We start from the raw sequence: 56,203 nt of genomic DNA, 5'->3' as shown, positions 1-56,203 counted from the left end.
GGATACAAAGGGCCGCGCAAGCGGCTCAAGTACGCGCTGTACGCCGTCTGCCTGGCCCCGGTGCTCTACCGGGCCGGCCACGGATTGCACTTCTCGGAGTACGAGGTGTTCGGCCACCGCCTGCCGTTCTCGAACCTCAGCGTGCCCGTGCCACCGATTCCGGGCGTTCTCATCGTCGTCGCGTATGCGATCGCCGCGGTCCTCGTCGCGATGGCGATCTGGGAGCAGGTCAAACTGCGGCGTGGCGGGCAGACCCCGTTACCCGCGATGGCCGTGGCCACCATCGTCATCGCCGCCGCGTCCTACAACCTGTCCTACCTGCTGGTGTCGGATCTGTTCGCGCTCATCCTGATCGCCACCACCACCCACAGCCTGCAGTACCACCTGATCAACTGGACGCGGAACAACACTCGATTCGCCGCTACCGATGACCCGGGTGAGAAGAAGTTGCTGTTGGCTCGGCTGTCGACCCGGAAAGCGCTGCCGCTGTACGCGGCTTGCCTGGCGGGTATCGGTATCCTTGCCGGACAGCTGGATACGATCATCTTCGCCGTGCCGCTGATGTTCGTGTTGCACCATTTCTATATGGACGGCGCGCTCTGGAAGAGCAAGGGAAATCCCGAGCTCGCCCATGACCTGGGAATTGTCCGTGCTAAATGAGTACGTGTCGACGTCGTCGCCGCGAAAGTCCTCCTGGCGATCTGTGGAGGTACGAGAGATAGCGTCGCGCGCGGACGTCACGAGCTTCGTGCGGGTGCCATGGCACATCTATCGCGACGATGCGCAGTGGCGGCCGGTGTTGCGGCGCGTCATGCGGGCGAAGATGAACCCGCACAAGAACGCGCTGCATCAAGAGGTCGACATCGCGAACTTCGTCGCGTACCGGTCGGGACGGCCGGTGGGGCGGATCTCGGCGAGTATCGACCCCGATTACGTCCAGCGATACGGCGACTGGGCCTTCTTCGGGCATTTCGAGAGCCCACCCGACGATGCGGTGGCCGCGGCGCTGTTCGACGCCGCGGAGACATGGGCACGGAACCGAGGAATGACCAAAATTGCCGGGCCGTTCAGCTATTCGACGCGTGAGGAAGTGGGTCTGCTCGTCGCGGGCTACGACCGACCGCCGACTCTCATGCAGCCCTACAACCCGATGTATTACCCGCGACTCGTCGAATCCGCGGGTTATCGGAAGAAGTTCGACACCGAGTCATATCGGTGGAACGCCAAGGGCAGTAGCGCTACTCAGCAACGTCTGGTCCGACGCGCCGAGGCCGTCATGAACGCGCAGGGCCTAACTGCACGGCCGGTGCGGATGGCGGACTTCGGCGACGAACTGGAGGTCCTGCGCGGGCTTTACAACGATTCGTTCGCCGGGCACCCGGAGAACGTGCCGTTGAGCAGGGCCGTGTTCGAGGGTATGGCGGCCGAGATGCGGCCGTTGATCGACCCGAACATCGTCCGGATCGTCGAAGCCGGTCGCGAGCCGGTCGGGTTTCTGTTGATGCTGCCCGATATCAACGAGATCACCGGGCAATCCGGCCGGATCACCGCATCCACGCTGCTACGGATGACGAGCAGGCGTAACGGGCGCATCCGCGGCATCGACACCGCGGTCGTGGTGCTGATCGGCGCCGTCGAAACTCGGTTCGGCGCGGGGATCGGTCGCGTACTGGCCGGCGAGATCGTCAAGACCATTACCGACAGCGGATATTCGTCGGTCGCCACGACATGGGTGCACGAGGACAACGTGTGGTCGAATTCGCTGGCGGCTCAGATGAAGACCGCCCCGGAGAAACGCCACCGGGTCTTTCAGAAGGCACTGTGATGACCGGTCGAATTCTCGTCACCGGCGGTGCGGGGTACCTGGGCAGTGCGCTCGTCGGCGACCTGGTGCGCGCCGGTGAGGCCGTCACCGTCATGGCCGGTCCGCGGGACCGTACCGCGCCACCGAACGATCCCAAGGGCGACGTGGAGGTTGTGCGCGCCGACGTCACCGACGAGCGCAGCGTCGGCGACGCGATGCGCGGCATCTCGTCGATCTATCACCTCGCGGGTGTCGCCTCACCGAATTCACGGCTCGGACACGATATCTGGAATGCGAACGTGCTGGGGACCTATCACATCGCGCACAATGCGATGCGCCACGGCATACAACGGGTCGTTCACGTATCGTCGACGGCCGCCATCGGGTACCCGCCCGACGACGTCGTGGCCGACGAGGAATTCGATCTCCGGGACTCGGTTCTCGACAACGTGTACGCGGCGACGAAACGTGCCGGCGAACGTGTGATGCGCGACTTCGCCGAGCGCGGTCTTGACGTGGTGGTGGTCAATCCCGCAGCGGTCTTCGCCCCGGGATCCGGCCCTGCCCGGTCCTGGCGGGGCCTGCTGTCCGCCGCGCGCAAGGGTCTGCTCCGGGCTGTGCCATCGGGCGGGACGGCGGTGTGCTCGGCCCGCGATTTCGTCGCGGGCACCACAGCGGCGATGGTCAACGGCGAACCGGGCGAACGGTACATTCTCGCGACCGCGAACCTCACCTATCAACGGATTGCCGAACTGCTCGTCGACGCGGTAGGGCGATCCCACCCGGTGCGCGTCGCCCCGACGGGATTGTTCCGGGCCGCCGGTGCCGCCAACCGGGTCCTGCGGGATGTGGCCGGCAACCCACACCCCGACGATGCCCTGGTACCCGAGAACGTCGAATTGATGAGTCGTCACGTCTACTACTCACCGGTCAAAGCCGTGCGCGAACTCGGTATCCCGCGAGTGTCCACCTCTGCACTGATCGCGGAGTTCGCCCGATGAGCACTGATGCGAACATCGGGTCCCCGCGGATTCCGTCGAGGCAGCTCGGCTCCAGGGATGTGCTCGGCATCTCGATGGCCGACGCGCGCTCGCTGGTCGCCGATCTCGCCGAACGCAGGCAGTGGATCTACTGGATCGATCTCACCGTATGCGTGCTGATCGGATACGGCGCCTTCATCCTGTGTCCTGCCGGCGATCTGCTTTCGGTGCCCGCCATCGCCTGCGTGCTGGTCTCCGCTCTGGCGTTATACCGCGCGGTCCTCTTCGTGCACGAGATCGTCCATGCGCCGGACGAACTGCGGTCGTTCTCGGTGTTCTGGCATGCAGTGTGCGGAATCCCGCTCCTGGTGCCCAAGTTCACCTACGAGTTCCACCAGGACCACCACGGGTCCCGTACGTACGGGACCGTCGAGGACGGCGAATACGTACCCTATGCCGCCGAACCACGCTGGCGGGTGATCGCCTTGCCGTTCACCGCATTGCTCGGCCCGCTGGTCTTCGTCGTGCGCTTCCTGGTACTGGCTCCGTTGAGTTGGCTTGTCCCCCCGCTCCGGTCATATGTGTTGACACGTGCTTCGGCCTTGATGATCGACGCGGATTTCGTCCGCCGGCTGCCTCCGGCCGGCGTACCGCGCCCGTGGCTGGTTCAGGAGTCCGCCTGCTTCGCGTACGCCCTGACGATGCTGGTTCTGGCTGTGCTGGGCGCCTATTCGACGAACCGCCTGCTCGAGGCCTACGCGGTCGTCGCGATCGTGCTGTTCGTCAACTGGGTCAGGGTGCTGGCCGCGCACCGCTACGAGAGCGAGAACGAGCGGATGACGTTTCCCGAGCAGGTGCTCGACTCCGTCGACCATCCGTCGCTGCCGATCCTCGGCGAGCTGTGGGCGCCGCTCGGTCTGCGCTTCCATGCGGTGCACCACCTTTTCCCGAAGTTGCCCTACCACCAGCTCGCCAAGGCTCGCCGTCGCCTCGCCGAGGCGATTCCGCGTGACAGCGGGTACTGGACGACCGAGGACCGTTCCTTGACCGCATCCCTTCGAAGGTTGCTCGCACATCCACGTGCCGGCGCCGAGGCGCCGCGTTCGGCTGGGGAGACGGTCCGGATGGAGGCGCCATGATGCCCGATATGAGGCCGCTCGAGGCGGATTTCGTGACGACGGCCGGACTGACCGGATATCGCGAAGCGATGATGCTCGCAACCACGTGGGCGGGGACCGAGCTGGCTGACCCGACCGTGCCGGGGCTCGTCGAGGGTTACGCGAACCTGAAGGAGGCCGCCGACGATCTGCCCCTCGATCTCCCGGAGGGCATCGGTCTGCCGGGCGCGCTGGGCGAGGCCGTCAACCTGCTGGCCCGGAAGTCGGCGGTGGTCACCCATCCGGCTTACCTGGCCCACCTGCATTGTCCGCCGATGGTGGCTTCGTTGGCCGCCGAGGTGCTGACAAGTACGTTCAACCAGTCCATGGATTCCTTCGATCAGGCGCCGGCAGCCACTGCGGTCGAACAGCGTGTCACCGAATACCTCTGTACGAAACTGGGATACGGCCCCGGTGCCGACGGTACTTTTACCAGCGGCGGCACGCAGTCCAACCTCGAGGCACTGTTGATCGCGCGTGATCTGTTCGCAGGCAGGATCCCCGGTTGGGATATCGCCACGCACGGGCTGCCCCCGGAAGCGCGTTCATGGCGCGTGTTGTGTACGCGTCAAACGCATTTCTCGGTGCGTCAGGCACTGCGGATCCTCGGGCTGGCCGGCGCCCCGATCGAGGTGCCGACCGACACGGCCGGGCGGTTGAGCGTCGAGGCGCTCGGCGACCTGCTGGCCGAGGCGGTGCGCGAACGGACTCCCATCATGGCGCTTGTGCTCACCGCGGGTACGACGGACTACGGCGCGATCGATCCGCTCCACGACGCGATCACGATCGCCCACGAGCACGGCATCTGGACCCATGTCGACGCGTGCGCCGGCGGCTGCCTGGCGTTCAGCGATCGGCATCGACACCTTCTTCGGGGCATCGAGACGGCCGACTCCATCGCGGTAGATTTCCACAAGCTGCTGTTTCAGGCCATCGGTTGCAGCGCGCTGCTGGTCCGTCGCCGGGCCTCCTTCGATGTCTTGGCCGGGCACGCCGATTACCTGAACCCAGAACAGGATTCCGAGCGGGACGTGCTCAATCTCGTAGGTAAGTCGTTGCAGACGACCCGCCGGTTCGACGCCCTCAAGGTGTTCGTCACGCTGCGGGCCCTCGGGCAGCGGCGCGTTGCCGAGATGATCGACGCAACGTTGGCGGCGGCCGCCGCGGCCGGGGACGCGGTATCCGATCATCCCGACCTGAACCTGGTCGCGCCGGTAGCGACGAACACCGTTGTGGTGCGCTGGCAGCGCGATTCGGTGCCCGATGACGAATGCGACACCATCAACAACGCGATCCGGGCCGCGCTGGCGCGAACCGGCCGTGCCATGGTGGGCAGGTCGCGTGCAGCCGGGCACGCAGCGCTCAAACTCACCTTCGTCAACCCGCTCGTCAGCGCCGAAAAAGCAGTGGAGATCATCGCCGACATCGCCGATCAGGGTGAGCGGATCGCGGGGACCCGCGGAAGGGAGTTCACTACCGCATGAGCAGTCAGTTGGAGCGCGTCGAACGCATCCGGGCATCAGACGACCGGTTTCGCTGGGCGAAGAGCGTCGAGTACGCGATCTTCGGAGTGGAGAATGACTACGCTGACGAGTCCGATATCGCCGCAGCGGAAATGGTGCACTACCGGCCTTGGGAGCGCTCCTCGGAGATATTCGTCAGCTTCACCGACGACTCCCCGGACGACCCGGTGGGGGTGCTGCGGGCACTACGGGCCGACCCCGGACTCGGGCTGGACAGTTTCAGTACGCTGCGCGACGGCCGCGACTACGCAGTGGACGGACACCCGCCGCGGAGCTATCTCTACCCGCGGTGGCACTCCTTCTTCGAACATGTAGGGCCGGAACGGGTTGCAGAGCTCGCCACTCAGGGGGTGCGCAAGAAATACCGGCGTGTCGGCATGGTCGAGCAGCTTTGGCAGTCGTTCTTCGGCAGCCTCGCCGTCGACGGCGTCGATTTCGTGACGGTTGCCCTCGTGGTTCCGCTGTTCGACTGGTACAGCCACCTGCTGTCCGACCGCATCCACCAGATCGGTGACATCATGCCCGGCTACATCGGGGCCGACAGTGTCCCGGCCGTTGTCGACATCAGCGGATCATTTGTCAGCGATGCCGGCGGCATTCTGGACAAGAATGGGGGATCGCTACTGGCGTTGGCGACTGATTCCCCCCTTCTGCAATCGAATTAGAGGAGACATGCGATCGATACACACGCAGGAACACACGTTCAGAAAGGTCAGCGAGATCGCCTGTCCGATCGACCGGGTATGGGAACGCGTCACCACGCAAGAGGGGATCAACGATGAGATGGGCCCCTACATGAAGATGACCATGCCGCGACAGTTCCGAGGGAAATCGATCGCCGATGTCTCGCCAGGCACCCGGATCGGAAAGAGCTTTCTGCTGCTTTTCGGTGTGCTGCCGTTCGGCTTCGACGACATCACCATTGCCAAGATCGAGCCTGGGCGGATGTTCCGCGAGGAGTCGATCATGACCGGTATGCGGATCTGGGTCCATCACCGCACCCTGGAACCTCTGGGAGACAACACGATTGTGACCGACGAGATCACCCTGGCTCCTCAGGCGCCGATGGGCCTGATCCCCGGTTGGGGACGGTTGATGAGCTGGGTTCTCTCGGCGTTCTTCAGCCACCGCCATCGTCGGCTGGACCGCAGCCTGACCATCCCTGGTGCGGTGCGGTGAAACGACGTACGGCAGTGGCGATCGCTGGTCTGCTCACGCCGGCACTCCTCGGCGGCTGTGCATCGGTCAACGCGGAAGCCGGACAACCCGTCGGCCACGCCTACGAACTTCTGAAATATCCTGATGGAAAATCAGAATCAGGTGCCGAACCACGCCACGGCTCACCGTTCGGGAGCTATCGGATCGAGATATCAGGATCGGTGACCTACCTGGATCAGACGACATCGCTGCCGACGGCCGGGGTATTGACCATCGGGCCGGGTTCGCGGCGTGGTGAGGTGAAGATCGAACAGTACTACGGCGGGGACCGTTTCCCGTACGAGACCGGTGTCGTGTCCACGCGGGACGGCGCGAGCACTCTGGATGCGATAGCCATCGTCAACCCCCTGGACTCCAGGGTGTCGCTGCAGTGCGCGGTAGCTGGGGGAATCGCATTGGGAGACATCGGCGAATCGCGTGAGCTCACGGGCGAGTGCGGTGGGGGTTCGGTAGTGAGCGGCACCGTGCGGTCCCAAGGCACGCGGCAGGCCAGCTGGCGCGGCAATCGCGTCGAACTGGCCCGAACGGTGGTTGATCTCGAAGTGTCGGGAGCCAGCAGCGGAACGATCCATCAGGTGAACGAGACACCCGAGGGCGGGAGCTTTCCGCTCTACACGGCGCTCGACGTGAGCCTGACCGCGCAAGGCATTCAAATGACCGAGAAACTGGAACGCGACGTCCTACCGAAAGTCGGAGACTGATCCGCCGATGTCTGATGAGAGCCGACAGAATTCATCGCAGGCTTTGCGGGCCGACGAGGTCGTCAAGACGTATCCGGGTTCGGGGACCAACGCCGTCGACGGACTGAGTGTGACCGTGCCGGCCGGCATCGTCTACTGCCTGCTCGGCCGGAACGGTGCAGGCAAGACAACCACCATTCGGATGGCAACAACCTTGCTCGCCCCTACCAGTGGGCGGCTGGAGGTACTGGGCATTCCGGTCGATGAGACCGACGAACTGCGGCCGCTCATCGGGGTGGCGTTGCAGGAGGTCGCCCTGGATCTCTGGATGTCGCCGGTTGAACAGATACGGATGAGTTTGGCGATGGCCGGCTGGCCGAAGCACAGCAGGCGCCCGCGCGAGGACGAGCTCGTCGACCAATTCGGTCTGGGAAGTTATCTGAACCGAAAGGTCGGAGCGCTGTCCGGGGGGATGCGTCGGCGGGTGGACGTGGCGCTTGCCGTGGCGCACAACCCGAAGATGCTGTTCCTCGACGAGCCGTCCAGCGGCCTCGACATCGAGGGCAAACAAGAGGTGTGGAATGCGATCAGGTCGCTGCGGTCGCAAGGCCGCACCGTCGTGCTCACGACCCACGACATGGACGAGGCGGTCGCACTGGCCGACGAAGTCGGAATCATCAAGGACGGTAAGTTGGCCGCATCCGGGTCGACCCACGAATTCACCAGAAGCCACGGGTTCGTCGTCGACATCTCGGCGGGTGGGGTGATACCCGACGACACCGTGGCCGCACTGGGCGATGCCGGCTACGCCGTTGAGCGCAGAAACGACACCGCCCTCACGGGCACATTGACCTCGGCCTCGGCATCCACCCTCGGCCGGCTCGGGACGCAGCTGGGTCAGTTGGGGCTGGCCGACGCGAACATCGAGGTGCGGTCCACATCGCTGCGGGACGCATTTCTGGAGGCCACCCGATGAGTGTCCAAACCCTGGCCGACGACGCCAAGACCGAACCGCCGGTGAGCGGCAGGGAGAGAAGGCCGGCCGCCGCCAACACCCTGCGACTCTTCCGTCGCTATGTCGTGGTGGGCCTGCGACAACCGGTGTTCGGTTTCATCTTCCCGATCGTGTTCCCGGTGGTCCTGGTGATCTTCGTGCGATCGATGTTCCAGCGGGTCGCCGACCTTCCCGGTTTTCCGTTGTCCTCCTACACGGCCTACATCGCGCCCGGGTTGATCATGCTGATTCCGATGCTGGGCGCCGGTTACGGCGCAGGCACGCTGATCGACGAGATCCGTTCGGGTTTCACCGACCGGCTCCGGCTCTACGGGGTGTCGACGGGCCAGATCATGACGGCCAAGTACGGCTTCGAGATGTTTCGGATTCTTCCGGCGGCCGTCATCGTGATTGCGCTGCTGGCACTGCTCGACGCGCCGCTGCGGGCCGGGGTACTCACCGCGGCGCTGCTGATCGTGCTCATGTTCCTGTGGTCAGCCGCATACAGTTCGCTGTTCTATCTGGTGGCGCTGCGCACGCTCAATCCGCAGGCCCCGGTCGCCATGCTGCCGCTCGCCCTGCCGGTGCTGTTCGTCAGCCAGGCGCTCATGCCCGAGGTGTTCCTCTCTGACTGGCTTCGGATCAGTATCAACGTGAATCCCTTCTCCCACATCGTGTCCGCGGCGTCGAACATCATGTACGGCGAATTCGACACCATGGTCGTCGCCAAGGGTTGCCTTGTGGCCATCGGAATGTTTGCACTCCTGCAGATACCCATCCATCTGGTAATTCGCAAGAAGATTGGAAAGTAGGGACAAGCCGTGTCAGAAGTACGGGAATTCCTGATCGCGTTCATCACCGACGAACTGGAACTGCCCACTGAGGACGTCAACGACTTCTCCGAACTCGTCGGTGACCTCGGATTCGACTCGCTGTCGTTCGCGCTGGGAGTTTCCGAGATCAAGGACCGGTTCGGCGTCGTGCTGAACAAGGACGATGTGTTCGAGTGCAAAACCCTCGGCGCTCTGGTCGAACTGGTGGAGAACCGACGGCCTGCCGGGTCCGGTGCGGTGGGCGCTGCAGGCCCGCTGGGGGATCTGTGAACGCAATCCTGGCGAGACTGCGCGCCGGTGCCGATGTCACCGCACGCGGTCTCACCACGGCACCGGTGGACGACGACGGCCGTTCGCGACTGGACCAGATGAGCAAGGCGTCCTGGGCGCAGGTGCACCGCACGGGTCGCAAGGTCGCGGGCGCACTGCAGGTGTCCGGTGTGGCACCGGGGGACGCGGTGGCCGTGCTCGCCGGGGCGCCCGGCGAGATTGCCCCGCTGGTGCAGGGCATCTGGATGTGCGGGGCCTCGGTGACCATGCTGCACCACCCGACTCACCGGATGGATCTGTCGTCCTGGGTGGCCGATCTCTCTTCCACGTTGGCAGCGGTCGGTGCCTCGACCGTCGTTGTCGGAGCGCCGTTCCTGTCCGCGGCGGCAGACCTCTCGACCGCGGCAGCACGGACACTGCGGCTGCCCGACCTGCTCGACGGAACCATCGGGGGGATCGTCGACATGCCCGACGACGCTATCGCGTTCCAGCAATTGACATCCGGTTCCACCGGGCGGGCCAAGGCGGTCACCATCAGTTACCGCAACATCGAGGCCAACCTGCGCGGAATGCATGCCGCGTCAGCGGCAGACCCCGCCTCCGATGTTGTCGTCAGCTGGCTGCCGCTCTTCCACGATATGGGCATGATGGGCTACTTGATCGTGCCCATGTGCCTTGGCATCGAAACGGTCACGGTAACCCCGGTCGATTTCTTGACCGATCCGCTGCTCTGGGCGGACTTGATCACCCGGCACCGCGGCACCATGACGGCCGCACCGAATTTCGCCTATTCCCTACTCGCTCGCCGTCTCCGCAGGGCGGCGGACGGCGCGTACGATTTGTCGACGCTGCGGTTCGCCCTGAGCGGTGCGGAGGCGGTGGACGTGCGGACCCTCGAGCGCCTCTCGGCCGAGGGGGCGCGGTTCGGGTTGCCGAGGACGGCCGTTGTTCCGGGCTACGGCATGGCGGAGGCGACGCTCGGGGTATCCATCGTCAGGCCGGGACAGGGGTACACGGTCTGCCCGCCTCACCCCGAACTTGCAGCGATAAACGATGATTCAGAACGACGCGTGGCACTCGGCCCGCCCGTGCCGGGGTGTGAGATCAGGGTGGTAGCCGACGACGGGACGGAGCTCGCCTCACCGGCCATCGGTGAACTGGTGATCCGCGGCGACAACGTCACCCTCGGTTACCGCACCGCGGACGGTATCGAACCCGTCACCGATCCCGACGGCTGGTTTCGCACCGGTGATATCGGATATCTGACCGAGGACGGACAGCCGGTGATCTGTGGCCGCAAGAAGGACGTCCTGATCGTCTCTGGCCGCAATATCCATCCCGAGGACATCGAACGGTCCGTGGCCGGCGTGACCGGGGTCCGATCCGGCGGCATTGCCGCCGTGCGGTTCTCGACCGCGACGGCCGGCGAAGGGTTTGCGATGGTGGCCGAGTCGGCGCTGCACACCGACAACGCCGAAACGGCGCGGATCCGCACCGAGATCGCCGACCGGATCTATCGCAGGCTCGGGCTCAGCCCCCGCGCCGTCCACGTCGTGCCGGCCGGCTGGCTACCGAAGACCTCGTCGGGCAAGCTCCGGCGGCTGGAGACCTCGCAGCGGATACGGGAGCGTGAACTCACCGGATGACAGTGCGGGACATAGGCGCCCGTGCTGCCGCGGTGAGTGTGGGGTACCTGGAGCGGCATCCGCTGGCCGCACTCGGCACCGTCGGTGATCAGGTAGTACTGGGGCTGCAAACGGTCCGCTGCTTCGGCACCGACATGGTCACCGGGCGTTTTCAGTGGGCCGAGTTCGTGCGGCAGGCCGGCTTCATGGCCGGTGCGGCGGTCATGCCGACAATTCTGGTGGCACTGCCGATCGGCGTCACGTTGTCGATTCAGTTCGCGCTGCTGGCCGGACAGGTCGGGGCCACCTCGCTGGCCGGTGCGGCGAGCGGTTTGGCCGTGATCCGGCAGGCCGCCTCGCTGGTCGCCGCGGTGCTGCTGGCATCCGCGGTCGGCGCCGCGATGACCGCGGACCTGGGCTGCCGGACCATGCGTGAGGAGACGGCCGCGATGGAGGTCATGGGCGTCTCGGTGGTCCGTCGGCTCGTGGTGCCGCGGTTTGCCGCGGCGGTCGTGGTTGGCATCGCTCTCACCGGGGTGGTGTGCTTCGTCGGCTTCCTGTCCAGCTACCTGTTCAACGTCTACGTGCAGGGTGGTGCGCCGGGCAGCTTCATCGCCACCTTCGCGTCGTTCGCCACCACCGGCGACATGCTGCTGGCGCTGTTCAAATCGGCTGTCTACGGCGGCATCGTCGCGGTGGTGTCCTGCCAGAAAGGCCTCGCTGTGAGCCGGGGCCCGGCCGGCGTCGCCGACGCCGTGAATGCCGCGGTGGTCGAATCCGTTCTGGTGCTGATGACCGTCAACGTCGCGGTAAGTCAGCTCTACGCCATGCTTTTCCCCAGGACGGGCCCGTGACATGACCGAGCCCGTGTTGTTGCGGCCGGTGGCACGGACCGGCCATCTCGTCGCGTTCTTCGCCCACGCGCTGGCCGGTGCCCCACTTGCCCTGCGCCGGTACCGGCGTGAGTTCCTCCGGTTGCTGTCCGACATCACCTGGGGCAACGGGTCGATCGTGGTGGGCGGTGGCACGGCCGGGGTGATCCTGGTGCTGGGCATCACCACCGGAGCGTTGATCGCGATCGAGGGGTACGACTTCCTCGACCTGCTCGGACTCGGGCCGGCAACCGGAGTCATCTCGTCGTTGGTGACCACGCGTGAACTGGCACCGATCATGGCGGCGCTGGCGTTCGCGGTGCAGGCGGGATGCCGGTTCACCACCCAGATCGGTTCCATGCGCATCTCCGAGGAGATCGACGCGATGAATTCCCTTGCGATCCGGCCGATTCCCTACCTCGTCACCACCCGGCTGCTGGCATCGGTGGTCGCGATCATCCCGCTCTACGCGGCGTGCCTGTGCATCTGCTACCTGTCGGCTCAGGTGGTGGTGGCCCTGGTCAGCGGGGGCTCGACCGGCCCGTACCTGCACTACTTCACCTTGCTGGTCAGCGGAACGGACATCCTGTACTCGACCCTGAAAACGGTGGTCTTCGTGTGGATCGCCGCAACCGTGCAGTGCTACTACGGGTTCGTCGCCGATGGCGGACCGGAGGGTGTCGGGATAGCCGCAGGCCATGCGATGCGGGCCAGCATCACGCTGGTGATCATCGTCAACATGTTGCTCACCATGACGTTGTGGAGTGTCGATTCCGGCGCAAGGTTCGGTGGTTGACCATGGCGAACCCGGTCGACCTTGACGGCAATCACTTCTCCGGCAGACAGTTGATCGTGCGCGGCATCGCTGCGCTCGTCGTCGTCGGGCTGGTGGCCTCGGCGCTGGTGGTGAAATGGGCCGGGCTGCTTGATCGGAGCCTGTTCGTGGTCGCCGAACTGCACAACATCGGAGACGGGCTGCCCGCCAGGTCCGACGTGAAGTTCCGGGGTGTTCTCGTCGGGGCGGTCGAGACCGTCACACCCGGATCCGGTGGGCGCCCCAACCAGGTTGGTATCCGGCTCAATTCGCAGTATGCACCGGGAATTCCGAGAAGCCTCACCGCCCGCGTGGTGCCGGGCAACGTCTTTGCGGTGTCGTCGCTGCAGCTGGTCGACAACCAGGGGAATACCGCCGGGGCGCCGATCCGGGACGGTGAGCGCATCGCCGAGGACGACACGCTGCCCACGGTGTTGTTCCAGACCACCATCACCAAGTTGCGCGACATCCTCGCCGCAGCGGGGCGCGGCCGCGATACCGTCGGCGTGCTGGCCGCCGTCGGCGCAGCCACCAACAACCGCCGCGGCGAACTGTTGACCTCGGCGGCACAGCTCACCCGACTCGTCGACGAGTTGAACGCCATCGTCGCGACCGATCAAGAGCCGTCCACCGTCTCGGCGCTGGTCGCTGCGGCGCAGGGCCTTTCGTCGACGGCACCCGACCTCGTCGACGCGCTGCACGAGGCGGTCGGGCCGATGCGCACCCTGGCCGAGCAGCGCGGCCGGCTCGACGCCTTCCTGGCCGCGGGCACCCACACGGCAGGGACAAGCGTTGCGGCCCTGAACAATCAGACCGATCGACTCGTCCAGATCACCACCGACCTGACCCCCGTGCTCGGTGTGCTGGCGCAGCACGCGCAGCACTTCGTGCCGATCAGCCAGCGGATGACCAGATTCTCCGACACCTTCTTCGCCGAAGTCTGGGACTCCGAACTGGAAACGCCGCGGGGCAGGGTGAATCTGTCGTTCACCCCGTCCGACACCTACACCCGCGCCGACTGCCCGCGATACGGCGCCTTGGCCGGGCCGAGCTGCCACACCGCACCCGAGGTCCCGGTTCGGGCCGACCTCCCGGACGTGTTGATACCGCAGAACTACCAGCCGCCACCGGAACTGGCGCCGCCGCCGGGCACCGTTGTCGGCGACGACGGCAACCTGGTGGCGGTGGGCCCGCCCCTGGTGAGCCCGGCAGCGCCCGCCTCCTTCGGCGGCAATGTGGGGCCGGTCGGCAGCGGCCCGGAACGCGACCAGTTGGGCCGGATCACCGGGCAAGCGGCGTCGGTCGCCACGCAACTCATTCTCGGCCCCGTCGCCCGCGGGACCGTCGTCACGCGAACAGAGGGTGTGCCATGACTGCGATGACAACGTCGGGGATGACGCGTCGCCGCGGCCCGGTGCTGGGGCTGTGCCTGTTCCTGGTGGTCGCCACCGTGCTGACCTGGCTGGTCTATGTCACCCTGCGTCGTGACGTCAACGGCCCGGCCACGTCCTACGCCGCGCTCTTCACCGATGTCTTCGGGCTGCGGGAAGGCGACGACGTACGGGTGGCCGGCGTGCGGGTGGGCCGCGTGCAGGAGATCGAGCTGCAGGGAAACCTGGCGAAGGTGTCGTTCATCGTGAGCGACGCTCAACCGCTCACCCGTGACACGGTGGCGTCGGTCAACTACCAGAACATCGTCGGTCAGCGCTACCTCGGCCTCGGACAGGCCCCGGCCGGGGCGGCCGAGAAGCTACCCGCGGGCAGCGTCATCGACGTCGGACGCACCGAGCCGTCCTTCGACGTCGGCGCGTTGCTCAACGGCTACGAACCGCTGTTCGCCGTGCTTGACCCCGACCAGGTCAACAACCTCACCAACGCCGTCGTCGGATCGCTACAGGGCGATACCGCGGCCATCACCCTGCTGGTCGATCAAACTTCCACTCTCACCGAAACATTCGTCGGCCAGGATCGCACCCTGGACCGGGTCATCGGAAGCCTGGACGGTCTGGTGGCCAACCTCGCGCAGCAGAACCAGCACTTCGAGCGGACGATCATGCAGGCCCGCGGCGCGGTGGCTGAGTTCGACAGTCGCAGGCCGGACCTGGTGTCGTCCCTGGGCATGATGACGGCGGCGGTGGGCAATCTGTCCCACATCGCACAGGACGTGCAACCGACGATGCGGGACATGCTCAACCGGGAGCCCGGATACACCGACCACATGCTCGACATCGAACCGCAGGTCGCCTACACGGGTCTCAACACACCGCTGCTGTTGAAGGGGCTGTCCCGGGTGTTCGGAGAGGGGGCATACATGAACGCCTACGCGTGTGACGTCAACATCTACGGATTCTTCCCCGGACTCAACGAGGTGGTACCGATCATCGTCGACGCCGCGACACCGGGCGGGACGGCGATGCACACACCGAAGTGCCGGAGCAGCGGCGATGGCTAGGCGGACCAGGCTCGGCGCCATCGCGGTGGTCACGGTGGCCGCGCTGATCGGAGCGATGCTGCTCGTGAAGGAGGCCGGCTTCGGATACGACCGGTACACCGCGAAGTTCAGCCAAGCCGCGTCGCTGCGGGCGCAAGACATCGTCGCCGTCGCAGGCATCCCGGTCGGAAGGGTGACCGAGGTCCGGCTCGCCGGCGATCACGTCGAGGCCCGGATCCGGGTCCGCGACGACATCGCGGTGGGACGGGACAGTCGGGCGGCCATCAAGGTCACCACGCTGTTCGGATCCCGCTATCTCGATCTGCGCCCGGCCGGCGACGGCGCACCGCCCGAGGGCACCATCGACCTGACGCACACCGAGGTACCCTACGATCTGCAAGCGGCCCTTGCCGATTCGACCAGGACGTTCGAACAGGTCGACGCCGATCGGATCGCAGCCTCGCTGGACGTGGTCAGTCGACAGCTCGACGGGCTGCCCGGGGTGGTTCCACAGGCGATGGCCAATGTGCACGCGTTGTCGTCGGTGATCGCGCAGCGCCGCGACCAACTCGGCAGCCTGCTCACCAACACCGAACTCGTCACGAACATGCTGCGCCGTCAGCAATCCGAGATCGGCGGCTTCATCCGCCAGAGCCAGGAGCTGGTGGGAGAATTCGTGGCACGTTCGGCGGCGTTCCACGCGTTGATGCAGTCGCTGCGGTCGATCGTCGAGTCGCTGCGTACCGTCGCGGTGAACGACCGGGCCGCTCTCGACGACGTTCTGGCCACGATGGCGCAGCTGAGCGGGAAGTTCGCCGAACAGGACGCGCTGTTCCGGAACCTGCTGCAGATCGCGCCGGTACCGATCCGTCAGATCGCGAACGCCACCGGCTCCGGCAACGCGATCGATACGAACGCCCCGGCGGGCGCGTTGATCGATTCCTGGATGTGTGCCATCAGCGGACGAGCCGAGCAGTTCGGCATGATCCCGTACTTCAAGGACTGCGAATGATCAGGAAACACAAGCGATTGACCATTGGCTGTGCGTTGGTGACCGCGGCCGCGATCGTCGTCGGTGTGGGCTGGCAGCTGGTGGCGCACCGGGACCGGGCCATCACCGTGACCGCGCAGTTCGACAGTGCGGCTGGCTTGTATGTGGGAAATGTGATCGCGGTGCTCGGTATTCCGGTGGGCGAGGTGACGCGGGTGACCGGCAGGGGCGGGTATGCCGAAGTCGAGTTCACCGTGGACGCCGCAGTACCGATTCCCGCCGACGTTCAAGCCGTCACATTGTCGACGTCCATTCTCACCGACCGCCAGATCGAGTTGTCTCCGCCCTACCGTGGGGGGCCGGTGCTGCGCAACCGGGACACCATCGGGCTGCACCGCACCAAGACACCCGTCGAGTTCGACCGGGTGCTGGGCATGCTCGACAACCTGTCGACGTCGCTGCGTGGCGACGGGGCCGGCGGTGGTCCGGTGGCCGCAATCCAGAACGCGGGCGACGGTGTGGTCGCAGGTCACGGCCAACAGATCAAGACTGCGCTGGACGAGTTGTCGCGAGCTTTGCGGCTCAGCGCCGACGGCGGAGCCCACACCCGCCAACAGGTGACCTCCATCATCGGCAATCTCAGTTCGCTGCTGGACGCCGCCGCGGCCAACGATGCGACCCTGCGCCAGTTCGGATCAACGGTGCGTCAGCTGAGCGAGATCCTGGCACAGGAGGATTTCGGCTCCGGTACGACCGGCAGGCAGCTCACCGAGGTCGTCGAGCAGACCGGCGACATCCTCAAGGCCAACCGGGATGTCATCGGCCAGGGTATTGCCAACGGTAACACCAGTATTCAGTCACTGTACGACCGTCAGCGGGAGCTGGCGGAGTTCTTCGACGTCCTGCCCCTGATGGCCGACAACCTCTTCAATACGATCGACCAGCGCAACGGTGCGATCCGTGCCCACTTCCTGGCCGACCGGATGGTGTTCGACGGTCAGATGGCCAAAGAGGTCTGCAACATGATGGGGCTGCGTCAACTCGGTTGCAGCACCGGAACATTACAGGACTACGGACCTGACTTCGGGCTGACCAGCATGCTCGACGGCCTGGCCGCGATGGGGCAGAAATGAGGGCCGCCACGGGTGGCCGGCGAATCGTCGCAGCGCTGCTGGTCGCCTTGCTGGCGGGCTGCGCGACGAACGGGTTGGCGGACCTGCCGCTACCCGCCCCCGGCGTCGGAACCGGCGGATACCGGCTGAGCGCGCAGTTCGCGAACGCGCTCAATCTGCCCGAGCACGCGAAGGTCAAACTCGCGGGTGCCGACATCGGCCGCGTCGACGACATGGTGGCGCGAGACTTCCGCGCCGTGACGACGTTGCGGATCAACGATGACGTCGACCTGCTTGTGGGCAGCACCGCCGAACTGCGGTCCGCCACACCACTGGGCGACGTGTTCGTGTCGATCGTCCCGCCGCGCGCGCCACCACCCGGCGCACCGCTGCTCAAGGACGGTGACACGATCGGGCTCGACTCGACGACCGCGGCCGCGACGGTGGAATCGGTGTTGAGCTCGGCCGCGGTTCTCGTCAACGGTGGTGCGGTGCACAACCTGACCAACATCGTCAACGGGATGGGCAGGGCCGCGGGGACCGACGGGCGGGCCTTCGGCGATCTGGTCGCGAAATCGAATCAGCTGCTCGGTTCTGTCAACACGCGCTCGGCGCAACTCGATTCCGCGATGACCGAGACGGTCCGGCTGGCGGAGCTGCTGCAGACCAAGAACCAGGAGATCACCAGCCTGCTGCAGGCCGCCGACCCGGCCACCACGACGTTGGCGGACAACACGGGTGAGGTGTCCGACCTCGTCCTGATGCTCGGCGACATCTCCGCCAACCTGCGCAAGTTCCCGTCCATCGCGGGTACCGACACCAGCGGCCGCAGTGTCGTCGCCGACGCAGACACCATCGCCCGCGCATTCAACGACGTGGTCGTCGACCCGCGGACCAGCTTGGCCGCGGTCAACCGGCTGTACGCCCCGTTCATCAAAATGACTGCCGGGACCGCGATGTCGGGGTCGGCGGGCATCGACCGACTGGTCCTCGGGTCCATCCCCGATGCCGGGTTCGCCGGGGATCCCGGCTTGCACGGACCCAAACGGGCGGACTGGCACAAGTTCGTCGGGTCGATCAAGTTCGCGCTCTGGCGCCTCCAGGAACGCGTGGTCGGTCAGGGCCCGCGCCCGTGATCGCCACCCAGCGCAGCGCCTGGGCAGCGATGTCGGCGTTGGCGCTCACGCTCGTCCTGTCGATCGCATACCTGATGACCGGCGTTCTGAACGTCACGCCGCTGTCGGCGACATACCAGGTGACGGTGCGGCTTTCGGAATCGGGCGGGTTGTTGCCGAACCAGGACGTGACTCTGCGCGGGGTGCGGGTGGGCAAGGTCGAGCGCCTGGCCTTCACGCCAGGGGGCGTCGACGCCGTTCTCCGACTTTCGGAGGATGCGCACATTCCGGCGTCCAGCACGGTCCGGGTTTCGGCACTGTCGGCGGCGGGGGAGCAGTACGTCGATTTCGCCGCCGCGTCCGATGCCGGTCCCTATCTGTCCGAAGGCGCCGTGATAGCCCGGGACCGCACCGCGACTCCGGTTCCGATGGCCGAGTTGCTGGCCAATGCGGACGGTGTGCTTGCGCAGGTGGATCCGGTGAAGCTGGAGCGCATCAAGACGGAGTTGAGCCTGAGTAGCGCGGGTCCCGAGAAGCTCGCCACGATCGTGGACGGCGGCGTGTTCCTGCTGTCGACTTTGGACTCGGTGCTGCCCGAGACGGTCGGCATCATCAAGAACAGCAGGATCGTGTTGTCCTCGGCGGTCGACGTGAACGACGGAATCGCAGCCACCGCGGCCAATCTGCGCCACACACTGCGCGGTGTCGCCACTATGCAGGGCGGTTATCGCCAGCTGCTGCAGCAGGCGCCCGGCGTTCTGGGCGACATCGACAATCTGTTCGCCGACAACTCCGACACCATGGTGCAGTTGCTGGGGAATCTGGCCACCGTGGCGCGGCTGTCCTATGTCCGGGTTCCCGCACTCGACGCACTGTTCCCCGACCATCGGGGTTCGGCGCTGGAGGCGTTCACCGGCACGATGCACGAACACGGCCTGTGGGTTACCGCCGACATCTATCCGCGTTATGCCTGCGATTACGGCACCCCCCGCCGTCCGCCGTCGAACGCCGACTACCCCGAGCCGTTCCTGTACACGTACTGCCACGACGACGATCCCAGCCTGTTGGTCCGCGGGGCACGGAACGCGCCGCGTCCGGCCGGGGACGACACCGCCGGGCCGCCACCGGGTGCGGATCTGGCCACCACCGCCGATCCGACGCCGCCGGGCCACCACACGATCCCGACGCCTTACGGCGGTCCGCCGCTGCCGATCGAACCGCCGGGACGCCGTTGAGTTCGCCTGCGCCAGGGTCGGTTCGGAGGCGAGACGCGGGTTGGAGCGGGCAACCGCTCGGCGCACACGACGATCACCCGGAGGAATCGCGTGAACCACAGCATCGCGGTGACCTGCAATCTGGTCCGTAAGCGTGAAACCCAGCCCATATGATAATGGTAATCATTATCAAACAAACGGCGAGAGCTCGACCCCTTCGGCCAGCAGGCGATCCCGCACGCTCGCCGCGATCCGCACCGCGCCAGGCGAATCGCCGTGCACACAAACCGATTCCACGGTCACCGGGATGTCCGTCCCGTCAACGGCCGACACTCGGCCGGCGGTGACCATGGTGACCGCCCGTTCGGCGATCTCCTCGGTGTCGTGCAGCACGGCGCCGGGTTCACGGCGTGACACCAGCGTGCCGTCGGGGCGGTAGGCGCGGTCGGCGAACGCCTCGGCGACGGTACGCAGGCCGACTGAACGGGCTTCGGCGAAGAAAGCCGATCCCGCGAGCCCCAACACCGGCAGGCCGGGATCGACGGCGTGCACCGCGGCGGCGACGGCAGCCGCCTGTTCGGTGTGGCTGACGATGGCGTTGTACAGCGCGCCATGCGGTTTCACGTAGTCGACGGTGGTTCCGGCGGCGTGCGCGATGGCCTGCAGCGCGCCGATCTGGTAGATGACGTCGGCGGTCAGGTCCTCCGGCGTCACATCGATGAAGCGGCGGCCGAACCCGGCCAGATCGCGGTAGCTGACTTGGGCACCGATCACGACGCCGCGCTGCGCGGCGGTCCGGCAGGTGCGCAGCAGCAGGGCGGGATCCCCCGCATGGAAGCCGCACGCCACGTTGGCGCTCGTGACCACACCGAGCATCGCCTCGTCGTCACCGAGTTGCCACGCACCGAAACCTTCGCCCAGGTCGGCGTTGAGGTCAACGGTCGCGCTGGAAGTGTGTCGGGGCACGGGGTGAGCCTATTGCCGCGGGGTTTTCCGCGGGCCCGGCAAGGTTCAGGTGATGGTCGAATCGCGTGGGTGCGTCGGGGTCGTGCGTGGCGGCGATGACGGTCGTGCCTGCCGTGGCCAGCCGATCGACCTGCCGGTAGACGGTGTCGGCACTGGCGGCATCGAGACCTGCGGTGGGTTCGTCGAGCAGCAGTATCGGGGCCTGCTGCGCGAACGCCTGGGCGAGCAGGGTCCGTTGACGTTGCCCGCCGGACAGATCGCCCAGGCGGCGGTGTCGCAGCCCGTCGAGCCCGAGCTCGGTGATCCAGTAGTCGACGATGTCGCGATCGCTGCGATTCGTGCGCCGTAGCAGGCCCAGCCGCCGCCAGCGGCCCATCGCCACGGCTTCGCCGACCGTGATGGGAAATGTCTGGGCGACCCGGTCCCGCTGCACGGCCATGGCGATATCGTCTGCGCCGGCGAGGTCGACGGTGCCGCGATGGGGGCGCAGCAGCCCCGCGACGAGACCGAGCAGCGTCGACTTGCCGGATCCGTTGTGCCCCGTGACGGCCGTGCTCGACCCGGCGGCGAACTCGACCGTCAGATCGGTGAACACCTCATTTCGGTTGTAGCCGAAGCTGATTCGGTCTAGCCGGACCGGATGCACGCAAACTCCTTGTTGATAATGATTATCGTTAATGATAAGAGTCTAGCTGTGAATTGGCTGGGGGCTCCGTTCGGCTCGGAGGTCGTCGTGCGCGGTGCGGTCGCGGGATCGGTGGTGGCGTTGATGTGCGCGATCGTGGGCACCTGGGTCGTGTTGCGCGGCTCGGTGTTTCTGGGCGACGCGATGTCGCACGGCATGCTGCCCGGGGTGGCCGCGGCGTCGGCGCTCGGCGGCAACCTGCTGGTCGGCGCCTTGATCGCCGCGCTCGCGATGGCCTACGGCGTCGCCGCCCTGAGTCGTTCGGCGCGGTTCTCGTCCGACACCAGCATCGGCCTTCTCCTGGTCGGCATGCTCGCGGTGGGCGTCATCGTGGTGTCCCATGCCGACAGCTACGCCGTCGATCTGACCGCGTTCCTGTTCGGCGACGTGTTGGGCGTACGGACGCAGGACATCGCGGTGCTCTCGGCCGCCCTTGCGCTCATCGCCATCGTCGCGTTCGCGGGCCGGCGGGCGTTCGTCGCCGCCACCTTCGACACCCGCAAGGCGGCCACCTTGCGGCTCAACCCACGGTTGGCCGCGGTCGCGCTGACCGTCCTGATCGCCATCGCCATCGTCGCGTCGTTCCATGTGGTCGGCACCCTGCTGGTGCTGGGACTGCTGGTGGCACCGCCGGCCGCCGCGGCACTCTGGGCGCATTCGATCGGCCGCATCGTGGCGCTCGCCGCGACCATCGGCGTGGTGTCGGTGTGGGTCGGCCTGCTGGTGTCCTGGCATGCCGGTACCGCGGGCGGCGCGAGTATCGCCGCCGTGGCAGTCGGGCTGTTCTTCTGCTCGGCGGCCGCCGCTGGCGCGTTCGGGCGGACCGCAGCATGAGGGCGATCCTGGCACTGCTCGCCGCCCTCGCTCTGCTGGCCGGTTGCTCGACCGACGAAAAGCGCAGTGCCCCGACCACTTCAGCGGCTCCTGAAGCCGGTCACGACGACACCGGCATCGACGCGAACGAAAGCGCGGAACCGGTCACCCGCCTCGTGCTGGTCGACCCGGGGTCGGGTGCCGGCGTGGTCTTCGACGCCAGTGCGGAATCCGAGACACCGCTGGGTGAGTTCGGCCCGACCTCCGGCCTGAGCGGTGACGGGCGGTTCGCCTATCTGCGCGGCGATTCGGGCGTGACCGTTCTCGACGCCGGATCCTGGACCTTCGACCACGGCGACCACTCGCACTACTACGTCGAGCCGCCTGCCGTCGCGGGCCGCGTCGACGGCCCGTTCATCGATGCGCACGGCCACCGCGCGCTCACCACGGTGCAGCGCGGGGACGGCACGGTACAGATCCTGGACCGTGACGCCCTCGGCGAGCGCCGGATCGCCCCGGCGAACGGATTCGGCGAGCTACGCGATATCGCGGCAGCCGCACCCCTCGGCGACAGTGTGGTAGCCGTCGCGCGCGACGGTGCCGTCACCGAAATCGGCGACGAGACACCGGACCTGGGCCGCTGCCCGGGCGTGACGGGTATCACCACGATGGGCCGCGAGGTCGTGGTCGGCTGCGCCGATGGTGCGGTACGCATCGTGAAACGGGCGGGCCGGCTCACCGCTGAGCCGATCCCGCTGGCAGCTGGTGCGCAACCCCCTGGGCCACTCGTACACCGGTACGGCAGTTCGACTTTGACCGGTTTCAACGACCAAGCGGTATGGGTTCTCGACGCCCGGCGGGGCACCTGGAAGACAGTCGACGTCCCCGGTGCGGTCGCGGCCAACACCGCATCGGGCGCCTCGGTGCTGGTGCTCACCGCGGACGGTCAGCTGCGGGCGTTCGACACCGACAACGGCACCCAGACCGCCGCGGTGCAACTTTTCGGCGGCCCCGTGCCCGCCGGCGGGCCCGCACCGGTGATCGAGGTCGACGCCGACCGTGCCTACATCAACGACGCCGCAGGCCGCGCCGTCTACGAGATCGACTACCGGGACGGCCTGCGGCTGGCGCGGACCTTCAAGACCTCGGTGGCGCCGGGATTCATGGTGGAGGCGGGGCGGTGACCCGCAGGTGGTTGTCCGGTCTCTGGCTGGCTCTGGTGCTGCTCGCCGGGTGCAGCGCACCGGACGGGGGCGGCGACCGGCGGCACATCGCCGTCACCACGACAATTCTCGGCGATGTCGTCTCTGAGATCGTCGGCGACACGGCCGATGTCCAGGTGCTGATGAAGCCCAACGCCGATCCACATTCCGCCGCGCTTTCGGCCCAGGACGCCGCCCAGATGACGGAGTCCGACCTCGTGGTCTACAACGGGTTGGGTCTGGAAGAGGGGATGCAACGCCACGTCGATGCCGCGGCCGAAAACGGCGTTGCCACTTTGCCGGTCGGCGACCATGTCGACCCGCTGCAATTCTCCGCGGATGACCATGGCGGGCCCGATCCGCATTTCTGGACCGATCCGCGACGCATGGTGTTGGCCGTCGACGCGATCGCCGGCCGCGTGGCCGAGCTTCCCGGCATCGACAGCGATGCGGTCTCGGCCAACGCTGCGCGGTACCGCGATGAGCTGAACACCCTCTCGGAGAGCATGGGCGACCGGTTCGCGACCATTCCCGCGCAGCGGCGAAAGCTGGTCACCAACCATCACGTACTCGGCTACCTGGCGGACCGATTCGGGTTCAGCGTGGTCGGCGCGGTGATCCCGAGCGGCACCACGCTGGCTTCGCCCAGCGCGTCGGATCTGGAGTCGCTGGCAGGTGCCATTCGCCAAGCCGGAGTACCCGCGATCTTCGCCGATTCGTCGCAGCCGGACCGGTTGGCCCGGGTGCTTGCCGAGCAGGCCGGCGTGCAGGTCGAGGTCGTCCCGCTCTACAGCGAATCACTCAGCGAACCGGGAACCGAAGCCGACAGTTACCTCGGAATGATGCGCGCAAATACCGAATCCATTGTGAATAACCTTATTTGAGGAGACAAGATGGCAAAGCACGTTGCACTGACCGCGGCCGTGGGCGCGCTGACCCTGGCCGCAGCTCTGGCGGGTTGCGGCGGTGAACCTCAGCAGGAGGCTGAGCAGCCCGCGGAGAACATCGCCGAACCACTGGTGGCCACCTACGACGGCGGTCTGTATGTGCTCGACGGCACGACCCTGGAGGTGAAATCCGACATCCCGTTGGAAGGATTCCTTCGGGTCAACCCGGCCGGTGACGATTCGCACGTATTGGTCAGCACCAACGAGGGGTTTCGTCTCCTCGATGCATCGAGCGCGGAGCTGACCGACACCACGTTCAGCGCGTCCGAGCCCGGCCACGTGGTGCCCCACGGGGAAACCACAGCGCTGTTCGCCGACGGTTCGGGAGAGATCACCGTATTCAACCCGCACGATCTGAGCGGCGGAATTCCCGAGACGAAGAAGATGTCGTCACCCAAGCCGCACCACGGGGTGGCCGTGGTGCTGTCCGACGGCAGTTGGGTGCGCAGCGAGGGTGATCCCGACGAGCGTTCCGGGGCGGTGGCTTTCGATTCCGGGCAGCGTGAAATCGCCCGTAACGCCGAATGCCCGGGAATCCACGGGGAATCGGTGACCGAGGGCGAGACCGTGGTGTTCGGTTGCGAGGACGGGGTTTTGACCTACTCGGACCGCGTCTTCACCAAGATCGCGGCGCCGGGCGAGTACGGCCGGGTTGGCAACATCAAGGGTCATGAGGATTCGCCGGTGGCGTTGGGGGATTTCAAGGTCGATCCCGACGCCGAGCTGGAGCGGCCGAATCAGTTCGCGCTGATCGACACCGCGACCAATCGGCTGCGCCTGGTGACCTTGCCCCCGTCGGTCAGCTACTCGTTCCGGTCGTTGGCGCGTGGGCCGCACGCCGAGGCGTTGGTCCTCGGCACCGACGGCAAGCTCTACGTGATCGACCCGGCTACCGGTGACACCACGAAGACCATTGCCGTGACCGAGCCGTGGACCGAGCCCGACGAGTGGCAGCAGCCCCGGCCCACGGTGTTCACCCGCGGGCACGATGTGTACGTCGCCGATTCGGGTACCAAGCAGTTGCACATCGTCGACGTCGAATCCGGGAACGTGGCCAAGTCGGTGACGCTCGACCACGCTCCGAATGAGCTCAGCGGCGCCGTGGGACACCGGCACTAGTTCTGCCGGTCGAGCGGCCAGTTGTGACACGAAATCCTCGAGATCGCGTGTCACAACTGGCCGCTGGGCACCGTTGCCCGGATAGGCGGGCTACATCCGCTGAAAGGCTCAGCGGTATTTTTTTTGGTGGTCAACTTCGGTGTCGTCGATGATCATCAGGAACCGTGGCCGGCAGTGATGACACCTGGGTGAGCGCGTTCCTGAATTTCGCCGACAGCGACTACGACGCGGGTGTGGCGTTGTGGCGTGAGCTGACCGGATATCCGTTGTCGCCGGACGGCGGCTTCCTGAGCGCGCGACGACTTCCCTCTGGACCAAGCGGAGTGCAACTGGACGTACACGTCCCAGATGTCTCCGCCGCCACCGAGCAGGTCCGAGGGTTGGGCGCCACCGTCGACGACGGCCGTGACCTGGTTGCGGGCCGCTCCCCGGGCGGATTGGCGTTTGGGCTGCTCGGCGATTCCGCCCTGAACACGTCCCCGCCGAGTCAATGGCCCGGCGGCCACACCAGCCTGGTCGACCAGATTTCGATCGACATCCCGCAGGAGCATTGGGAGACCGAGTCGGCGTTCTGGGCCGGCCTGACCGGGTGGGAATCGCAGACAATTCCGGGGTTGTCCGAGTACGCCTTTCTCATCCGTCCGCCCGATGCCCCACTACGGATCATCCTGCAGCAGCTCGGCGAACCCGCTGGCGCAGTGCGCGCCCACATCGACTGGGCCGTATCGGATCGGCCCGCGGAGACCGAGCGACACGTCGCCGCCGGCGCGCGGGTGCTTGAGGTGAACCCGATCTGGACCGTACTGGATGGTGTCGTCACGTACTGCGTCACGGATCGCGATCCGGCAACGGGGCTGCACTACGAGAAGTGAGCTCGCGTGCCCCAGGCTCTCCCCGCGGGGCAGGCCGACCAAGCTAGCCTTCCAGTAGTAGGCGCGGCCGGGAGCTGACCTGTCGATCGTCCTCGCGACGTCGCAGCGACTACCCGCACTTTGGTCCGAGCAACTGGAGGGAAGACAGCGCATGACGACACCGGCCCAGCCACTGACGAGCGCCCCCGCTGAGTCCGTCATCCGCGATCTCCAGGCCGAGCTGCCCGCGGGACGGGTGATCGTCGACCCCGACGTGGCACGTAGCCTCAGCCGGGATCAGGCGGCTGGTGCGCCGGCGGGGGAGCCGGCGGCCGTGGTGCGTGCCCGCAGCACCGACGAGGTCCGTCGGGTGGTCGAGATTTGTCTGCGCCACCGCATCCCGGTCGTGCCGCGTGGAGCGGGCACCGGGCTGTCGGGCGGCGCGAACGCCATCGACGGCTGCGTGGTGCTTTCTGTGGAGGCGATGTCGGAGATCCTTGCGATCAACCCGCTGGAACGCCTCGCCGTGGTCCAGCCGGGCGTGGTGAACGATGACCTCCGAGCGGCGGTCGCCGAACACGGACTGTGGTACCCACCTGATCCCGCGAGCTCGCCCTGGTCCACACTCGGCGGCAATGTGGCCACCAATGCCGGCGGGGTGTGTTGCGTCAAGTACGGCGTCACCCGCGAATACGTGCTCGAACTCGAGGTGGTCACCGGTTCGGCGGAAGTGGTGCGCATCGGGCACCGGACCGCAAAAGGCGTCGCCGGCTACGACCTCGTCAGCCTGCTCGTCGGATCCGAAGGCACGCTGGGCATAGTCACCGAGATCACGGTACGGCTGCGCAGCTTGCCCAGCGCGCCCATCACGGTGGCGGGTTTCTTCCCATCGCTGGTAACTGCCGGTACCGCGGTGCGCGCGGTCGGTGCGGCGGGCATCACGCCGTCGGCATTGGAACTCATGGACCGGTTCTGCCTGCGCGCCGTCGACGAGTGGAAGCACATGGGGCTGACGGCCGCCGGAGACGTCCTGCTCCTCGCGCGGGTCGATGACCCCGAGCCCACCGGCACCGCACTCGCCGAGGCCGTCGTCGAGCAGTTCAGGGCGAGCGGCGCGTCCTGGGCCGAACGGTCGACTGACCCCGACGAAGCCGACGCCCTGTTCGCGGCCCGTCGTCTGGCTTACCCGGCACTCGAGCGGCTGGGGCCGGTGATCACCGAAGACGTCTGCGTGCCAAAGGAACACGTCCCGGAGATGCTGGCCCGCATCGAGGCGCTGGCGGAGCAACATGGTGTGCACATCGCGAACATCGCGCACGCCGGTGACGGCAACCTGCACCCCTTGATCATCGGCTCGCCGGACGACGACGCCGAGTCGTGGCGGCGGATCCACGGCGCATTCGACGGCATTCTCGATGCCGCGCTGTCCCTCGGCGGCACCGTCACCGGCGAGCACGGAGTCGGCCTCCTCAAGCGCGGTGGTCTCGTGCACGAGTTGTCGCCGACGGTATTGGGACTTCACCGGGCGATCAAGGCTGCACTCGACCCCGCGGGAATTCTCAACCCCGGCAAGGTCTTCGAGTAGGGTTGGCTCGTCAAGCGATGACGCTGAAGCATCCCTTAATGACAATGATTTTCAATAAGTCATGATCCGGATGTGCGACAACTAATGCAAACGGTTATCGTTATCGCCGTGATCTCGCCCCTGAAAGTCCTCACCGCGGCTGCGGTGCTTGCCGTCCCCTTCGCCCTCGCCGCCTGCGGTTCCGAGCAACCCCCGAGTGCCGAGTCCGCGGGGGACTGCCCGACCACCCCCGTCAATGTCGTGGTCAGCGTCGACCAGTGGGGCGATATCGTCTCCGACCTGGCCGGGGCCTGTGCCAAGGTGACGACGGTGCTGGCCGGGTCCTCGGTCGACCCGCACGACTTCGAGCCGGCACCGTCGGATGCGGCGAAGTTCGAGGGCGCGCAGTTGGTGGTGATCAACGGGGGCCATTACGACGAGTGGGCGGCCAAGCTCGCCGCGAGCTCGGCTCCGGACGCCCCCGTGGTCGCCGCGCTGCACGACGGCGACCACGATCATGGGGCCGAGGGTCAGGACCACGAAGGCCAGGAGCATGCGCACGAGGGACACGATCACGGCGAAGGAGCCAACCCGCACGCCTGGTACAGCCCGGCCGCGGTGACCGAGGTCGCCGACGCGGTGACCGCGGAACTGGGTGAGCTGGCACCCGACGCCAAAGACTACTTCGCGCAGCGGCGCACCGCGTTCACCGATTCGATGAAGCCCTACCAGCAGCTGATCGACGACATCAAGGCCAAGGCGGCCGGTAAGAGCTACGCCGCCACCGAGGCGGTCTTCGACGATATGGCCGCGGCCGTCGGCCTGGCCAACCGCACCCCTCCGGGCTATCAGGCGGCCTCGTCCAACGAGGCCGACCCCTCGCCTGCCGATCTCGACGCCTTCCTGCGCCTGCTCGGCGACAAGGGGGTCGACGTGCTGATCTACAACACCCAGACCGAGGGATCGGTGCCCGAGCAGATCCGGGCGGCGGCCGAGAGTGGCGGAGTTCCGGTGGTCGAAGTCACCGAAACGGTGGCGCCGGGAGCGGATTCGTTCCAGGCTTGGCAGGTGGACCAACTCACCGCATTGGCCAAGGCCTTGGGAATCCAGACGTAGTGTCGAGTCGTAGCGACCAACCCGCGCTCGCCTTCGACGATGTCAGCGTCGTTCGCGGTGGTCGGCTGATCTGGTCGGAGGGCACCTTCGAGATCCCGGCCGGCGGCATCGTCGCGCTGATCGGATCCAATGGCTCCGGCAAGTCGACCATGCTGCAGGTCGTGTTGGGGCTGCTGCCGGTGGCCTCGGGCTCCGTTCGGGTGATGGGCGCCCGGCCCGGTGAGCGCAACGACGTGATCGGCTACGTGCCGCAGGATTACGTCGCCGGCGCCGGGGAGGCGATCCGGGCCCGCGACGCGGTCACCCTCGGACTCACCGGCAGGCGCTGGGGGCTGCGCCGCACCACCGGAGCCGATCGGGCCAGGGTGGACGAGGCGCTGGAATGGGTCGAGGCGACCGAGTTCGCCGGCAGGCGGGTGTCGGAGCTCTCCGGCGGACAGCGTCAGCGGATCGCACTCGCCAATGCCCTTGTGGGGCACCCGAAGATGCTGATCCTCGATGAGCCGCTGGCCGCCCTTGACCTACGCAACCAGCATGAGATCGTGCAGCTGCTGGCCCGGCTCAACCATGAGCTCGGTATCACCATTCTCGTTGTCGCGCACGATCTCAACCCCCTGCTGAGCGTGCTCAGCAGCGCGATCTACCTGCTCGACGGCCACGCCCACCACGCCGCGATCGACGAGGTGGTGGACGCCGATCTGCTGACCCACCTGTACGGGACCAGGGTCGCGGTGGCCAACACCCTGCAGGGGCAGATGTACATGAGGAGCGTGTGATGCCGGCGGGCGTGCTGGCGCAGGGCAGCCTGGCGCTGGGCTATCAGCACAACTGGTGGCAGATCCTGACGTCGGGGTTCATGCGCAACGCGCTCATCGGCGGCACCCTGGTCGCGCTGGCCGCCGGGCTCATCGGATATTTCATCATCGTGCGCAACACCGCGTTCGCCGCGCACGCGCTGGCCCACATCGGGCTGCCCGGGGCCACCGGCGCCGCGCTGTTGGGCCTACCGGTGGTGCTCGGTCTCGGCGTGTTCAGCATCGGCGGGGCACTGGTGATCGGGGCACTCGGTAAGCGGGCCGGCGACCGTGAGGTCGCCACCGGCACCGTGCTGGCCCTGGCCACCGGGTTCGGCTTGTTCTTCAACTCGCTGGCCACCAAGAACTCGTCGACGTTGACCAACGTGCTGTTCGGCAACCTGCTGGCCATCACCCATCAGCAGCTGCTGACGTTCACCGCCCTGTTGGTCGTGCTGGCCGCCACGGTGCTGTGCGTGTACCGGCCGCTGCTGTTCGCCTCGGTCAACGCCCAGGTGGCCGAGGCCAAGGGGGTCCCGGTGCGGGCCCTTTCGGTGCTGTTCATGGCGCTGCTCGGGGTCGCGGTCACCATGGCGGTGCAGGCGGTCGGCACCCTGTTGCTCTTCGCGCTCGTGGTCACCCCGGCGGCGACGGCGATCATCCTGACCGCTCAACCGCTGGCCGCGATGGCGATCTCCACCGCCATCAGCCTGGTGTCGGTGTGGGCGGGGTTGGCGATCTCCGCAATTTTCAATATGCCGCCCAGCTTCGTCATCGTGACGATCGCGTGTGTGATCTGGCTGGTGGTGTGGGTGGTTGCGCGCGCCACGCATTCGGCGGTGCGGGTGATCGGCTAGCCTCGGGATGCATGTCCAGGAGTCCCCACCCGCCGCGGCGGGCCACCCTGGCCTCTCTGGCGGCCGAACTCAAGGTGTCGCGCACCACCATCTCCAACGCCTACAACCGCCCGGATCAACTCTCGACCGATCTGCGCGAGCGCATCCTGGATGCGGCCAAGCGGCTCGGCTACCCGGGTCCCGACCCGGTGGCCCGGTCGCTGCGGACCCGAAGGGCGGGTGCAGTGGGCCTGATGATCACCGAACCGCTCAACTACTCGTTCAGCGATCCGGCGGCGCTGGATTTCGTTGCCGGGCTTGCCGAATCGTGTGAGGCCGCCGGGCAGGGCCTGTTGCTCGTCGCGATCGGGCCCAACCGCAGCCTGGAGGACGGTTCGGCGGCGGTGCTCTCGGCCGGGGTCGACGGGTTCGTGGTGTACTCGGCCTCCGACGACGACCCCTACCTGCCGATCGTGCGCCAGCGGCACCTGCCCGTCGTGGTGGTCGACCAGCCCAAGGATGTGTCCGGGGTGTCGCGGATCAGCATCGACGACCGCGGCGGCATGCGCAGGCTCGCCGAACACATCCTGGACCTGGGCCACCGCGATATCGGCCTGCTCACCATGCGGCTCGGCAGGGACTGGTCGCACGGCAGCCCGAAACCTGCGGTGGCCGATCCGGATCGGGTGCAGACCCCGCATTTTCACGTGCAGCGCGAACGTATTCACGGTGTGTACGACGCGATGAAGGCGGCCGGGTTGCCGCCGGGGTCGCTGACCGTGGTGGAGAGCTACGAGCATCTGCCGAGCTCGGGTGGTGCCGCGGCCGAGGTGGCCCTGGAAGCCAATCCCCGGATCACCGCGCTGATGTGCACCGCCGACGTGCTGGCGCTGTCGGCGATGGACTATCTGCGCTCGCGCGGCATCTACGTGCCGGGTCAGATGACGGTCACCGGTTTCGACGGGGTTCCCGAGGCGCTGCGCCGCGGCCTGACCACCGTCGTGCAGTCCAGCCTGGAGAAGGGGCGCCGGGCCGGGCGCCTGCTGCACGATCCGCCACGGTCGGGGCTGCCGGTCGTCGAGGTACTCGATGTCGAGGTGGTGCGCGGCCGGACGTCCGGGCCACCGGCCTGACGGCCCGGCGTCAGCCCGCCCGGCGCGCGTCGAGCAGGTAGTTCAACGCGGCCGCAACGTCTTCGGGGGCCCGCACCCGGTGGCCGGCCAGGGTCTCGCCGGGGCCCACCTTGACCCCGACATCGCCGTCGCGCATCCGGCGGAACGCCTTCTCGTCGGTGACGTCGTCGCCGAAGTACACCACGGCCGACGCGTCGTGCCGATCGCGCAGGATGTCGATGGCCTCGCCCTTGTCCGTGGTGATCACCGCGAACTCCAGGACTGCCTTGCCCTCGGTCAGCTGCGCGTCCCAGGCCTGCGCGGCGGTGCGCGCCCCGGCCAGTGCGGCCTCGGCGTCGGCCGGGGCCGCGTTGCGCACGTGCAGGGCGACGCTGGCCGGTTTGAGTTCGACGGTGACCCCGGGGCGTCCGGCCGCAACGGTGTGCAGCGTGCCCGCGATCGTGTCGAGCAGCGCCCCGTCGATCGGGTGGGTGAAGCCGGAGTCGAATTCGGCGCCGTGGCTTCCGACCATGTGCACGGTGCCGGGCATCCCCGTCAGCTCACGCAGTACGCCGAGCGCGCGCCCGGAGATCAGCGCGGCCGCGGTATCGGGCAGGCCGGCCAGCCCGACCAGCGCGGCCGCCGCACCGGCGAGGGGGCGGGCGTCGGCGGGGTTGTTGACGATCGGCGCCAGGGTGCCGTCGAAGTCGGAGGTGACCAGCAGCCGCGGTACCCGTGCGATCCGGGCCAGGACGTCCGTCAGATCCGCGGGAAGGTCGGTCACCCGCTAGATCTTAGGTTGGTCGTCCGTCCCGATCAGCAGGCGCACGGCCAGGTCCAGCCGCTTGGCGACGTCGGTGGCCGACGCGCGCCGGGTCAGCCAGGCCAGCAGGTTCGACAGCCACACATCCGAGATCACCCGCGCGATGTGGTACTGGTCCTCGGTCGGCTCGCCGTCGCTCATGGCGCGGGCGAACATTGAGTCCATCAGCTTGCCGACATGGTCCACCTCGCCCGCGGCCGATGCGTCGGCGAAGACGAACGCCCTGGTCATGGCCTCGGTCAGCAGCGGGTTGCGCTGCATGGCGCGGTTGAGTTTGCCGACCATGAAGTTCAGCCGCTGGTAGGGGGTGCCGCCGGCCAGCGAGGTCCGGTCGGTCTTGGCGTCGATGCGTTCGAATTCGCGGCCCAGTGCCGAGACCAGCAGGTGCACCTTGGACGGGAAATAGCGGTAGAGCGTGCCGACGGCGACATCGGCGCGTTCGGCGACGGCCCGCATCTGCACCGCCTCGTAACCGCCCTTGGAGGCGATGGCCAGGGTGGCGTCGAGGATGCGTTTGCGGCGTTCCCGCTGCGCTTCGGAACCGAGTTCGGACTCGGCGAGAACGGACACGTTCGTCACCTCACGTGGTCGCGAGTCCGACCCGGTCGACGACTCGGGCCGTGCTGGCTGTGACACGCCTGGCATGGGATTGGTGACTCCTTCTTGTTGCGTACCTGGTCGAAAACGATACGCACGCCGATCTCCTTTTGCGCACTTCCGGGTCGGTGAGACACGGACGTGTCCTGCTGCTATGTGGTTCGACTTGACTGCCGAACACTGTCACCATTAGAACACGTTCTAGTGGGAAGCGCGGACTTCTCGCACTGGGGGCTAGGAGGTCCACACATGGCCGGGGCATCAGCGACCATCACCGACGAGCGGTCGGCCGCCCGCGACCTCGTGCGCAGCTGGGCCTCGGCCTCCGAGGCGATCGCGGCCGTGCGCACCATCGAACAGGATGCCGGCGCCTGGCGCGGGCCGTATGCAGGGCTCGCCGACCTGGGGATTTTCGGTGTCGCGGTGCCCGAGGACCGGGGCGGCGCCGGCGGCTCCGTCGAGGACCTCTGTGCCATGGTCGACGAGGCGGCGGCGGGCCTGGTCGCCGGGCCGGTGGCCACGACCGCGCTGGCCACGCTGATCCTGACCGACCCGGCCGATGCCGAGGTGCTGGCGGCCCTGATGTCGGGTGAGCGCACGGCGGGTGTGACATTGCACGCCGACCTGCGGGTGAGCGGCGCCACCGGGTCCGGCACCGCCGAGTATGTGCTTGGCGCCGACGCCGGTGGGGTGCTGCTGCTGCCCGCCGGCGAGCAGGTGCTGCTGGTCGATGCGGCCGCCGAAGGCGTGACCGTTGAGTTGGCGGCCGGCACCGACTTCTCGGTGCCACTGGCCCGGGTCTCGCTGGACTCCGCCCCGGTCAGGGTGCTTGATGTATCGCGGCGGCGGTTCGAGGACCTGGCCGTGGCGGTCCTCGCCGCCGAAACCGCGGGCCTGGCCCGGTGGGCGCTGCGGACCGCGACCGAGTACGCCAAGGTGCGTGAACAGTTCGGTAAGCCGATCGGCAGCTTCCAGGCGGTCAAGCACATGTGTGCCGAGATGCTGCTGCGCTCCGAGCAGATCTCGGTCGCGGCGGCCGATGTCGCCGGGGCGGCGGCGGAATCCGACGATGTGCAGCTTTCGGTGGCCGCCGCGGTCGCCGCGGCCACCGGCATCGACGCGGCCAAAGCCAATGCCAAGGACTGCATCCAGGTCCTCGGCGGGATCGGCATCACCTGGGAACACGATGCGCACCTGTACCTTCGCCGGGCCTACGGCATCGCGCACTTTCTCGGTGGGCAGCGGCCTTGGCTGCGCCGCATCGCGACGCTGACACAGCAGGGGGTTCGCCGCAAGCTGAGCATCGACCTTGAGTCGGTTGCCGGGCTGCGCCCGGAGATCAGCGCCGCGGTCGCCGAGGTGGCCGCCACACCGGCCGGGCAACAGCAGGTCGCGTTGGCCGAGTCCGGACTGTTGGCCCCGCACTGGCCGAAGCCGTTCGGCCGCAACGCATCCCCGGCCGAACAGCTGCTGATCGACCAGGAGCTGGCCGCGGCCGGGGTGACGCGTCCCGACCTGGTGATCGGGTGGTGGGCGGTGCCCACGATTCTCGAACACGGCAGCCCAGGGCAGATCGACCGGTTCGTGGCACCGACGCTGCGCGGCGAGGTGGTCTGGTGCCAGCTCTTCTCCGAGCCCGGTGCGGGTTCGGACCTGGCCGCGTTGCGGACGAAAGCCGTTCGCGCGCAAGGCCCGAACGGGGAACCGGGATTCAAGCTCACCGGCCAGAAGGTGTGGACCTCGGCGGCGCAGAAGGCGCACTGGGGGGTGTGTCTGGCCCGCACCGATGCCGACGCGCCCAAACACAAGGGCATCACCTACTTCCTGATCGACATGCGCTCGCCGGGCATCGTGATCCGGCCGCTGCGCGAGATCACCGGCGACGAGTTGTTCAACGAGGTGTTCTTCGACGAGGTGTTCGTGCCCGACGACATGGTGGTCGGCACGGTCAATGACGGCTGGCGGCTGGCCCGCACCACGCTGGCCAATGAGCGGGTGGCCATGGCGGCCGGGACCGCGCTGGGCAATCCGATGGAGGAGCTGCTGGAAAAGGTCGGCCGCGACGGCGTGTCCGAGAGGGTCGACCCGGCCGATCAGGACCGGCTCGGGGCCCTGATCCTGACCGCGCAGGTCGGCTCGTTGCTGGATCAGCGCATCGCCCAGCTGGCGGTCGGCGGCCAGGACCCGGGCGCGCAGGCCAGTGCCCGCAAGCTGATCGGGGTGCGCTACCGGCAGGCCCTGTCCGAGTTCCGGCTGGAGCTCTCGCAGGGTGGCGGCGTGGTGCAGAACCGCGAGGTGCACGATTTCCTCAACACCCGCTGCCTGACCATCGCGGGTGGCACCGAACAGATCCTGCTGACCCTGGCCGGGGAACGGCTGCTGGGCCTGCCCCGGTAGCCGCACTTCCCCGGCGAGCAGACGCGGCGGTACCCCGGAAAGCGCTTTCACGGGTACCGGAGTGTCTGCTCGCGAGGGTTAGTGGCCTACCGGCACACCATCGAGGTCGTCGACGTCGACCCGGCGATCCGCACGATCCGCACCCGCGAACACGGCGGGGTGCTGCGCCGCTGGGATCACACGCTGCACGTCGAACCGGTCGCCGACGGCACCTGCCGGTACAGCGACATCGTCGACATCGATGCCGGTCCGCTGACCGGGATGGTCGTCGTGCTGGCCCGCGGCATCTACGCCTACCGGCACCGGCGCTGGCGCAAACTGGTGCGCAAGCACCTCTCAGAACCGGGTCTGGGCGCAGGCGGTCGGGGTGGTGAGGTTCGCACCGCCGGAGACCACCTGAATCACTGAGCAGGCGATGAAGTCGGAGTCGGTGTTGGGCCTGCCGGTGGCCCAGTCGGTCGGCACCGATTCCCCGTCGACCCTGAACCGTTCCAGCGGCCCGCCACCGAAATAGGTCACCGAGATCTCGGGGCTGTTGGTGGACCTGAGCAGCCGGGACAGCACATTGTCGTGGTTGGACCCCTTGATCTCACGGGGCATACCGGACGGTGCGCTGTAGGAGACCTCCTGCCACACGTCGCGGTTCATGCTGCGCAGGGTGATGGTCTGGCGGGCCCAGGTGTCGCCGGGGAAGCCGACCGGCCCGTCGGGGGTCAGCAGATTCGCCGAAGTGTTGAAGGCGCACCTGCCGCCCGAACAGTCGGCGGTGATGTGCATTTCCAGGGTGCCGTTGGGGGTGGGTATCGACGTCGTCGCGCTGTTGACCGCCGCGGTGGCTACCGCTGGGGCCGCCAGCGCGGCGATCGAGGCGGCGATCACCGGCATCGCGAAAACCCCAAGAATCCTCTGCACGGTGCTCCCTCCGGTCCGGCGAATGTTAGCCCGCAGGCTATTCGTCGTAGGTGACTTCCACCGAATCCGACACCGGCGTCGCCTGGCACCCCAGGATCAGCCCCTCCTCGAGGTCGGACGGTTCGAGCACATCGTTGATCTCCATCTCGACCTCACCGGAGCGCTTGAGCACCGCGCACGCTCCGCAGTGCCCCTCGCGGCAGGAGAACGGCGCGTCCAGCCCCTTGTCGAGCAGCACGTCGAGCAGTTTCGCCGAACGCGGCCAACGGATCTCGTGGGTGGTTCCGTCGAGTGTGACGACCGCGGTGGCGGGCCCCCGGTCGTCGTCCTCGTCGTCGGCGATGACCACCGCGGCGAACGGATCGGACTCCAGCGATTTGAACACCTCGATGTGGATGCGGTCGTCGGGGGTGCCCGCCGCACGCAGCGCCTCCTCGGCGGCGGCCATGAACGGTCCCGGCCCGCAGATGAACGCCTCGTGCCCGGAGAACGGCGCGGTCAGGCCGGCCAGCGCGGCCGGGCTCGGCAGGCCCTGCACGGTTTCCAGCCAGTGCACCACGGTCAGCCGGTCGGGGTATTTGGCGGCGAGTTCGCGCAGTGCGGCCGCGAAGATCACCGAGTTCTCGTCCCGGTTGGCATAGATCAGCCTGACGTTGCCGCTGCCCTCGGCCAGCGCCGACTTGCAGATCGCCATCATCGGGGTGATGCCGCTGCCCGCCGCCAGCAGCAGGAAGTCGCGGTCGAGGTCGCGGGGTACGAAGGTGCCCGACGGCGCCAGGACGTGGATACGCATCCCGGCGTGCGCGTTGTCGCACAGCCAGTTCGACGCGTACCCGTCGACGGTGCGCTTGACCGTGACGGTCAACTGGCCGTCGGTGACCGGTGAGCTCGACAGCGAATAGCAGCGGGCCACCGAACCGGTGCGGTCGCTGGGGACCCGCAGGGTCAGGAACTGCCCCGGCGCGTACTGCAGCCGGTCCTCGGGGATGTCCGCCCCGTCCGGCACGCAGAACACCAGAGAGCGGGCGTCGGCGGTCTCCTCGACCACCTCGGCCACCTGCAGTTCGAGCACGTGGCTGCCCAGTGGCTCATCAGTCACGGGATGTAGCCCTCTCTGTCGACAAACCGGTCATAACTAGAACATGTTACAAAAACCTAGTTGCGCTGGTCCAGCCGCTGTAGGAACACGCTGCTCGACACAAATCGTAACGTGTTCTAATCTCTCCTTAGATCCGATTCTGGGAGGCGAATCAGTGACGTCCATTGAACAGCGCGACGTGCAGGCGGTCTTGGCCGGCATCGACGAATTGTTGCCGCAACTGCGTGAACGCGCCCAGGCCACCGAGGACCTGCGCAAGATCCCGGAGGAGTCCATCAAGGCGCTCGACCAGGTCGGCTTCTTCAAGCTGCTGCAGCCCGAGCAGTGGGGCGGCCTGCAGGCCGATCCCACGCTGTTCTACGAGGCGGTCCGTCGCATCGCCAGCGCCTGCGGGTCGACCGGCTGGGTCGGTTCGATCATCGGTGTGCACAACTGGCACCTGGCGCTCTTCGATCAGCAGGCCCAGGAAGAGGTGTGGGGCGAGGACCCGACGGTCCGGGTGTCCTCCTCGTATGCGCCGATGGGCGCCGGTGTGGTGACCGAGGCCGGTGACGGCTACCTAGTCAACGGGTCGTGGAACTGGTCGTCGGGCTGCGACCACGCCACCTGGGCGTTCCTGGGTGGCCCGGTGATCAAGGACGGCCGCCCGGTCGATTTCGGCAGCTTCCTGATCCCGCGCAGCGAGTACACCATCGACGACGTCTGGCACGTGGTCGGCCTGCGCGGCACCGGCAGCAACACCGTCGTGGTCAAGGACGTGTTCGTGCCGCGGCACCGGTTCCTGTCCTACAAGGCGATGAACGACGGCACCGCGGGCGGGTATGCGACCAACACCGCGCCGGTCTACAAGATGCCTTGGGGTACCGTGCATCCCACCACCATCTCGGCGCCGATCGTCGGCATGGCCTACGGCGCCTACGACGCGCACGTCGAGCACCAGGGCAAGCGGGTGCGCGCGGCGTTCGCCGGTGAGAAGGGCAAGGACGATCCGTTCGCCAAGGTGCGCATCGCCGAGGCGGCCAGCGATATCGACGCCGCATGGCGTCAGCTGATCGGCAACGTCGGTGACGAGTACGCACTGCTCAGGGATGGCAAGGAGATTCCGTTCGAGCTGCGCACCAGGGCCCGGCGTGACCAGGTGCGGGCCACCGGGCGCGCCATCGCCTCCATCGACCGGCTCTTCGAGTCGGCCGGTGCCACCGCGTTGGCCAACAGTGCACCGCTGCAACGGTTCTGGCGCGACGCTCACGCGGGGCGGGTGCACGCCGCCAACGATCCCGAGCGGGCCTACATGATCTTCGGCAACAACGAGTTCGGTCTGCCGCCCGCGGACACGATGGTCTGATATGACTGCGACGCAAGAGATCACCTTCGAATCCACCTCGCGCTACGCGCAGGTGCGGGATGATATGCGGCTGCACTTCCACGAGGCGGGTGACCCCGGCACCCAGACCATCGTGCTGCTGCACGGTGGTGGGCCCGGTGCGTCGAGCTGGTCGAACTTCGGCCGCAATATCGCGGTGCTGGCCGAGCGCTTCCACGTGATCGCGGTCGATCAGCCCGGCTACGGCCACTCCGACAAGCACACCGAGCACGAGCAGTACAACCGCTACAGCGCCAAGGCGCTGCTGGGCCTGTTCGACCACCTCGGCCTGCAGGGCCGGATCCCGCTGCTGGGCAACTCGCTCGGCGGCGGCACCGCGGTGCGGTTCGCGCTGGACTACCCGGACCGCGCGGGCAAGCTGGTGCTAATGGGGCCCGGCGGGCTGAGTGTCAACCTGTTCGCTCCGGATCCCACCGAAGGCGTCAAACTGCTCGGCAGGTTCGCCGCGGATCCCACCCGCGAGAACATCGAGAAGTTCCTGCGCATCATGGTCTTCGACCAGAGCCTGATCACCCCGGAGTTGATCGACGAGCGGTTCGCGATCGCAAGCGCGCCCGAGTCGCTGGCGGCCACCCGGGCGATGGGTAAGTCCTTCGCCGGTCCGGATTTCGAGCTGGGCATGATGTGGCGCGAGGTGTACAAGCTGCGCCAGCCGGTGCTGCTGATCTGGGGCCGGGAGGACCGGGTCAACCCGCTCGACGGCGCGCTGGTCGCGGTCAAGCAGATTCCGCGGGTGCAGCTGCACGTGTTCGGTCAGTGTGGGCACTGGGCCCAGGTCGAGAAGTTCGACGAGTTCAACAAGCTGACCATCGATTTCCTTGGAGGCTAGCTGATGAGCATCAAGTCACTGGGATATCTGCGCATCGAGGCCACCGATGTGGCCGCCTGGCGCGAGTACGGCCTGAAAGTGCTCGGCATGGTGGAGGGTAAGGGCCCGACGGAGGGGGCGCTCTACCTGCGGATGGACGAGTTTCCGGCCCGGCTGGTGATCGTGCCCGGCGACCACGACCGGCTGCTGCAGTCCGGCTGGGAAACCGCGAATGCCGCCGAGTTGCAGGATATCCGCGGTCGGCTTGAGGCCGCGGGCACGCCATACAAGGAAGCCACGGCGACCGAACTTCTCGATCGCCGCGTCGACGAGATGATCACGTTCGACGATCCCTCCGGCAACACGCTCGAGGTTTTCCACGGTGTCGCGCTCGAGCACCGCCGCGTGGTCAGCCCGTACGGGCACAAGTTCGTCACCGAGGAACAGGGCCTCGGCCACGTCGTGCTCACCACCAAGGACGATGCCGAAACCCTGCACTTCTACCGCGATGTGCTGGGCTTTCATCTGCGCGATTCGATGCGGCTGCCACCGCAGCTGGTCGGGCGGCCGGCCGACGGGGCGCCGGCCTGGCTGCGCTTCCTCGGGGTCAACCCGCGCCATCACAGCCTGGCGTTCATGCCGGGCCAGACCCCCAGCGGGATCGTCCATCTCATGGTCGAGGTGGGCGAGGCCGACGACGTCGGCCTGTGCCTGGACCGCGCACTGCGCCGCAAGGTCAAGATGTCGGCCACCCTGGGCCGTCACGTCAACGACAAGATGCTGTCCTTCTACATGAAGACGCCGGGCGGGTTCGACATCGAATTCGGCTGCGAGGGGCTCGAAGTCGACGATGCGGATTGGGTTGCCAGGGAGTCCACGGCGGTCAGCCTGTGGGGCCACGACTTCACCGTCGGATTCAAGTAGGCATGTCCGGCACCACGATCGACCCGCGCACCTTCCGCAATGTGCTGGGCCAGTTCTGCACCGGCATCACGATCATCACCACGGTCCACGACGACGTTCCGATCGGGTTCGCCTGCCAGTCGTTCGCGGCGCTCTCGCTCGACCCGCCGCTGGTGTTGTTCTGCCCGACCAAGCAATCCCGGTCCTGGCAGGCCATCGAGGCCAGCGGCAGGTTCTGCGTGAACATGCTGCACGAGAAGCAGCAGCAGGTGTCCGCGCAGTTCGGCTCGAAGGCTCCGGACAAGTTCGCCGGGATCGATTGGACACCATCGGAACTCGGCTCCCCGGTGATCGACGGCAGCCTGGCTCACATCGATTGCCGGGTGCACTCCGTGCACGACGGCGGTGACCACTTCGTGGTGTCCGGTGCGGTGCAGTCGATGTCCGAACCGCCCTCCATCAAGCCGCGGCCCCTGCTCTTCTACCGCGGTGAGTACACCGGCATCGAGCCGGACAAGAACACGCCTGCGCAGTGGCGCGACGACCTGGAGGCGTTCCTCACCACCACCACCAACGACACCTGGCTCTGAACTTTTTCCGTTGACAGACTGGGCCCTCCCCTTTCCGGGGAGGGCCCAGTCGTCGGATCGGCCCGACGACGCTCCGCCTATTGACATGTGAGAGCACTGGTGTAACTGTTTGATCGATCGATCAAATTGTTGACGAGAGGGCTACGCATGCCGGGCAGGGTGGAGGGCAAGGTCGCATTCATCACGGGTGCGGCGCGCGGGCAGGGCCGAAGCCACGCGGTACGGCTGGCGCAGGAGGGTGTCGACATCATGACGGTTGACGCGGGCAGCATGCTGAAGTAGCGGAACCTAATCCGTTGTCGCGAAACGTCGCAGCAACCGGTCGACGAAGGCGCGGAACTCGGCGTGGCCCGCGGTCACGCCGACCGCCTCCTCGTTGCAGATGCTGCGCGCGGACTGGGTCAGCAGCATCGACATCACGATCGGGGGGAACTGCTCCATATCGATGCCGTGGGCACGGAGCACGCCGGCCATGGCGGCGGTCTCGATATCGCGGACCCGCTCCGAATAGGCCTTGAGCTCCGCGCCGATCACCTTGCGGTGGTTGGCCAGTGCCATGAACTCGGTGTTGAGTCCGGTCAGCCGCGAGTCGGAGTTGATCAGCCACATCGCGCGGAGCGGGTCGTCGTCGGTGATCGCGTCGCGCATCCGGGCCAGCGATGCCTCGGCACCGCTGCGGAGCACGGCGACGAACAGGTCGTCCATGGTGTCGAAGTAGTAGTAGACCAGGGCCGACCGGACGCCGGCCTGGGCCGCGATCCGGCGCGTGGTCGCCGCGGCGTAGCCCTCGTCGCGGATGACCTGGGCGGTCGCCTCGATGAGGCGGCGCCGGGTGCCGGCATCGCTGTCCTTGTTGGTGCGGACTGCCGCCATCAGCCGAAAGCTTTGCGGGGCAACCGATATGGTGCCTGCAGCAGATATCTTGACGGCTCCGGAGGGGGAGTGGTAAGCATGATGCATCGTAGCAGTTTGATCAATCGATCAAATTTGAGGGAGGCGGCTGACCGATGAGCGATCTGGCAACCGTGGACTACTTCTCCGACCCGGACATCACCCAGGATCCGTACGAGTATTTCGACTACCTGCGCAGCCAGGGGCCGGTGTTCACCGAACCGCACCACGGTGTCGTCGCCGTCACCGGGTACCCGGAGGTGGTCGCGGCGTTCAAGGACGCCGATTCGTTCTCGGCGGTCAACGCCATCGGCGGCCCGTTTCCGCCGCTGCCGTTCGCGCCGGAGGGCGACGACATCACCGCGCAGATCGAGGCGCACCGTCATGAGTTCCCGATCTTCGAGCATATGGTCGTGATGGATCCGCCCCGGCACGAGCGGGCCCGGTCCCTGCTGAGCAAGCTCCTGACGCCACGGCGGCTCAGGGAGAACGAGGATTACATCTGGCGGCTGGCAGACGAGCAGCTCGACGAGTTCGTGGCCAACGGCCGCTGCGAATTCCTCGGCGAGTACGCCAAGCCGTTCGCCACGTTGGCGATCACCGATCTACTGGGGGTGCCCGAGCAGGACCGGGCCGAGTTTCGGCTGGCCCTCGGGGCGGGCAAACAGCCCGGCAGCCGGGTGGGTGCGCTCGACGGCGAACCGGTCGGCCTTAACCCGTTGCAGTACCTCGACGACAAGTTCAGCGGCTACATCGCCGAGCGCAGGCGCGAACCCCGCCCGGATGTGCTGGGTGGTATGGCATCCGCGACTTACCCCGACGGATCGGTCCCGGAGCTGCTGGAGGTGGTGCGCCCGGCCACCTTCCTGTTCGCGGCCGGGCAGGAGACCGTCACCAAACTCCTCAGTGCCGCGGTCCAGACCCTGGGCGACCGGCCCGAATTCCAGCAACGGCTCCGTGAGGAGCCCACGCTGATTCCGGCCTTCATCGAAGAGGCGTTGCGCATTCAGAGCCCGACCAAGGTCGACTTCCGGCTGGCGCGTAAGACCACCACCCTTGCCGGGGTGCCGATCAAGGCCGGGACCGTACTGATGCTGTGCCTCGGCGCGGCGAACCGGGACCCGCGCAAGTTCGACGATCCACACGAGTTCCGGGTCGACCGGCCGAATGTGCGTGAGCACATCGCCTTCGGGCGTGGCATCCACACCTGCGCGGGCGCCCCGCTGGCCAGGGTGGAGGGCCAGATCACGGTCCGCAGGCTGCTGGAGCGGATGCGCGACATCGCCATCAGCGATGCCGCGCACGGTCCGGCCGGCGACCGGCGCTACGCCTACGAGCGCACGTTCCTGCTACGCGGGCTCACCCGGTTGCACATCGAGTTCACCCCAACGACAGCGTGATCGGGCCACCGTACCGATCGGCGGCGTCGAGGATGCTCGACGGCACCCGGAACACCCGGCCGGGGGACGCGGGCCACGGCAGCCGCTTGCGGCCGATGACGTTGCCGTCCTGGTACGCGACGACCGTCGGGATCCGGACCAGTTCGTCGGTCCACATCAGCAGCCGGTTGCGTGCCGGTGCCAGGTCGCCGGGCCGCAGGAGCCCCGGCGAGACCCAGCGCAGCGGCGCCCCGGCCCGGATGCGGATCGACCCGTCGGGCATGGGGTCCCCACTGAGATAGCGCCGAACCTGCTGTGCGACATGGCGGCCGTCGAGTGCGGCGATGTCGGCGGTGTCGACCGGATGCAGCAGATTGCCTATCGCGAATACACCGCCCCGGCTGGTCCGCAGTGCCGTGTCCACCACCGGGCCGAGCGTGCCGGCGTCGATGTCGAGCCCCGCGGAACGGGCCAACTCGTGGTCGGGGATCCAGTCGCCGGTGAACACCACGGTGTCACAGTCGATCACCCGCCGCTGCCCGGTTCGGAGGTGTTCGACCTCCACGCCCTGCAGGGCTGGTTTTCCGATGATCCGGGTGACCCGGGTGCGGGTGGCCACGTCCACCCCGAGCAGCGGTGTCCGCCCGGCCAGGTTGAACATCGCATAGGACTCGGGTGACGGATACTCGGTCGTCATGAGTGCGGTTCGGCAGCCGGCGTGCTTGAGGGTCAGCACCGCCGAATAGCTCACCAGTTCGGCGCCGACGACGACCGCGCGGCTGCCCACCCTGCGGTGCCGCAGATGCACAGCGTTCTGCAACTGTCCGGTGGTGTAGACCCCGCTGGGCCGGTCACCGGGGATCATCCGGGCCGGGCGGGGCCGTTCGCGGGCTCCGGTGGCCAGGATGATCGCGCGGGCGTCGATACGTTCGCGGCCCTGCGGCGAGGTGACTTCCAGCGTGGTCGGACCGGCCCAGCCGGTGACCATCGTGCTGGTGCGGATGGCGGCTCCCGCCGACGTGGCGCGCTGTACCAGGCGGCGGGCATAGGCCGGGCCGCTGATGAAGGTCTTCATATCGCGGATGCCGTAGCCCGGGTGGTCGCTGTGCCTGGGGATCCCGCCGGCCGCGAGCTCGCGTTCCAGCACAACGACATTCAGTGCCGGGGCCAATGCGGCGGCCGCGGTCAACCCGGCCGGGCCGCCGCCGACGATCGCGACGTCGTAGGTGGTCATCGGGTCGCCCCCTCGAATATCGACTGCACCTCGGCGCCGCAGTAGAACGCCTGGCAGCGGCCGTTCATCACCCGGGTGCGACGGCGCAGGCCGTCCAGGCCGGCGGGCGGGATCGGCGAGCGGCACGCATCGCGCAGCTCGCCTTCGGTGACCCGCTCGCAGAAGCACACGATCCGGCCGTAGGCCGGGTCGTCGCCGATCATCTCGGCCTGTTGATACGGCCGCGGGAACGCCTCGCCCAGGTTGGGCATCCTGGGTGGATCGGGCAGGCTGGTGCGCGCGGCCGGTGCCAGACCTGATGAGAACAGTTGCTCGCGTGCGTATTCCGCGATCGCCATGCCCGCGGTCAGCCCGGTGGAACGGATCCCGCCGATCAGCAGGTAGCGCCGCGCCGGATCGGCCTCGATGAGGTAGTCACCGTGATCGATGGCCGCGCGCAGCCCGGCGTAGGTCGCGGTCACCTCCTCGTCGAGCAGCCGCGGCATCAGCGCGCGGCCCTTCTCCAGCAGGAATTCGAAACCCGTCTCCGACGTCCCCGTCGCGGTGCGGACGGTGAGGTCCTCCGAGGTGGGGCCGAGCATGACATTGCCGTAGATGGTGGGACTGACCAGCACGCCCTTACCGCGCGAGGTGGGTACCGGCAGCACGATCTTGTCGACGAGCGGTCGGGCCAGCTTGTCGTAGACGATGAGTTCGCCGCGGCGCGGCGTCACGGTGAACCGCGAATATCCGAACAGGCCGTCGATCGCGTCGGCGCCCAACCCGGCCGCGTTCACCACCCAGCGTGCGGTGACGGTGCCGCGTGTGGTGTGCAGTGTGGTGGCGTCGCCGTCGGATTCGATCCGCCGCACCCGGTGATCGAGCAGCAGGGCGGCGCCCCGGTTGACGGCGTCGGTGGCCAGGGCCAGGTTGACCGTCCAGGTGCAGATGATCGACTCGTCGGGAACGGTCAGCCCGCCACGGGCACCGGGACCGAGGTGGGGGACCGCGGCGTAGACGGCGCCGGCATCGACGATCTCGCACTGGTGGTAGCCGTTGGCCTCGGCCTTGTCCTTCAACCCCGGCAGGGCGTCGAGTTGCTCATCGTCCCAGGCCACCAGGAGCGCGCCGGTGTGCTCGACCGGGATGCCGGTGTGTTTCGCATACTCGGACAGCAGGTGATAGCCGCGGCTGACCATCGCCGATTCGAGGGTCCCGGGTTTCGCGTCGAAGCCGGTGTGCAGGATCGCGGTATTGGCCTTGCTGGTGCCGTCGCCGACGTCGTCGCGGGCCTCGAGCAGCGCGACCGACAGCTGGTATCCCGACAGCTCGCGCGCGATGGCCGAGCCGACGATCCCGGCGCCGATGACCACGACGTCGTAGTCCGGACGGTTCGGGGAGGTCATGAATTCTCCTGTGGGTAGGTGGTCGCGGCCAGTTCGCGCCAGGCCGAACGGAATTCATCGGCGCGGGCGGGGGCCCAGCCGGGTTCGTAGGTGGCCGAGGGGGTCCATTCGGCGACGATGTCGCGGATCCGCCGATCGGGCTGCAGGCTGAGCTGGGCGAGTGCGGCCGCGCCGAGTGCGGTGGCATGCGCCGACGGATACACGTCGACCGGGATCTGCAGGATGTCGGCACACGCCTGCATCAGGACCGCGGATCGGGTGAGCCCGCCGTCGGCGCGCAGCCGGTTTAACGGTGGCGCGTCGCTGTCGATCGCCGAGATCAGTTCGGCCACCTGGGCGGCGATGCCCTGCAGCACCGCCAGCACGATGTGTCCGCGCTCGGTGGACAGCGTCATCCCCGAGATCGCGGCGGTGGCCTGGGATTTCCACCACGGCGCGGCCAGGCCGGCCAGCGCGGGCACGCACAGCACACCGGCGCCGTCGGCCGCGGCGACCGTGTCGAGTTCGGCGGCTCCGGTGATGATGCCCAGTGTGCCCAGCCATTTCACGGCCGATGCCGCGGTGTAGACCTGACCGTCGATGCAGAACGTATCCTCGCCTGCGACCCGCCAGGCCACCGACGAGGTCAGGCCCGCGGTGGACCGTACCGGGGTGGCGCCCGTGTTGGCGAGCAGGAAGGCGCCCGTCCCGAAGGTGCACTTGGCCATGCCGGGTTCGAGGCAGCCTTCGGCCAGCAGCGCCGCCTGCTGGTCCACCACCAGCCCGCCGACCGGCACAGAGCCGCCGAATGCGGCTGTGGTTCCGATGATCTCGTCGTTTCCGACGATTCGCGGGAGCTTCTCATCGGCCAAACCGAACACCGCGAGCAGCTCGGGACTCCAGTCCGCGGCGCCGAGTTCCACGGCCAGCGACCGGCTCGCGGTGGTCGCGTCGGTGACGAACTCCCCGGTGAGTTGACGCAGCAGCCAGGTGTCCGATGTCGTCACCACGCCCGCGGTCTCGACATTGCGCCGCAACCAGGCCATCTTCGGGGCCGAGAAGTACGGGTCGAGCACCAATCCGGTTCGTTCGGCCAGCATCTCGCGGTGCTCGCCGAGGCCGGCGCACAGCGCCTCGGCGCGGCGGTCCTGCCAGACGACCGCCTGCGTGAGCGGTCGGCCGGTGCCGGGATCCCAGGCCAGCACGGTCTCGCCCTGGTTCGCCAGCGATACCGCGTCGACCGGCCGCCCGGCCTGGGCGAGTGCGGCCCGGCCCGCGCCGAGCACCGATTCCAGCAGTTCCTCGGGGTCCTGCTCGACGCCGCCGCCGTCGAGATAGCGCGGATGCACCGCCACCTCGGCCAGACCGACGACACCGTGTTCGGGGTCGACGACGATCGCCTTGGTGCCCGAGGTTCCCTGGTCGATGGCCAGTACGGTCATCACACCGCATCCAGTTCCGCGTCGATCGACGCCATTTCCGGCATCTTCAGCCCGTGCCTGCCCCGGGTCACCAGCAGGTACCCCAGATAGCCGGCGCCGATGGCCACCATGACGGCCGCATAGATCCAAGGATCTTTGAAGGAGGCGTCACGGAACAGCGAAAGCTCGAAAACCAGCCACCCGACCGCGACGACCAGGACCGGGATCTCCCAGGCGCCGAGTTTGAAACCGGTGCTCGCGGGCAGGCGCCGCCGGGTGCAGATGTAGAGCGCGATGGTGATGGCGTAGATGATCGCCGGCAGCAGGGTCGCGGCCGAGAACAGCTTGAACAGGGCGTCGGTGCTGGTCGAGAACAGGCCGAGGATCACCGCGGAGATCAGCGCCATCACGATCGTCGCATTCATGGGCGTGCCGAACCGCGGCGAAACCTTCTGCAGCACCTGCCATCCCGGGAATCGCTGATCCCGCGACATCGCCCAGATCAGCCGCACCCCACTCATCAGGATGACCAGCCCGCAGGCGAAGATCGCGACCGCCACCAGCACGAGCAGTGCGGTGCCGACGAACGAGCCGAGAATGTCGCGGATCACGTCGGCGATCGGGGTGCCCGATGCGGCCAGCGCGGTCGGGTCGTCGACGGCGGCCGTCACCACGAGCAGGAACAGAAAGCCCAGCACGCCGGAGGCCAGCACTGCCTGCCACATCGCCTTGGGCACAACGACTTCGGGTCTCTTGGTCTCCTCGGCGAGGTTGGCCGCGGATTCGAATCCGACGATAGTGAACGCGCCGAGCAGGAAGCCGAGCATCCACGGGCCCGCCGAGGTGGCGGTGCCGAAGTCCCAGTACCCCTCGGCCGGGATGTCGCCGCGGGAGAACAGGTTGCCGACCGACAGCTTGTGGGCGATGACGCCGACGACGAACAGCAGCACCACCAGGGCGACCATCCCGATCAGCTCGGCGGTGACGGCGAAGTTGTTGACCCGTTCGGTCCACCTCGTCGACAACCCGACCAGCAGCGCCTGCAACAGCAGCACGCCCGCGGTGATCAGGAATGCGGTCGCGGGGGTGCCGGTGAAGTCGAACAGCGCGGGCACCACGGTGGAGGCCACGGTGTAGTCCACCGCGACCACCACGATCGCCAGGAAGGTGAACGAGATCCAGCCGGTGATCCAGCCGAGGATCGGGTTGGCCAGCCGCGACACCCACTGGTAGGCGTAACCGGTCACCGGGATCCGGGCGGCCAGCGAGCCGATCAGCAGGGCGACGGCGAGCTGGCCGACGATCACGATCGGCCAGGTCCAGATCCCCAACGGCCCTGAGCTGCTGAGCACGCTGCCGTAGGTGGTGAAGATTCCGGTGGCGATCGAGACGAAGGCGAATGCCACGGCAAACGAGGCGAACCTGCCGGTCGCGCGTTCGAGGGTCTGGGTGTAGCCGTATGCGGCCACATTTTCGGAACCGGGTGGTGTGGAAGAATGCGTCATCGATCGGGCTTTCTGACTGGAATTGACTGTTTCGGGAGAGGTGCTCGGTCCGCGGGCGGCGCTGCAACGCCGCCCGCACCCCGAGATTCAGGTGCCTTCATTGGTCGGCCGCGCCGAGAGGACCACACCTCCCGTCTCCTCGATGGCCGCTGCAACGGCCGGGTCGGTGTTCTGGTCGGTGATGAGGCCGTCGACCGCGCCCAGTTCGCACACCCGGTACGGCGCCACCTGCCCGAGCTTGGACGAGTCGGCCAGGATGTAGCTGCGGGCGCTGTTGGCGATGATGGTGCGGCGCACGTCGATCTCGTCGAGGTGAAAGTCGGTGAGCCCGGCCCTGGCGTCGACCCCGCCGGATCCCAGCAGCGCGATGTCGGCGTAGATGTCGGCGAAGAATGCCTTGGTCTTGGCATTCGAGCAGGCCAGATCGCCTGCCCTGACCCGCCCGCCGGCGATCAGCACCTCGATTTCCGGCCGGTCGGCCAGTTCAACGGCGACGGGGAGCGACGGCGTGATCACGGTGCCGGCGAACCCGCGTGGGATGGCCTGCGCGACGGCGGCGGCCGTGGTCCCGATGTCGATGACGACGGTCTGACCGGGCTGCAGCTGCCCCACGGCGACCCGAGCCAGCTGGGCCTTCGCCTGATGGCGGATGATCGTGCGCTCGGTGTAGGAGGGTTCGATGACGCGGCGGTCGGCCACCGCGGCCGCACCCCCGTGGACGCGCCGCAGTGCGCCACGTTCTTCGAGGAGGGCCAGATCGCGGCGGACGGTCTCGGCCGATACCCCCAGCCGGCGGACCAGCTCGTCGGTGCTGACGGCCTGGGCGGTGCCTACCGCCTCGACAATCGCCTCATGACGCTCAACCGGCAGCATGCCTGACCGTCTGTGTGGTTTTTTGACCGTGCATGACGATAATTGTGGGGTGTTGCCTGGCTCACGTCAACTGTGGCCGGCGGAATCCTCAGCGCGGGGTGCAGACGATCGCGATCGCGTCGTTGTCAGCGTCGACACCACCGGCGCCGATGCGTTGTTCCAACCGGTCGCGGAGTTCGGCGCGGGCGGCCGCGGCGAGGGTGAGGACGTTGGAGTAGGTGCACGCCATGTTCACCCAGTCGCCGGTGTCGTAGTGCAGGCGCTCGGTGACATGTCGTCGTTCGACGGTGAAGCCGCATTCTTCGATGGTGCTCAACACCCTTGGCCGTCGCCACCTCTGCCATCCGCGGATCGGGTTCCACGGCAAGGACTTCGGCGCCGGCCGCGGTCAACTGCACCGCCGCGATGCCGGTCCCGGCGCCGACATCCAGTGCCGCCGTGCGGCTGTGCGTCACCAGGTCGGCGATCAGGGCCTGCGGGTACCGCGGGCGATAGCGGTCGTAGTCGGCGGCGGCCGCGCCGAAGGAGTCGGCGCGACGACGATTGGTATGGAACGGGGTTGGGCCGGCCACGTCAGTCGAACGGTAGTCGCCAGCGGAGCCCGGGAAAGCGGGCGAAGGCACGGTCGGTGGTGATCCACGTCGCGCCATTTTCGATGGCGAGCGCGGCGTGGTAGGCGTCGGGCACCGCGTTGGCCTTCGCCCTCGTCTCGGCGCACAGTGAATCGAAGATCGCCCAGTGCCGCGGCCCGGGCCGTAGCGGCACTGCCGACGGTGCGGAGCGGATGGCGCGGCACGCCCCGAGCGCCTGGTCGGTTGAGCTCGCCTCGTGGAACACCCGGTGATTGGTCAGCAACCGCACAACTTCCGACAGCACCGACTCGCTGACACCGACCGGCTCTTCGGCGCTGAGGGTGTCGACCAGCCAGGCCGCGTACCGCTCGTGGTCGACGCTGTCTTCGCGGATCGCGTAGATCAGAACGTTGACGTCAGGGAGCAGCATTGTCGCCCAGGATTTCGGCGAGGGCTTCCTTGTCGTCGAGGTCGACGCCCGGGCGCAGCCCTCCGCTCCCGTGCGTCGGCAGCCGAAACGTCGGTGTGTGGTTCTCGTCGCCGACGCGCGTCAACATCGCCCGCAGCGCATCCTCCACGACGGAACCGAGGGAACGCGACGTCCGCGCGGCCAAGATCTTGGCTTCGGCCAGCAGATGGTCGTCGATGTTGACGGTGGTGCGCACACCGCATCATAACATCATCAACACGCATCATGATGCGCTTCCGCTGCCCAGCAGCACGTCCCGTTGGTCGTCCATCCGGGCGTGGATCGCGTCGACCACGGCGGCCACGACGGGCCGGCGCAGCGTCTCGGCCCGCGCCACCAGCCAGTAGCTCAGTCGCACCGACACGTCGTCACGCAGCACCCGCAGCAGATCGTCGTGGCGGTCGGCCATGAAACACGGCAGCAGGCCGAGGCCCGCGGCGGCCCGGGTGGCCTCGACGTGGACGAACACGTTGGTCGAGGTGACCGATTCCCGCATGGTCGGCGCGAAGCTGGCCGCCAGGTCGAGGTCGTCGACCTGCAGCATGGCGTCGATGAAGTAGACCAGCGGGAACCGGGCCAGGTCCTCGACGCTGGTCGGCGTGCCGTTCTCGGCCAGATATCCGCGGGCACCGTAGAGCCCGAGGCAGTAGTCGCCGAGCTGGATCGCCTCGGCACGCCGAACCTGGGGTGCGCCGACGACGATTTCCAGGTCCAGGCTGGACCGCTGTTGTGAGGCCCGGCGGGTGGTGGCCACGATCTCGACCGTGACGCCGGGGTGATGGCGCCGCACCTGGGCGGCGGCCGGCGCGGCGATATAGGCGCTGAAACCGTCGGTCGCGGAGATGCGGACGACGCCCTCCAGTTGGCGTGGTCCGGCCCCGCCCAGTGAATCCACTGCCGATTCGACGGCTTCGGCGGCGGTGAGGGCTTCGCGGCCGAGGTCGGTGAGCTCCCAGCCGCCCGCCCAGCGGCTCAGCAACCGGCCACCGACCGCCTGCTCGAGTGCGGCGATGCGGCGGGAAATCGTGGTGTGGTTGATACCGAGCTCGTCGGCGGCCGTGGTGTAACGGCCGGAACGTCCCACGGCCAGCAGAACCAGCAGATCGTCAGCGCTGGGCCGTCCCGTCATATCTGCATTTTCGCAGACTGTCGTTGCGCACTTGGGCATTGCGGCGCAATCGACCTGCATGAATACTCACTGGTGCTGTAACAGGCATCACCACCACCTCGACCGGATGATTCAAGTCATAAGGAGTCGCAGATGAGCGCGCCCATTCCGACCGGTCTGCGCCGCGTCGTTGTCGCCTCGATGGCCGGCACGGTCGTGGAGTGGTACGAGTTCTTCCTCTACGGAACCGCGGCCACCCTCGTCTTCAACAAGGTGTTCTTCGCCCAGAGCGCCAACGATCTCGACGCGATCCTTGCGGCGTTCGTCACCTACGCGGTCGGCTTCCTGGCCCGCCCGCTCGGCGGGATCGTGTTCGGGCACTACGGCGACAAGTACGGCCGAAAGCGTCTGCTGCAGTTCAGTCTCCTGCTCGTCGGTGCCTCGACCTTTCTGATGGGCTGCCTGCCGACATTCGGTCAGATCGGCTACCTCGCACCCGCCCTGCTGGTGGTGCTGCGATTCATCCAGGGGTTCGCCGTCGGCGGTGAATGGGGCGGTGCGGTGCTGCTGGTCGCCGAGCACAGCCCCAACCGCAGCCGCGGATTCTGGGCCAGCTGGCCGCAGGCCGGTGTGCCGGCAGGCAACATGCTGGCCACGGTGGTGTTGCTGGTGCTGTACGGTCTGCTGTCCGACGCGTCGTTCCTGTCCTGGGGCTGGCGGGTGGCGTTCTGGCTGTCGGCCGTGGTGGTGCTGATCGGTTACTACATCCGCACCAAGGTCACCGACGCACCGATCTTCGTTGTGGCACAACAGGAAGCCGAGCGGCTCAAGGAGAGCTCGTTCAGCGCCGTCGAGGTCCTCAAACGCTATCCCCGCGGCGTCTTCACCGCGATGGGGCTGCGGTTCGGCGAGAACATCATGTACTACCTGGTGGTCACGTTCTCGATCACCTACCTCAAGGAGCACGTCAAGGCCGATACCAATGCCATCCTGTGGTATCTGCTGGTCGCGCACACGGTGCACTTCGTGGCGATACCGACGGTCGGTCGGCTCTCGGATCGCTATGGCCGTCGCCCGGTGTATTTCATCGGTGCGGTCGGCGCCGCGTTCTGGGGTTTCATCGCCTTCCCGATGATGGACACCGGCCAGTACCTGGTCATCATCGCCGCGGTCACCCTCGGCCTGGTGATCCATGCCCTGATGTACGCGCCGCAGCCGGCGATCATGGCCGAGATGTTCCCGACCCGGATGCGGTATTCCGGTGTCTCCCTTGGTTATCAGGTGACCTCGATCGTGGCCGGGTCGGTGGCCCCGATCATCGCGGTCTGGTTGTTGCGGGCCTACGGATCCTCGGTGCCGATCGCGGTCTACCTGGCGATCGCAGCCCTGATCACGCTGGTCGCGGTGGTGTTCGCCCGGGAGACCAAGGGCGTCGACCTGGCCGACATCGACGCCGCCGATGTGGCGCGGTCCGCGGCATGACTGATTTGGCCGGCCGCAGCGCGCTGGTCACCGGTGCGGCCGGTGGCATCGGCGCGGCCTGTGCCCGCGAGCTAGCGGGCCGCGGGGCCGTGGTCACCGTAGCCGATGTGGACGTCGCCGGGGCCGATGCGCTGGCCGCCGAGATCGGCGGAACGGCATGGGCGGTCGACCTTCTCGACGTCGCTGCGCTTGAGTCGCTCCGACTGGACTGCGACATCCTGGTGAACAACGCCGGCGTGCAGAGCATCGACCCGATCGAGGAGTTCGCACCGGGAAAGTTCCGGATGCTGCTGACGCTGATGGTCGAGGTGCCGTTTCTGCTGGTGCGGGCCGCGCTGCCGCATATGTACGCCAACGGTTTCGGGCGCATCGTCAACATCTCGTCGGTGCACGGGCTGCGGGCCTCCGAGTACAAGGTCGGTTACGTCACCGCCAAACACGCCCTGGAGGGGTTGTCCAAGGTGACCGCGCTGGAGGGTGGGCCGCGCGGTGTGACCAGCAACTGCGTCAATCCCGGCTATGTCAGGACGCCCCTGGTGGCCAAGCAGATCACCGATCAGGCCCGTATCCACGGCATTCCCGAGGATCAGGTGGTGGCTCAGATTCTGTTGAAGGAGAGCGCGATCAAACAACTGGTCGAACCCGACGACGTCGGCGCATTGGTAGGTTGGCTGGCGTCGCCCGCCGCCAGGATGGTGACGGGGGCGTCGTACACGATGGACGGTGGATGGAGCGCACGATGAAGATGACGGCCCCGCAATGGGAGCCGACGCACGAGGGTATCGAATCCGCGCGGGTCACCGACTTCGCCCGGTTCGTCGCGGCCCGCACGGGTATCGATCTGCCCGACTATGCGACGCTGTGGCAATGGTCGGTCGACGATCCGGCCGGATTCTGGGCCGCCCTGTGGGACTACTTCGAACTCGGTGACCGTCCGGACGAGGTGCTCGCCGATCTACGCATGCCCGGCGCTCGGTGGTTTCCCGGGGCCGAGCTCAATTACGTCGACCAGGTCAGGCGCAACGCCCGCACCGACCGGCCCGCGATCCTGTCCGTGGCGGAGGGGGGCGCGGTCACCGAGTTGTCCTGGGCCGAACTTCTGGGCCGCACAGCGGCATTCGCCGAAACCTTGCGCTCGCTCGGAGTTGGTCCCGGTGACCGGGTGGTCGGCTACCTGCCCAACATTGCCGAGGCGATCATCGCGTTCCTGGCCACCGCGAGCATCGGCGCGACCTGGAGCGCCTGCGGTCAGGATTACACGGCCAAGGCCGCGCTGGACCGGCTCGGCCAACTCGAGCCGACGGTGCTGGTGGCCGCCGACGGGTATCGCTTCGGCGGCAAGGCCCACGACAAGACCGGGGACAGCACGGCTCTGCGGGCCGGCCTGCCCACCCTCAAGGCCGCGGTGCTGGTGTCGCGGCTGGGTGAACCCCGGCCCGACTGGCTGGACTGGACGGCGGTCAGCAAACCTTCGAACGACGAACTCACCACCGTCGCAGTGGATTTCGATCATCCGCTGTGGGTCTTGTACTCGTCGGGAACCACCGGTCTGCCGAAGGGGATCGTGCACGGGCACGGCGGCGTACTGCTCGAACATCTCAAGGCCGTTGCGCTGCAATCCGATATCGGGCGCGACGACACCTTCTTCTGGTACACCAGCCCCAGCTGGATGATGTGGAATTTCCAGGTGGCGGGACTGCTGGTCGGTGCCACCATCGTGTGTTACGACGGCAGCCCGACCCAGCCCACGGCCGATGCGCTGTGGAGCATCGCGGCCACGGTGGGTGCGACGGTGCTCGGCACCAGCCCCGGCTATGTGCTGGCCTGCGCGAAAGCCGGTGCGGTACCGCGCGAACAGCACGACCTCTCGGCGCTGAAAGTCGTCGGCATCACCGGCTCATCGCTGCCGCCGTCATCGGCACTGTGGTTGCGCGACAACGTCGGCGAACGCGTCCAGGTGGCATCGATCAGCGGCGGCACCGATGTGGTGTCGGCGTTCATCGGTGGGGTTCCCACCGTGCCGGTGTGGCCGGGGGAGTTGTCGGCGCCCTACCTGGGGGTGGCCCTTGACGCCTGGGACGAGTCGGGCCGGCCGGTCCGCGGCGAGGTCGGTGAGCTGGTCATCACCAAACCGCTGCCGTCGATGCCGATCGCATTCTGGAACGATGCCGACGGATCCCGTTACCGCGACGCCTATTTCGAGATGTTCCCGGGAGTGTGGCGGCACGGCGACTGGATCACCATCACCGACCACGGCAGCATCGTCGTGCACGGCCGGTCCGACTCCACCCTCAACCGGCACGGCATCCGGATGGGCAGCGCCGATATCTACCAGTCGGTGGAGCGGTTACCCGAGATCGTCGAGGCCCTGGTCATCGGCGCCGAGCAGCCCGACGGCGGCTACTGGATGCCGCTGTTCGTGGTGCTGGCCGACGGCGTCGAGTTGTCCGATGAACTGCGCGACCGGATCAAACAGACCATCCGCACCGAGGTGTCGCCGCGCCATGTGCCCGACGAGATCCTGGTCGCTCCCGGCATTCCGCACACCAGGACCGGCAAGAAGCTCGAGGTGCCGGTCAAGAAGCTGTTCCAGGGTGCCGACGCCGCGAAGGTGGTGGAACGCAGCGCCGTAGACAATCCGGATCTGCTGGACTGGTACGTCACGCAGCGTCGAATGTGACGAGGTCGATGCTCAACCCGCCTTCGATCACGCTCACCGATCTGAGCGGTGGTCCCGGCAGCGGTGGTGCGGTC

General features: G+C 67.4%; 55 protein-coding genes and 2 pseudogenes (1 of these 57 cut by a window edge). 41 read left to right on the top strand and 16 right to left on the bottom strand.

Annotated features, from left to right (window positions below):
* The 20 genes in view from ACWDTP_RS07720 to ACWDTP_RS07625 are tightly spaced (at most 29 nt apart) and all read left to right on the top strand, a layout consistent with a single transcriptional unit that may run on beyond the window.
* Positions 1–660 carry the 3' portion of a hypothetical protein gene (locus tag ACWDTP_RS07720; protein ID WP_450018199.1) on the top strand. Its footprint begins 423 nt before the window's first position, so only the last 660 of its 1,083 coding nucleotides appear in the window; its start codon lies beyond the left edge, outside the window; its stop codon occupies positions 658–660.
* Positions 632–1,825, top strand: coding sequence for an N-acetyltransferase (locus ACWDTP_RS07715; protein ID WP_450018197.1), 1,194 nt, complete (start codon positions 632–634; stop codon positions 1,823–1,825). The genes ACWDTP_RS07720 and ACWDTP_RS07715 overlap by 29 nt, the downstream gene beginning before the upstream one ends.
* Positions 1,825–2,805: an NAD-dependent epimerase/dehydratase family protein gene (locus ACWDTP_RS07710; protein ID WP_450018195.1), complete on the top strand. Its 981-nt coding sequence runs from the start codon at positions 1,825–1,827 to the stop codon at positions 2,803–2,805. Before ACWDTP_RS07715 ends, ACWDTP_RS07710 begins: the two co-directional genes overlap by 1 nt.
* Positions 2,802–3,923 carry a fatty acid desaturase family protein gene (locus tag ACWDTP_RS07705; RefSeq protein ID WP_450018194.1) on the top strand — a complete coding sequence of 374 codons (1,122 nt, stop codon included), beginning with the start codon at positions 2,802–2,804 and terminating at the stop codon, positions 3,921–3,923. Before ACWDTP_RS07710 ends, ACWDTP_RS07705 begins: the two co-directional genes overlap by 4 nt.
* A complete protein-coding gene (locus ACWDTP_RS07700; protein WP_450018192.1) occupies positions 3,920–5,425 on the top strand; it encodes a pyridoxal phosphate-dependent decarboxylase family protein in 1,506 nt (501 codons plus the stop codon). The genes ACWDTP_RS07705 and ACWDTP_RS07700 overlap by 4 nt, the downstream gene beginning before the upstream one ends.
* Positions 5,422–6,129, top strand: coding sequence for a hypothetical protein (locus tag ACWDTP_RS07695; RefSeq protein ID WP_450018190.1), 708 nt, complete (start codon positions 5,422–5,424; stop codon positions 6,127–6,129). The genes ACWDTP_RS07700 and ACWDTP_RS07695 overlap by 4 nt, the downstream gene beginning before the upstream one ends.
* Before the next feature lie 7 nt (positions 6,130–6,136).
* The gene (locus ACWDTP_RS07690) at positions 6,137–6,643 is read left to right on the top strand and encodes a hypothetical protein (RefSeq protein ID WP_450018188.1); all 507 of its coding nucleotides are present in this window, start codon (positions 6,137–6,139) and stop codon (positions 6,641–6,643) included.
* On the top strand, positions 6,640–7,383 hold the full coding sequence (locus ACWDTP_RS07685) for a hypothetical protein (RefSeq protein ID WP_450018186.1): 744 nt from the start codon (positions 6,640–6,642) through the stop codon (positions 7,381–7,383). Before ACWDTP_RS07690 ends, ACWDTP_RS07685 begins: the two co-directional genes overlap by 4 nt.
* Positions 7,384–7,390: 7 nt before the next feature.
* Positions 7,391–8,338, top strand: a complete 948-nt coding sequence (locus ACWDTP_RS07680; protein WP_450018185.1) for an ABC transporter ATP-binding protein — start codon at positions 7,391–7,393, stop codon at positions 8,336–8,338.
* Positions 8,335–9,168: an ABC transporter permease gene (locus tag ACWDTP_RS07675; RefSeq protein ID WP_450018183.1), complete on the top strand. Its 834-nt coding sequence runs from the start codon at positions 8,335–8,337 to the stop codon at positions 9,166–9,168. Before ACWDTP_RS07680 ends, ACWDTP_RS07675 begins: the two co-directional genes overlap by 4 nt.
* Positions 9,169–9,177: 9 nt before the next feature.
* Positions 9,178–9,459 carry an acyl carrier protein gene (locus ACWDTP_RS07670; protein ID WP_450018181.1) on the top strand — a complete coding sequence of 94 codons (282 nt, stop codon included), beginning with the start codon at positions 9,178–9,180 and terminating at the stop codon, positions 9,457–9,459.
* Entirely contained in the window at positions 9,456–11,105 is a 1,650-nt protein-coding gene (locus tag ACWDTP_RS07665; protein WP_450018179.1) for a fatty acyl-AMP ligase, read from the top strand. The genes ACWDTP_RS07670 and ACWDTP_RS07665 overlap by 4 nt, the downstream gene beginning before the upstream one ends.
* The gene (locus tag ACWDTP_RS07660; RefSeq protein WP_450018177.1) at positions 11,102–11,938 is read left to right on the top strand and encodes an MlaE family ABC transporter permease; all 837 of its coding nucleotides are present in this window, start codon (positions 11,102–11,104) and stop codon (positions 11,936–11,938) included. Before ACWDTP_RS07665 ends, ACWDTP_RS07660 begins: the two co-directional genes overlap by 4 nt.
* A 1-nt stretch (position 11,939) precedes the next feature.
* Positions 11,940–12,752 (top strand): MlaE family ABC transporter permease, encoded by an 813-nt coding sequence (locus tag ACWDTP_RS07655; RefSeq protein WP_450018175.1) that lies wholly within the window; start codon positions 11,940–11,942, stop codon positions 12,750–12,752.
* Positions 12,753–12,754: 2 nt separating this feature from the next.
* Positions 12,755–14,143 (top strand): MlaD family protein, encoded by a 1,389-nt coding sequence (locus ACWDTP_RS07650; RefSeq protein ID WP_450018214.1) that lies wholly within the window; start codon positions 12,755–12,757, stop codon positions 14,141–14,143.
* A 5-nt stretch (positions 14,144–14,148) separates the two neighbouring features.
* Positions 14,149–15,222: an MlaD family protein gene (locus tag ACWDTP_RS07645; protein ID WP_450018212.1), complete on the top strand. Its 1,074-nt coding sequence runs from the start codon at positions 14,149–14,151 to the stop codon at positions 15,220–15,222.
* Positions 15,215–16,213 carry an MlaD family protein gene (locus ACWDTP_RS07640; RefSeq protein ID WP_450018173.1) on the top strand — a complete coding sequence of 333 codons (999 nt, stop codon included), beginning with the start codon at positions 15,215–15,217 and terminating at the stop codon, positions 16,211–16,213. Before ACWDTP_RS07645 ends, ACWDTP_RS07640 begins: the two co-directional genes overlap by 8 nt.
* Entirely contained in the window at positions 16,210–17,325 is a 1,116-nt protein-coding gene (locus tag ACWDTP_RS07635; RefSeq protein ID WP_450018171.1) for an MlaD family protein, read from the top strand. Before ACWDTP_RS07640 ends, ACWDTP_RS07635 begins: the two co-directional genes overlap by 4 nt.
* Positions 17,322–18,440, top strand: a complete 1,119-nt coding sequence (locus tag ACWDTP_RS07630) for an MlaD family protein (protein ID WP_450018169.1) — start codon at positions 17,322–17,324, stop codon at positions 18,438–18,440. The genes ACWDTP_RS07635 and ACWDTP_RS07630 overlap by 4 nt, the downstream gene beginning before the upstream one ends.
* A 29-nt stretch (positions 18,441–18,469) precedes the next feature.
* Entirely contained in the window at positions 18,470–19,654 is a 1,185-nt protein-coding gene (locus tag ACWDTP_RS07625) for an MlaD family protein (protein WP_450018210.1), read from the top strand.
* A gap of 168 nt (positions 19,655–19,822) precedes the next feature.
* Here the strand turns inward: ACWDTP_RS07625 and ACWDTP_RS07620 are convergent, their stop codons facing one another.
* A complete protein-coding gene (locus ACWDTP_RS07620; protein ID WP_450018168.1) occupies positions 19,823–20,599 on the bottom strand; it encodes a LamB/YcsF family protein in 777 nt (258 codons plus the stop codon).
* Entirely contained in the window at positions 20,568–21,245 is a 678-nt protein-coding gene (gene aztA / locus ACWDTP_RS07615; RefSeq protein WP_450018166.1) for a zinc ABC transporter ATP-binding protein AztA, read from the bottom strand. The genes ACWDTP_RS07620 and aztA overlap by 32 nt, the downstream gene beginning before the upstream one ends.
* Before the next feature lie 48 nt (positions 21,246–21,293).
* Here aztA and aztB point away from each other — a divergent pair, with 48 nt between their 5' ends.
* The 10 genes from aztB (at position 21,294) to ACWDTP_RS07565 (ending at position 31,659) form a co-directional block, all read left to right on the top strand.
* Positions 21,294–22,118: a zinc ABC transporter permease AztB gene (aztB, locus tag ACWDTP_RS07610; RefSeq protein ID WP_450018164.1), complete on the top strand. Its 825-nt coding sequence runs from the start codon at positions 21,294–21,296 to the stop codon at positions 22,116–22,118.
* Positions 22,115–23,281, top strand: coding sequence for an ABC transporter (locus ACWDTP_RS07605; protein WP_450018162.1), 1,167 nt, complete (start codon positions 22,115–22,117; stop codon positions 23,279–23,281). Before aztB ends, ACWDTP_RS07605 begins: the two co-directional genes overlap by 4 nt.
* Complete coding sequence (gene aztC, locus ACWDTP_RS07600; protein ID WP_450018161.1) at positions 23,278–24,183, top strand: zinc ABC transporter substrate-binding protein AztC; 906 nt, start codon at positions 23,278–23,280, stop codon at positions 24,181–24,183. Before ACWDTP_RS07605 ends, aztC begins: the two co-directional genes overlap by 4 nt.
* Positions 24,184–24,192: 9 nt before the next feature.
* Positions 24,193–25,365 carry a zinc metallochaperone AztD gene (aztD, locus tag ACWDTP_RS07595; RefSeq protein ID WP_450018159.1) on the top strand — a complete coding sequence of 391 codons (1,173 nt, stop codon included), beginning with the start codon at positions 24,193–24,195 and terminating at the stop codon, positions 25,363–25,365.
* A gap of 164 nt (positions 25,366–25,529) precedes the next feature.
* Positions 25,530–26,237 (top strand): VOC family protein, encoded by a 708-nt coding sequence (locus ACWDTP_RS07590; protein WP_450018157.1) that lies wholly within the window; start codon positions 25,530–25,532, stop codon positions 26,235–26,237.
* Between the two features lie 151 nt (positions 26,238–26,388).
* Positions 26,389–27,801 carry an FAD-binding oxidoreductase gene (locus tag ACWDTP_RS07585; RefSeq protein WP_450018155.1) on the top strand — a complete coding sequence of 471 codons (1,413 nt, stop codon included), beginning with the start codon at positions 26,389–26,391 and terminating at the stop codon, positions 27,799–27,801.
* A gap of 84 nt (positions 27,802–27,885) precedes the next feature.
* Positions 27,886–28,896, top strand: coding sequence for a metal ABC transporter solute-binding protein, Zn/Mn family (locus ACWDTP_RS07580; protein WP_450018153.1), 1,011 nt, complete (start codon positions 27,886–27,888; stop codon positions 28,894–28,896).
* The gene (locus ACWDTP_RS07575; RefSeq protein ID WP_450018151.1) at positions 28,896–29,672 is read left to right on the top strand and encodes a metal ABC transporter ATP-binding protein; all 777 of its coding nucleotides are present in this window, start codon (positions 28,896–28,898) and stop codon (positions 29,670–29,672) included. Before ACWDTP_RS07580 ends, ACWDTP_RS07575 begins: the two co-directional genes overlap by 1 nt.
* Positions 29,672–30,547: a metal ABC transporter permease gene (locus tag ACWDTP_RS07570; protein ID WP_450018149.1), complete on the top strand. Its 876-nt coding sequence runs from the start codon at positions 29,672–29,674 to the stop codon at positions 30,545–30,547. The genes ACWDTP_RS07575 and ACWDTP_RS07570 overlap by 1 nt, the downstream gene beginning before the upstream one ends.
* Before the next feature lie 11 nt (positions 30,548–30,558).
* Entirely contained in the window at positions 30,559–31,659 is a 1,101-nt protein-coding gene (locus ACWDTP_RS07565) for a LacI family DNA-binding transcriptional regulator (protein WP_450018147.1), read from the top strand.
* A gap of 10 nt (positions 31,660–31,669) precedes the next feature.
* On the opposite strand, the gene otsB is transcribed toward ACWDTP_RS07565, so the two are convergent.
* The gene (gene otsB, locus ACWDTP_RS07560) at positions 31,670–32,422 is read right to left on the bottom strand and encodes a trehalose-phosphatase (RefSeq protein ID WP_450018145.1); all 753 of its coding nucleotides are present in this window, start codon (positions 32,420–32,422) and stop codon (positions 31,670–31,672) included.
* A gap of 3 nt (positions 32,423–32,425) precedes the next feature.
* Positions 32,426–33,031 (bottom strand): cholesterol catabolism transcriptional regulator KstR, encoded by a 606-nt coding sequence (gene kstR / locus ACWDTP_RS07555; protein ID WP_450018143.1) that lies wholly within the window; start codon positions 33,029–33,031, stop codon positions 32,426–32,428.
* Positions 33,032–33,307: 276 nt separating this feature from the next.
* Here kstR and ACWDTP_RS07550 point away from each other — a divergent pair, with 276 nt between their 5' ends.
* Both ACWDTP_RS07550 and ACWDTP_RS07545 read left to right on the top strand, forming a co-directional pair.
* Complete coding sequence (locus ACWDTP_RS07550) at positions 33,308–35,455, top strand: acyl-CoA dehydrogenase (RefSeq protein WP_450018141.1); 2,148 nt, start codon at positions 33,308–33,310, stop codon at positions 35,453–35,455.
* 81 nt (positions 35,456–35,536) lie between these two features.
* Positions 35,537–35,863, top strand: coding sequence for a hypothetical protein (locus tag ACWDTP_RS07545; RefSeq protein ID WP_450018140.1), 327 nt, complete (start codon positions 35,537–35,539; stop codon positions 35,861–35,863).
* Here the strand turns inward: ACWDTP_RS07545 and ACWDTP_RS07540 are convergent.
* Positions 35,792–36,340 carry a hypothetical protein gene (locus ACWDTP_RS07540; RefSeq protein WP_450018208.1) on the bottom strand — a complete coding sequence of 183 codons (549 nt, stop codon included), beginning with the start codon at positions 36,338–36,340 and terminating at the stop codon, positions 35,792–35,794. The two genes, ACWDTP_RS07545 and ACWDTP_RS07540, sit on opposite strands and share 72 nt — an antisense overlap.
* Before the next feature lie 64 nt (positions 36,341–36,404).
* On the bottom strand, positions 36,405–37,466 hold the full coding sequence (locus ACWDTP_RS07535) for a 2Fe-2S iron-sulfur cluster-binding protein (RefSeq protein WP_450018138.1): 1,062 nt from the start codon (positions 37,464–37,466) through the stop codon (positions 36,405–36,407).
* 154 nt (positions 37,467–37,620) lie between these two features.
* On the opposite strand from ACWDTP_RS07535, the gene hsaA reads away from it, so the two are divergent.
* From hsaA to ACWDTP_RS07510, 5 genes and pseudogenes are all read left to right on the top strand, one after another.
* A complete protein-coding gene (gene hsaA / locus ACWDTP_RS07530; RefSeq protein ID WP_450018136.1) occupies positions 37,621–38,811 on the top strand; it encodes a 3-hydroxy-9,10-secoandrosta-1,3,5(10)-triene-9,17-dione monooxygenase oxygenase subunit in 1,191 nt (396 codons plus the stop codon).
* A 1-nt stretch (position 38,812) separates the two neighbouring features.
* Positions 38,813–39,679 carry a 4,5:9,10-diseco-3-hydroxy-5,9,17-trioxoandrosta-1(10),2-diene-4-oate hydrolase gene (gene hsaD, locus ACWDTP_RS07525; RefSeq protein WP_450018134.1) on the top strand — a complete coding sequence of 289 codons (867 nt, stop codon included), beginning with the start codon at positions 38,813–38,815 and terminating at the stop codon, positions 39,677–39,679.
* 3 nt (positions 39,680–39,682) lie between these two features.
* Positions 39,683–40,582: an iron-dependent extradiol dioxygenase HsaC gene (gene hsaC, locus ACWDTP_RS07520; protein WP_450018132.1), complete on the top strand. Its 900-nt coding sequence runs from the start codon at positions 39,683–39,685 to the stop codon at positions 40,580–40,582.
* Between the two features lie 2 nt (positions 40,583–40,584).
* On the top strand, positions 40,585–41,151 hold the full coding sequence (hsaB, locus tag ACWDTP_RS07515; protein WP_450018130.1) for a 3-hydroxy-9,10-secoandrosta-1,3,5(10)-triene-9,17-dione monooxygenase reductase subunit: 567 nt from the start codon (positions 40,585–40,587) through the stop codon (positions 41,149–41,151).
* A 147-nt stretch (positions 41,152–41,298) separates the two neighbouring features.
* Positions 41,299–41,412: pseudogene (locus ACWDTP_RS07510) on the top strand (SDR family mycofactocin-dependent oxidoreductase); the annotation flags it as partial.
* Between the two features lie 27 nt (positions 41,413–41,439).
* Here the strand turns inward: ACWDTP_RS07510 and ACWDTP_RS07505 are convergent.
* Positions 41,440–42,024 (bottom strand): TetR/AcrR family transcriptional regulator, encoded by a 585-nt coding sequence (locus ACWDTP_RS07505; protein WP_450018128.1) that lies wholly within the window; start codon positions 42,022–42,024, stop codon positions 41,440–41,442.
* Between the two features lie 134 nt (positions 42,025–42,158).
* On the opposite strand from ACWDTP_RS07505, the gene ACWDTP_RS07500 reads away from it, so the two are divergent.
* Positions 42,159–43,442 (top strand): cytochrome P450, encoded by a 1,284-nt coding sequence (locus ACWDTP_RS07500; RefSeq protein WP_450018126.1) that lies wholly within the window; start codon positions 42,159–42,161, stop codon positions 43,440–43,442.
* Here the strand turns inward: ACWDTP_RS07500 and ACWDTP_RS07495 are convergent.
* The 9 genes and pseudogenes from ACWDTP_RS07495 to ACWDTP_RS07455 form a co-directional block, all read right to left on the bottom strand.
* Positions 43,423–44,655, bottom strand: coding sequence for an NAD(P)/FAD-dependent oxidoreductase (locus ACWDTP_RS07495; RefSeq protein WP_450018124.1), 1,233 nt, complete (start codon positions 44,653–44,655; stop codon positions 43,423–43,425). The genes ACWDTP_RS07500 and ACWDTP_RS07495 overlap by 20 nt on opposite strands.
* Positions 44,652–46,040, bottom strand: a complete 1,389-nt coding sequence (locus ACWDTP_RS07490; RefSeq protein ID WP_450018122.1) for an FAD-dependent oxidoreductase — start codon at positions 46,038–46,040, stop codon at positions 44,652–44,654. The genes ACWDTP_RS07495 and ACWDTP_RS07490 overlap by 4 nt, the downstream gene beginning before the upstream one ends.
* Positions 46,037–47,461, bottom strand: a complete 1,425-nt coding sequence (locus ACWDTP_RS07485; protein WP_450018120.1) for an FGGY family carbohydrate kinase — start codon at positions 47,459–47,461, stop codon at positions 46,037–46,039. The genes ACWDTP_RS07490 and ACWDTP_RS07485 overlap by 4 nt, the downstream gene beginning before the upstream one ends.
* On the bottom strand, positions 47,461–48,945 hold the full coding sequence (locus tag ACWDTP_RS07480) for an amino acid permease (protein ID WP_450018118.1): 1,485 nt from the start codon (positions 48,943–48,945) through the stop codon (positions 47,461–47,463). The genes ACWDTP_RS07485 and ACWDTP_RS07480 overlap by 1 nt, the downstream gene beginning before the upstream one ends.
* An 87-nt stretch (positions 48,946–49,032) precedes the next feature.
* Complete coding sequence (locus ACWDTP_RS07475; protein WP_450018116.1) at positions 49,033–49,818, bottom strand: DeoR/GlpR family DNA-binding transcription regulator; 786 nt, start codon at positions 49,816–49,818, stop codon at positions 49,033–49,035.
* Positions 49,819–49,906: 88 nt separating this feature from the next.
* Positions 49,907–50,390 (bottom strand): annotated as a pseudogene (locus tag ACWDTP_RS07470) (class I SAM-dependent methyltransferase).
* A gap of 1 nt (position 50,391) precedes the next feature.
* Positions 50,392–50,820 carry a TA system VapC family ribonuclease toxin gene (locus ACWDTP_RS07465; protein ID WP_450018115.1) on the bottom strand — a complete coding sequence of 143 codons (429 nt, stop codon included), beginning with the start codon at positions 50,818–50,820 and terminating at the stop codon, positions 50,392–50,394.
* On the bottom strand, positions 50,807–51,055 hold the full coding sequence (locus tag ACWDTP_RS07460; protein WP_450018113.1) for a type II toxin-antitoxin system VapB family antitoxin: 249 nt from the start codon (positions 51,053–51,055) through the stop codon (positions 50,807–50,809). Before ACWDTP_RS07460 ends, ACWDTP_RS07465 begins: the two co-directional genes overlap by 14 nt.
* Positions 51,056–51,082: 27 nt before the next feature.
* Entirely contained in the window at positions 51,083–51,988 is a 906-nt protein-coding gene (locus ACWDTP_RS07455) for a LysR family transcriptional regulator (RefSeq protein WP_450018111.1), read from the bottom strand.
* 132 nt (positions 51,989–52,120) lie between these two features.
* Here ACWDTP_RS07455 and ACWDTP_RS07450 point away from each other — a divergent pair, with 132 nt between their 5' ends.
* Genes ACWDTP_RS07450 through ACWDTP_RS07440 form a run of 3 tightly spaced genes read left to right on the top strand, consistent with a single transcriptional unit; the run spans position 52,121 to position 56,129 of the window.
* Complete coding sequence (locus ACWDTP_RS07450; RefSeq protein WP_450018109.1) at positions 52,121–53,449, top strand: MFS transporter; 1,329 nt, start codon at positions 52,121–52,123, stop codon at positions 53,447–53,449.
* The gene (locus ACWDTP_RS07445; protein ID WP_450018107.1) at positions 53,446–54,192 is read left to right on the top strand and encodes an SDR family oxidoreductase; all 747 of its coding nucleotides are present in this window, start codon (positions 53,446–53,448) and stop codon (positions 54,190–54,192) included. The genes ACWDTP_RS07450 and ACWDTP_RS07445 overlap by 4 nt, the downstream gene beginning before the upstream one ends.
* A 2-nt stretch (positions 54,193–54,194) precedes the next feature.
* A complete protein-coding gene (locus ACWDTP_RS07440; protein WP_450018206.1) occupies positions 54,195–56,129 on the top strand; it encodes an acetoacetate--CoA ligase in 1,935 nt (644 codons plus the stop codon).
* Positions 56,130–56,203: the final 74 nt, after the last annotated feature.

The sequence above is a fragment of the Mycobacterium sp. NPDC003449 genome, from assembly GCF_053588415.1.
The sequence above is the reverse complement of the archived record's forward strand: the minus strand, read 5'-3'. Positions and strand labels throughout refer to the sequence as shown.

What these genes read in the sequence shown, in the direction of transcription:
- ACWDTP_RS07465 (WP_450018115.1), bottom strand. Translation starts at nt 50,820, where the DNA reads ATGCTGCTCCCTGACGTCAACGTTCTGATCTACGCGATCCGCGAAGAC.
- ACWDTP_RS07565 (WP_450018147.1), top strand. Translation starts at nt 30,559, where the DNA reads ATGTCCAGGAGTCCCCACCCGCCGCGGCGGGCCACCCTGGCCTCTCTG.
- ACWDTP_RS07655 (WP_450018175.1), top strand. Translation starts at nt 11,940, where the DNA reads ATGACCGAGCCCGTGTTGTTGCGGCCGGTGGCACGGACCGGCCATCTC.
- ACWDTP_RS07475 (WP_450018116.1), bottom strand. Translation starts at nt 49,818, where the DNA reads ATGCTGCCGGTTGAGCGTCATGAGGCGATTGTCGAGGCGGTAGGCACC.
- ACWDTP_RS07540 (WP_450018208.1), bottom strand. Translation starts at nt 36,340, where the DNA reads ATGCCGGTGATCGCCGCCTCGATCGCCGCGCTGGCGGCCCCAGCGGTA.
- ACWDTP_RS07650 (WP_450018214.1), top strand. Translation starts at nt 12,755, where the DNA reads ATGGCGAACCCGGTCGACCTTGACGGCAATCACTTCTCCGGCAGACAG.
- ACWDTP_RS07680 (WP_450018185.1), top strand. Translation starts at nt 7,391, where the DNA reads ATGTCTGATGAGAGCCGACAGAATTCATCGCAGGCTTTGCGGGCCGAC.
- ACWDTP_RS07495 (WP_450018124.1), bottom strand. Translation starts at nt 44,655, where the DNA reads ATGACCACCTACGACGTCGCGATCGTCGGCGGCGGCCCGGCCGGGTTG.
- ACWDTP_RS07700 (WP_450018192.1), top strand. Translation starts at nt 3,920, where the DNA reads ATGATGCCCGATATGAGGCCGCTCGAGGCGGATTTCGTGACGACGGCC.
- hsaC (WP_450018132.1), top strand. Translation starts at nt 39,683, where the DNA reads ATGAGCATCAAGTCACTGGGATATCTGCGCATCGAGGCCACCGATGTG.
- ACWDTP_RS07455 (WP_450018111.1), bottom strand. Translation starts at nt 51,988, where the DNA reads ATGACGGGACGGCCCAGCGCTGACGATCTGCTGGTTCTGCTGGCCGTG.
- ACWDTP_RS07490 (WP_450018122.1), bottom strand. Translation starts at nt 46,040, where the DNA reads ATGACCTCCCCGAACCGTCCGGACTACGACGTCGTGGTCATCGGCGCC.
- ACWDTP_RS07500 (WP_450018126.1), top strand. Translation starts at nt 42,159, where the DNA reads ATGAGCGATCTGGCAACCGTGGACTACTTCTCCGACCCGGACATCACC.
- ACWDTP_RS07625 (WP_450018210.1), top strand. Translation starts at nt 18,470, where the DNA reads ATGTCGGCGTTGGCGCTCACGCTCGTCCTGTCGATCGCATACCTGATG.
- ACWDTP_RS07630 (WP_450018169.1), top strand. Translation starts at nt 17,322, where the DNA reads ATGAGGGCCGCCACGGGTGGCCGGCGAATCGTCGCAGCGCTGCTGGTC.
- ACWDTP_RS07640 (WP_450018173.1), top strand. Translation starts at nt 15,215, where the DNA reads ATGGCTAGGCGGACCAGGCTCGGCGCCATCGCGGTGGTCACGGTGGCC.
- ACWDTP_RS07645 (WP_450018212.1), top strand. Translation starts at nt 14,149, where the DNA reads ATGACAACGTCGGGGATGACGCGTCGCCGCGGCCCGGTGCTGGGGCTG.
- ACWDTP_RS07505 (WP_450018128.1), bottom strand. Translation starts at nt 42,024, where the DNA reads ATGGCGGCAGTCCGCACCAACAAGGACAGCGATGCCGGCACCCGGCGC.
- ACWDTP_RS07695 (WP_450018190.1), top strand. Translation starts at nt 5,422, where the DNA reads ATGAGCAGTCAGTTGGAGCGCGTCGAACGCATCCGGGCATCAGACGAC.
- ACWDTP_RS07440 (WP_450018206.1), top strand. Translation starts at nt 54,195, where the DNA reads ATGACGGCCCCGCAATGGGAGCCGACGCACGAGGGTATCGAATCCGCG.
- ACWDTP_RS07705 (WP_450018194.1), top strand. Translation starts at nt 2,802, where the DNA reads ATGAGCACTGATGCGAACATCGGGTCCCCGCGGATTCCGTCGAGGCAG.
- ACWDTP_RS07710 (WP_450018195.1), top strand. Translation starts at nt 1,825, where the DNA reads ATGACCGGTCGAATTCTCGTCACCGGCGGTGCGGGGTACCTGGGCAGT.
- ACWDTP_RS07715 (WP_450018197.1), top strand. Translation starts at nt 632, where the DNA reads ATGACCTGGGAATTGTCCGTGCTAAATGAGTACGTGTCGACGTCGTCG.
- ACWDTP_RS07605 (WP_450018162.1), top strand. Translation starts at nt 22,115, where the DNA reads ATGAGGGCGATCCTGGCACTGCTCGCCGCCCTCGCTCTGCTGGCCGGT.
- ACWDTP_RS07580 (WP_450018153.1), top strand. Translation starts at nt 27,886, where the DNA reads ATGCAAACGGTTATCGTTATCGCCGTGATCTCGCCCCTGAAAGTCCTC.
- ACWDTP_RS07690 (WP_450018188.1), top strand. Translation starts at nt 6,137, where the DNA reads ATGCGATCGATACACACGCAGGAACACACGTTCAGAAAGGTCAGCGAG.
- aztD (WP_450018159.1), top strand. Translation starts at nt 24,193, where the DNA reads ATGGCAAAGCACGTTGCACTGACCGCGGCCGTGGGCGCGCTGACCCTG.
- ACWDTP_RS07445 (WP_450018107.1), top strand. Translation starts at nt 53,446, where the DNA reads ATGACTGATTTGGCCGGCCGCAGCGCGCTGGTCACCGGTGCGGCCGGT.
- ACWDTP_RS07675 (WP_450018183.1), top strand. Translation starts at nt 8,335, where the DNA reads ATGAGTGTCCAAACCCTGGCCGACGACGCCAAGACCGAACCGCCGGTG.
- ACWDTP_RS07570 (WP_450018149.1), top strand. Translation starts at nt 29,672, where the DNA reads ATGCCGGCGGGCGTGCTGGCGCAGGGCAGCCTGGCGCTGGGCTATCAG.
- ACWDTP_RS07485 (WP_450018120.1), bottom strand. Translation starts at nt 47,461, where the DNA reads ATGACCGTACTGGCCATCGACCAGGGAACCTCGGGCACCAAGGCGATC.
- hsaD (WP_450018134.1), top strand. Translation starts at nt 38,813, where the DNA reads ATGACTGCGACGCAAGAGATCACCTTCGAATCCACCTCGCGCTACGCG.
- ACWDTP_RS07660 (WP_450018177.1), top strand. Translation starts at nt 11,102, where the DNA reads ATGACAGTGCGGGACATAGGCGCCCGTGCTGCCGCGGTGAGTGTGGGG.
- hsaB (WP_450018130.1), top strand. Translation starts at nt 40,585, where the DNA reads ATGTCCGGCACCACGATCGACCCGCGCACCTTCCGCAATGTGCTGGGC.
- ACWDTP_RS07635 (WP_450018171.1), top strand. Translation starts at nt 16,210, where the DNA reads ATGATCAGGAAACACAAGCGATTGACCATTGGCTGTGCGTTGGTGACC.
- ACWDTP_RS07585 (WP_450018155.1), top strand. Translation starts at nt 26,389, where the DNA reads ATGACGACACCGGCCCAGCCACTGACGAGCGCCCCCGCTGAGTCCGTC.
- ACWDTP_RS07550 (WP_450018141.1), top strand. Translation starts at nt 33,308, where the DNA reads ATGGCCGGGGCATCAGCGACCATCACCGACGAGCGGTCGGCCGCCCGC.
- ACWDTP_RS07480 (WP_450018118.1), bottom strand. Translation starts at nt 48,945, where the DNA reads ATGACGCATTCTTCCACACCACCCGGTTCCGAAAATGTGGCCGCATAC.
- ACWDTP_RS07450 (WP_450018109.1), top strand. Translation starts at nt 52,121, where the DNA reads ATGAGCGCGCCCATTCCGACCGGTCTGCGCCGCGTCGTTGTCGCCTCG.